Source organism: Candidatus Pelagibacter ubique HTCC8051, assembly GCF_000472605.1.
Lineage (GTDB): Bacteria > Pseudomonadota > Alphaproteobacteria > Pelagibacterales > Pelagibacteraceae > Pelagibacter > Pelagibacter communis_B.
In genome coordinates this window covers 1,206,699-1,264,369 of sequence record NZ_KI421440.1, presented here as the reverse complement: position 1 = coordinate 1,264,369, position 57,671 = coordinate 1,206,699, and the positions used below count along the sequence as shown (strand labels likewise).

The window sequence follows — 57,671 nt, the reverse complement described above, 5'->3', positions numbered from 1 at the left end:
TTAAAGAAGGTGATGATTTTAGTGTCCTATCAGACATTTTAGGTGATGAAGATCACTTAGGAGACATGGACTTTAAAGTTGCTGGAACTAAAGATGGAATTACTTCACTTCAAATGGATATCAAAATTACTGGTATTACTTTTGAAATCATGGAGCAGGCTTTAAAACAGGCTAAAGATGGAAGAGTTCATATCTTAGGTGAAATGAATAAAGCTTTAAGTGAGTCAAGAGCTGATGTTGGACAACACACTCCAAAAATGGAACAGATTACAGTTGATAAAAAAGATATCGCTGCTGTGATTGGTAAAGGTGGTGCAACGATCAGGGAGATTGTTGAAAAATCAGGTGCAAAAGTTGATGTAAATGACGAAGGAGTTGTAACAGTTGCCGCTCCTGACGAAGAGTCTAGAAACATTGCTATGCAGTTCATTAAAGACATCACAGCAAAAGCTGAACTGAATAAAATTTATTCAGGTAAAGTTATGAAAATTATGGAATTTGGTGCATTTGTTAATTTCTTAGGAAAACAAGATGGACTTGTTCATATTTCAGAATTAGCAGATAAAAGAGTTGCTAAAGTTACTGACGTTGTCAAAGAAGGTGACGAAGTAAAAGTTAAAGTGATTGGTTTCGATAGAGGTAAAGTTAAACTTTCTATGAAACAAGCTGCAGAATAACTTTTTAAATTAAAATTTTAAACCCCTGGAATGAGAGTTTCGGGGGTTTTTTTGTTAAAAGATTTTATAAAAATTAGTGTAAATCTTATGTCTAAAATAGAAGTAATTTCTTTGTAAAAAGAAAAAACTAACAACTATATAATCTATTATATTTGTAGATGGTTTTTGCTGATTTTTATTTAAAAGAATTTTTTTAAAAATCTTAATTGTACTTTTTTCAGATAATTCTTTTTTAAGATCATTTGAATTATAATTTCTATCTTTATCAAAATTAATTATTTTTAAATTTAAATCCTTATATGAATAATATGGAATTATATTATTTTTACAGATTTCAAAATGAGCTCTTTGTCTACAAAAACCATATGTAAATATAGGCTTATTTTTTATAGCAAATTCAGCACAAGATAGACCAAAACTTTCTCCTAAAGACCTTGCGTGTAACATTGCATTACATGAATTAATAAATTTAACTTTTTGAGTTTGATTGAATGTACCTTTGATAAATATAACTTTTTTATGATTATAGAATTTTCTAATATTCATAAATAAAAAATATATTTTTTTATTTTGACTAACTACTTTTTTAATAACATCTTTTACAAAATTTAGATCAAAACTAGTTTCTCCTCCATGATATCCAAACACTTTAGCATCTTTAGGGATCTTTAGTTTGGTTCTTAAATTTTGATTATTTTTTAAAAGCTGAACTGGTAAAGGGGCAAATGGAAATTTATTATTTGAGCAAGTTTTAGATAGCCATTTAGATATAAATGCATAGTTAGACCCATGATATTGAAATATATTCTGAGGAAATACAGCGTGAATTATATTTTTAGAATTATTCACTATTTTATCTTTAGCACCATCTCTCTGAAAATAGATATAATCTAATTTTAAATCTTTATTTATAATTTCTAACTCATCAATACTTGAAACCTTAATTGTTTTAAATTTTTTTTTAAATTCTTTTATTGCTTCTGGTCGATTGTCCAAAGCAGTTGAATTATAAAATATAATTGATTTATTTTTTAAAATTGTCTGATTGTTCCTAGCATAAATATAGATTGAATTAGCTATTCCTCTGAAGTTTAATTCTCTAAGGTAAAAACCAACTTTTAACATAATCTCTGATATTACATTTTTATGCTAATTCTAAAAAAAATTAACTAAATTAAACTATATTTTAGGAGATATTCTTAGGATCTGGCATCCCAACCTTGTTATATCCAGCATCTACATAGTGAATTTCACCAGTAACACCGTTTGCAAGATCACTTAGTAGATACAATGCTGAATTCCCAACATCATGTATATCTACGTTTCTTTTAAGGAAAGAATGGTCTTCATTCCATTTATATAGGAATTTTGCATCTCCAATAGCAGAAGCTGCTAGTGTTTTAATAGGTCCGGCACTTATTGCATTTACTCTCATACCTTTAGCGCCTAAATCTCTTGCTAGATATTTAACACTAGATTCTAAAGCTGCCTTACACACACCCATTACATTGTAATTAGGAATAGCCTTGTTTGCTTCATAGCTTAGAGTAATTAGACTTCCACCATCTTTCATTATTTTAGATGCTTCTTTTGCAACTTCTGTAAATGAAAAACATGAAATCAACATACTTCTTAAAAAATTTTCTCTAGTTGTATTTAAATATTCACCAGATAATTCTGACTTGTCCGAAAACGCAATTGCATGAACTACAAAATCAATTTCTCCCCATTGAGATTTAACATCCTCAAACAATTTTGTGACATCTTCTTTTTTTTCAACATCACAACTAAATGTTACTTTTGAATTTAATTTTTCTGCCAAAGGAATAACTCTTTTTTTTAAAGCTTCACCTAAATAGGTAAATGCAAGTTCTGCTCCAGCCTCAGCGAGTTTTTGTGAAATACCCCAAGCAATAGATCTTTCATTGGCAACACCCATGATTAATCCTTTTTTACCTTTCATCAAACTCATAATTTAAACCTTTTCAAAAATTAATGCAGCATTAGTTCCACCAAAACCAAAACTGTTAGACATAACAGTGTTTAAAGTTGTACCAGTCTCAGTTTTTGAAACTATTGGAAATTTTTTAGCTTCTTCGTCCATCTCATTAATGTTTGCTGATCCAGCAATAAAATTATTTTTCATCATTATTAAACAATAGATTGCTTCATGAACCGAAGCAGCACCTAGTGGATGTCCTGATAAAGATTTTGTTGAACTAATTTTTGGAATATTGTCACCAAAAGTATTTTTAACAGCATTTAGTTCTGTAATATCTCCAACTGGAGTAGAAGTTCCATGAGTATTAATATAATCAATTTTATTTTTAGCTGTAGACATTGCCATTTGCATACATCTCACAGCTCCTTCACCAGATGGAGCTACCATATCGTATCCATCAGAAGTTGCTCCATAACCAGTTAATTCTGCATATATTTTAGCACCTCTTGCTTTAGCATGCTCGTACTCTTCAAGCACTAATACACCTGCACCACCAGCTATTACAAAACCATCTCTTGTTTTGTCATATGCTCTAGACGCTGTTTCAGGTACATCGTTATATTTTGATGATAATGCTGTCATAGCATCAAACATCGCAGTCATTGCCCAGTGAACTTCTTCACTTCCACCAGCAAAAACAACATCTTGTTTACCCATCTGAATTAATTCCATTGAATTTCCAATACAGTGTCCGCTTGTTGCGCAAGCAGAACTCATTGTGTAATTTGTACCTTTAATTTTAAATGGAACAGCTAGAGTTGCAGATGCAGTACTTGCCATTGTTCTTGGTACAATAAATGGTCCCATTAATTTTGGAGTTTTAGCTCGAGTTTTATCTGCTGCTAAAATTACATTTTCAATTGAAGGTCCTCCTGAGCCCATGACAATACCAGTTTTAAAATTACTTACTTCTGTATCTTCTAAACCCGAGTCCTCAATTGCTTCTTTCATAGCAATATAATTGTAAGCAGAACCTGAGCCCATAAATCTAATTGTTTTTCTATCAATATGATCTTCAAGTTTTATATTTGGTTTACCATGAACATGACTTTTAAGATTATGTTCTTTATATTCTTCAGCATAAGAAATTCCTGATTTTGAATTAATTAATGATTGATGAACTTCTTCTTGATTGTTTCCTAAACAAGAAACAACCCCTAGTCCTGTTATTACCACTCTTCTCATTATTTAAATAATCCCACTTTTAAACTATCTGCTGAATATATTTTTTTATCATCTGCAAACACTAAACCATTAGCTAAACCAACAGTGGTTCCTCCAGGCGACATAATTTTTTTCATATCAATTTCATACCTTACATTTTTAACACTCTTAATAACTTCACCAGTAAACTTTACTGTGCCAACTCCAAGAGCTCGTCCTTTACCTGGGTTTCCAAGCCAACCCAAATAAAACCCAACTAACTGCCACATTGCATCAAGACCTAGACATCCTGGCATTACTGGATCCCCTTTAAAGTGACATTCAAAAAACCAAAGCTCATCTTTAATATCTAATTCAGCTTTTAATGAGCCTTTATTATAAGAACCGTTGTTTTCGTTAATCTCAGTTATTCTATCAAACATGAGCATTGGAGGAAGTGGTAATTTGGCGTTTCCTGGGCCAAAAAGCTCACCATTTCCACATGTTATGAGATCATCGTAGCTATAAGAGTTTTTTTTCATAAAATTTGAGTTCCCTTAATACTTGATTTAATGATAATATAATATAATAAAACGCTACAATTTATTTTTAGTTTAGAATAATTATAAAGAAATATGTCAAAAAACTGCAATTTTATTGATAAATTAAGAGAAGCTGGGTTAAGACCAACAAAACAAAGGGTTAAAATCTGCGAAGTTCTATTTAATAGAGACAAAACATTTCATTTTACAATTAACGATTTAGCAAAAAAAATTTCAGAAGATTTAAACGAAAAGATTTCGTTAGCTACGGTTTATAATACAGTTCATCATTTTGAAAAAAAAGGTTATCTAAAAGAGATAACAATAAATAGCGATAAAAGTTATTTTGATACAAACACATCAGCCCATCATCATTTTTATGATGAAGATACCCATGAATTAATAGATTGTAATCAAAACGATATAGATTCTATAAATGTCAAAAATAATATTACTGGAAAAAAAATAAAATCAGTCGAAGTTTTGATTAAAGTTGCGAGTGATAATCAAAATCAAAATTAATCTAATAAAATCAATCATTTAAATAATACATTATAATTATTCTAAACTATTGACTTTAAGTTTAGAAACATTATATCTTTTAACATCATTAAACTAAGGAGAATACAATGTCATTAAAAGGAACAAAGACAAAAGAAAATCTAGAAGCTGCATTTGCTGGTGAAAGCCAAGCAAATAGAAGATATCTTTATTTCGCACAAAAAGCAGACATCGAAGGATACAATGATGTTGCATCAGTATTTAGATCAACAGCAGAAGGTGAAACAGGTCACGCGCATGGTCACCTAGAGTATTTAGAAGAAGTAGGTGATCCAGCTACCGGTTTACCAATTGGCGAAACTAAAGCTAATTTAGCATCTGCAGTACAAGGTGAAACACATGAATATACAGACATGTATCCTGGTATGGCTAAGACAGCTAGAGAAGAAGGATTTGAGGAAATTGCTGATTGGTTTGAAACTTTAGCAAAAGCTGAAAAATCACACGCTGGTAAATTCCAAAAAACTTTAGAATCGATTAGCTAATATATTTTTTTAGTGGGCATAATATGCCCACTAAATATTCAAAAAAATTTCAATTAAAATTATGAGCAAAGAAGGTAGCTTAGACGCCCCTATTCGACACCCAATAAATTTTGAGCATCCTGATTTTTTAAATCCTGAAAAATTAGATGCTGAAATGAGAAGAGCATTTGATATCTGCCATGGTTGCAGAAGATGTTTTAATCTATGTGACTCGTTTCCAAAGTTATTTGATATGATTGATGAGTCTGAAAACGAGGATGTTGAAAGTTTAAAGAGTGAACAGTTTGAACCAGTTGTTGATGCATGTACTTTATGTGATATGTGTTTTATGACTAAATGCCCATATGTACCCCCTCACGATTTTGATCTAGACTTTCCTCATTTGATGTTGAGATACAGAACAGCTCAAAAAAAACTTGGTAAATTACCAAGTGTACCAACACAATTAGCCCAAATTGATAGAAACGCAAAAATAGGTGTTATGTTTTCAAAAATAGTTAATTGGGCATCGAGTATTAAAAATAAACTTTTTAGAAAAATTTTAGAAATTGTTGCAGGAATTGATAAAAGAGTTCAATTACCAAAATATAACTCAGAAACATTTTCAAATTTTTTTAGAAAAAATAAAGATAAAATAAATTTTAAAACTCCAAACAAAGATAGAAAAGTTGTAATCTACACAACTTGTTTTGTAAATTTTAATAAAAAAAATACAGGAGTTTCTGCGCTAAAAGTTTTAAAAAAAAATGGAGTTGAAGTCCAAGAAGCTTACCCGGGTTGTTGTGGTATGCCTTTTTTAGAACAGGCAGACCTTCCTAAGGTTGTTGATCAGGCAAAAAAAGTATCTAAAGATTTATTAGAGTGGGTTGATAAAGGTTATAAAGTAATAACTTTAACAGCTAGTTGTGGTTTGATGTTAAAATTTGAATGGCCTCTTTTATTACCTAAAGATGAAAACATAAAAAGATTATCTTCAAATGTAATGGATATAGACGAATACGTTGTTGATATAGCAAATAACGAAGGCTTGGCTGAAGGGTTACAAGAAATAGACGGTGGTGTAACAGTTCACAATGCATGTCATGCACGAGCTCAAAATATGGGTATTAAATCAAGAGACATGTTGAAACTTATTCCAAATGTTAAGTTAGATGTTGTTGAAAGATGCGCTGGACATGGAGGTACTTTTGGTGTGATGAAAGATACTCATGATTTGGCAAATAAAGTTGGAAGACCAACTGCCAGACAAATAAAAAATAAAAATAATAAATATATGGCTTCTGATTGTCCTCTAGCCGGTAAACATTTGAAACAATTAGAAGTTGACACAAATATTTCTAACGATGAGGCGTTACATCCTATAGAATTAATGGCAAAAAGTTATAGATTATGATCATGCCAAGAGAAAAAAAAGAAATTTTAAATGAAGATATTATGCCTTTAGATGTTTATACAAAAAACAGAAAAGAGCTTAGAAAAAACATTGTTAATTTTAAAAAAGACAGAAGAATAGCACTTGGACCATACGCTACTTTTTATTTTGAAAGTTATGAAACAATGTTAGCACAGGTTCAGGAGATGCTTTATATTGAAAAAGGTGGGGATGAACAATTAAAAGATGAACTGGTAGCTTACAATCCTCTAATACCGAATGGAAAAGAACTTACAGCCACATTAATGTTTGAAATTGATAACCCAGTTTCAAGAGCTGCATTCCTTAGCAAAGTTGGAGGAATTGAAGAAAAAGTTTTCATTAAAATAGATGGTGAGTTAATCAACGCAATTCCTGAAGAAGATGTTGATAGAACTTCTGCAGAAGGAAAGGCATCTTCAGTTCAATTCATTCATTTTAAACTTAATGATGAACAAATTAAAAAGTTCAAATCAGATAGTATTGATGTCGAAATTGGAATAGATCACAAAGAGTATTCACATACGACAAAACTAAGTACAGCAAACCTGAGCTCTTTATCAGCTGATTTTAGTTAATTAAGCCCCAAATATCCTTAGTTTTAATCCATCCTTGATAATCACCCGATTTGATTTTACACCATTTTTCCTGACACTTATCTACGATTAACAGTCTGCCCTTTTCTATTTGGGCTATAGGTTTTGCGAATGAGGATGGGTCTTTAAATAAAATTTTATTTTGAGTTGCAATAACAGAATTATTCTTTTTTAATTGTGAAATATGTATCCAGCCACTGTTATTTTTTAAACCAATTATTCTTCTAAAATTTTCTTTTTTATCAATTTGTTTTAAGGGTAGGTTAATTTTTTTATAAACATATTTGATATCTGAGTCAAAACTAGGGCCGTAGCGAACATTTACTTTATTTTTTTTTAAAGAAACAAAAGTTTCTTCAGCAATAGAAGATGATATTATAATTAACAAATAAATTAGTGTGTAAAAAATCTTATACATTAATTACAAATACATTTTTTTCTTTTACTAAATTTTACTTTTCGAAAGTTTAAATTTAACAAATCTAGAATTAAAATATATCCATTTAAATTTTTTCCAACATTTAAAATCTTTTTTAAAATTTCGTTAGCTTGCATAGTACCAATAATACCAGCAATAGTGCCAAGAATTCCTTCATATTCACAGTTTAAAATGTCATCAGAAATAGTTTCTTCTTGATAAAAACATCTTAAACAAGGATTTTTTATGTTATCAAAATCAAAAGTAAATACATGACCATCAAATTTACTTATAGCCCCAGTTACAAGAAATTTTTTATACTTCAAGCTTATATCATTAATTAAAAATTTTGTTTCAAAATTATCTGTGCCATCGACAATATAATCATAATTTTTTATAATCTTTATAAATTTCTTTTTGTCTAACTTAAAATTATAAGTATCAATTTTAGTTTTTGAATTAATATTATTTAATTTTTTTTTTGCGATTTTAACTTTAAATTTTCCTAAATCTTTTTCATCATACAAAGTTTGCCGATGAACATTTGAAAGACTAACTAAATCATGATCTATAATACCTATAGCTCCAACTCCTGATCTGGTCAAAAATTCAGCTACCGGGCAACCTAATCCGCCCATACCAACAATTAACACCTTTGAGTTTAAAATTTTTTTCTGACCTAAAATACCAATATTTTTTAAAATAATTTGTCTCGAATATTTTTCGAGTTGATTTTTACTTAACTTTGAACTCATTTTCCAGTTGAGCCAAATCCACCTTCTCCCCTAACCGTTCCAGGTAAAGTATCTGTTTCTTCTAAATTCATTTTAATAACAGGAGTCAAAATCATTTGAGCTATTCTATCTTTATTATTTATTACAAAATCAGTATTACCATGATTATAAAGAATAACCTTGATCTCACCTCTATAATCGCTGTCTATTGTTCCCGGGGTATTTAAAACACTAATATTATTTTTAGCAGCTAAACCAGATCTTGGTCTAATTTGAATCTCAAATTCACTAGGAAAAGCAACAGAAATACCGGTTGGAACTAAACAAGAGTTTTGTGGTTTTAATGTAATTGGCTCATTTATAAAAGCCATTAAATCCATACCTGATGCTCCATTAGTTTTATATGTAGGCAACTCAACAGATGAGTCTAATTTTTTTATAAGAACTTTCGTCATTAGTTTAATTGATTAATTATTCTATCAACTATTTCATCAGATATTTCAGATTTCTTTTTATATGAGAGTTTTTCTTTATTTTTATCACTATAGTGAATCGTTACTTCATTAAAATCAGAGTTAAAGCCAATCTTTTTATTGGACACATCGTTTGCAATAATCCAATCACAATTTTTATTATTCAATTTTGCTTCAGCATTATTTTCAACATTATCTGTTTCTGCTGCAAATCCTATAACAAGTTTTGGCCTCATCGAATTATGATTTGAAACATAACTCAATATGTCTACATTTTTTTCTAAATTTAGACTTAAGGAATTCTGTTTTTTAATTTTATTTTCGTATTTTTTATTAATTTTAAAATCAGCAACTGCAGCAGAAAAAACTGCCACATCGGCAGGTAAGTTTTTTTGAGTTTCTAATAACATTTCATCTGTTGTTTCAACTTCAATAAGTTTTATATCATTATTAATTTTTAGATTAGTCGGACCTGAAATAAGAGTTGTATTAAAGCCTTTCTTAGATAAAGATTTAGCAATTTCATATCCTTGTTTGCCGCTAGATTTATTTGTAATAAATCTTACAGGATCAATATATTCGTTTGTTGGACCAGCTGTTACTAGTGCTTTTAATTTTTTATTTTTTTTAAGATTTAAGAAATAATTGCTGATTTCATTAGAAATTTTATCAGGCTCAGACATTTTTCCCTCACCATATTCTCCACAAGCCATGTCACCAATTTCGGGACCAATAAGTTTATAACCATAATTTATTAGTTTTTTTAAGTTTTGTTTTGTAGATTGATGTTCCCACATTCTGACATTCATTGCTGGGGCTAAATAAATTTCTTTATTTGAGGCAAGAACTACAGAGGATGCTAAATCATCAGTAGTTCCTTGAGCTAATTTAGAAATAGTATTTGCTGTAGCTGGTGCAATTAAAATTACATCTGCCCACCTTGATAAAGCAATATGATCCATCTCCGTTTCATTTTCAACACTAAATAAATCGCTGTAAACTTTGCCTTGTGAAAGTGATGCAACTGAAAGAGGTGTTATAAATTCCTTGGCACTATTGGTTAAAATTGTTTTAATTTGTGCCCCATTTTTTTTGAAAAGCCGTATTGTTTCAAGACTTTTATAAGCAGAAATCCCACCACAAATTATATAGAGGATTTTTTTGTCTATCAGATTTTTCATTTGTCGAATTAAAATACCAATAACCCTATAATTACAAGAACTAATAAACCAATAATAGATTGGTTTCTAAAAGCAGTCATTTCTGATTTTTTATTATTTAAGGCTGTATAAGAATTTGAGTTTTGTGGGATTTGACCGCTGGCTAAAAATGTTAAAGCTTGATTGGCTTTATCCATTATCTCAGGAAATTCAGGCAATCTTTTTATAACCTCTGATGTATTGTTTAAAGTTTCTGTAATTGTGTTCATCGGATCTTTTGTTTCTCTTAACCAATTTTCCAGTACAGGCTTAGACGTTGTCCATATATTCGTATCTGGATTTAATTTTCTTGCAACACCTTCAACTACCACCATAGTTTTTTGCAACATTAATAATTGAGGTTGAGTTTGCATATTAAATTTTTCAGTTACATCAAATAATTGTTTTAGTAATTTACCACCAGATATATCTTTGACTGCTTGTCCAAATATAGGCTCTCCTATTGATCTTAACGCTTGAGCCAAATCATCGATTGGAACATTATTTGGAACTAATCCAGCTACCAAATGCACTTCTGCAACTTTTTTATAATCCCTTTGAATAAACCCATATAAAATTTCAGCTAAAAATCTCTTGCTAACCTTATCTAATCTACCCATTATGCCAAAATCGATAGGAGCTATTTGACCATTATTATCAATAAAAATATTTCCTTGGTGCATATCTGCATGAAAAAAACCATCCCTCACAGCATGTCTTAAAAAATGTTGAATAATGTCTTCTGCAATTTTATTTGTATCTAAATTTCTATTCTTTAATTCTTCCGTCTCTCTTATAGATACGCCATCAATCCAATCAAGTGTCATTACATTTTCACTAGTAAAATTCCAATAAATTTGAGGAACTTTAAATCCAGCATCATTTTTAGTATTTTCTGCATATTCATTGGCTGCTGCTGCTTCAAATCTTAAATCCATTTCAAGGTTTGTTATTTCTTTTAATAAAAATACCACTTCAACAAGTTTTAATCTTTTTGTTTTTTTTACAAACGACTCAATGATGAATGCAAATAACATCATTGCATCGATTTCCTCATTAAATATTTTTTTTATATCTGGCCTTAAAATCTTTATAGCTACATCTTTAATTGTCCCACTATCATTAATTTTAGCTTTGTGTACTTGCGCAATCGATGCAGCTGCAACAGGTTCGCTTAAATCAATTATTGAATTATAGGTTTCTTCACCAAGGTCCTTTTTAATTATTTCTTGTGCTTGGTTTATAGAAAAGGGTGGAAGACGATCTTGTAAATTTTCAAGTTTAGCTGACAGATCCTCACCAATAATATCTGGTCTAGTTGCTAAAAATTGTCCAAGCTTTATAAATGTAGTACCCATAGACTCTAAAGAACTAGATAATCTTTCCCCTTCATTTGTATTTAACTTTTGTTGATTATTTTTAGAAATTGAAATGGAAAGTAATTGAAATAATATTGTTATTGCTACTGGCGGTTTCTTAAATTTTGAGGCAATACTCAAAATATCTGATTTAGCCACTTTTCTTCCTAATTTAAATAAGGTTATAAGTTTTTTTATCATTAAAATTTCCACCCACTATGGATTGAAACAATTCCTCCAGAAAAGTTTCTGTAAGAACAGTTTTGAAACTTATTATTTTTCATTAATTGAATTAATTCCTCCTGATTAATAAATTGTTCTATGCTTTTAATCAGATATTCATATGGTTCTTTTTCTCCAACAATGAACTGACCAATAATTGGAATTAATTTAGAATAATTTTTATAAATAAAATCAAGATTTGAGTTTTGTATTTTTGAAAATTCTAAGCAAAAGTATCTTCCGCCTGGTTTTAGAACTCTATAAGCTTCAGAAAGAGCTTTATTTAAATTTTTCGTGTTTCTAAGTCCAAAACTAATTGTATAAAAATCAAATTCATTGTCTTTAAAGGGTAGTTTTTCAGCTGGAGAAATTACCCAATTAATATTTTTGTAACTGGAAAGCTTTTCTTTACCTTGGCCCACCATTCCTTTGTTTGGATCAACACAAGTAATTTCATTATTTTTATCAGTACTATCCAAATATAGCTTACCTATGTCACCAGTCCCACAAGCTACATCGATTAAATTTTTACCCAAAGATGGGTTCATTATATTTATTAGACTTTTTTTCCAGAACCTATGAACACCTAATGACATAAAATCATTCATAAGGTCATATTTATTGTAGACTTGATCGAATACACCTTCTACAAGCCCTTTTTTATTTTGAAGATATTGTTGCATAAAAAAAAATATATATTCAATATAGTGTGAAATGCCAGAATTACCAGAAGTAGAAATTGTAAGACAATCACTTAATAAAAAAGTTAAACAAAAAAAGGTAAAAAAAGTAATAGTAAGAAATAGAAATTTAAGACTAAAAATTCCTGTAAATTTTAATAGCTATTTTTTTAATAAAAAAATAATAAAAGTGGGTCGATTTTCTAAATATCTAATTATTTATTTACCAGAAGATAATTATTGCTTAATTCATCTTGGAATGTCAGGAACAATACATATCGTTAATAATAAATCAGTTAATAAATATACAAATACTAGTTTTTATAATTCCCCATTTTTACCAAAAAAACACAATCATGTAGAATTAGTTTTTGAAAATTTTAAGATTATCTATAATGATCCAAGAAGATTTGGTTTTTTTCAACTTATAAAAAGTAATTCTGATCTAATTAAAAGATTTAACCATTTAGGTCCAGAGCCTTTTGATAAGAATTTTAATTTAAATTATGTTTATAATTTTTTTAAAGGTAAAAATAAGGATATAAAAAATTTCTTACTTGATCAAAAATTTGTTTCTGGAATTGGAAATATTTATGCTAGTGAGATTTTGTTCTTGAGCAAAATCAATCCAATTAAAAAAGCAAAGTTATTAAGTAAAAAAGAATGCCAAAAAATTATAATTAATAGTAGAAAAATTTTACTAAAAGCCATTAGCATGGGTGGATCAAGTATAAGAGATTTTAAAGATGCATTAGGATTTAAGGGTGGATTTCAAAATGAATTTAAAGTTTATCAGCAAGAAGGAATAGAGTGCAAAAATATAGGATGCTCTGATCTCATTAGAAAAAAAATAACCTCTAATAGATCAACTTTTTTTTGTGATTCTTGTCAAAAATAGCCAATTATTTTATTGACCACCATAAATTCTCAAGTTATACCCCTGCGGATATGGCAAACACAAAATCAGCAATTAAGAGAATTAGAAGAATTTCTAAGCAAACAGCAGTTAATAAAGCAAGAAAGAGCAGATTTAGAAATGCTCTTAAAAAAATGAACCTTTTAATTGATGATAAGAAGAAAGATGAAGCTTTAAAATTCTTGCCAAAATTGAATTCAGAATTGATGAAAATTGCAAAAACTGGGATCATTAAGAGGCAAAATGCATCAAGAAATGTTTCTAGAATAACAAAAAAAATTTCTGCAATCTAAATTAAAACGCCTTAAGCGATTATAAAACAACAACCTAGAGTACTCACATCATATATTAAAATTTTATTTTTGTTTTACCATATCTAGATTTGGTAAATAAAAATTATTTTTTGATTCAATCTATAAACGATTCAATCTGTGTTTGATTCAAAATAAAATTTTGTAAAAAAAATAAAATTAAATTTATTTTAAATCTTAAACTAAATCTACAATCATAGATTTTATTTTTTTTTAAAAAAAAATATTAAATTGTTGCAAATTTTTTTAATTAGTTCTAACTGAGATTCTCCTAAACATTATGAACAAATCTACAAATATTAACAATTTAAATAGTATTAAGTCTGAAAACTTTGATTGGAAATTAGTTCAATCTGAAATGAAAAATAAGTTAGGACAGGATGTTTATGAAAGCTGGCTTAAAAAAATTTCTTATGTTGATGAATTTAACAACTATTTATTATTATCTGTTCCAACAAGGTTTATCAGAGATTGGATTACTTCAAGATATTTAGATCAAATTTTACAAATTATACGTTTATATAAAAAAGACATTATTAGAATTGAGTTTAAGATTGATGATAAAAATACAAATCAAAATTTTGAAAATTTAAATACTAACGAAAAAATACCTGATAATAATGAAAATGTTTCATTTATAAAAGATTCTTATCTTCAATATAATCGAATAGATCCAAATAAAAGATTTGATAATTTTATAACTGGTACTAGTAACAAGCTTGCTTACGAAGCATCATTAAAAGTCTCTGAAAATATATCTCATTACAATCCACTTTACATTTATGGTGGTGTTGGAATGGGTAAGACTCATTTATTAAATTCAATTGGAATTGAGCTCAAAAAAAACAATAAAGTAATGTTTATATCGGCTGAGCGTTTTATGTATCAATTTGTAAAGTCAATTAAAGCTAATGATATGGTTAAGTTTAAAGAATATTTCAGAAATACAGATATTTTATTAATTGATGATATTCAGTTTATAAGTGGTAAAGAGGCAATGCAGGAAGAATTTTTTCACACATTTAATGCATTATTAGATAAAGGCTCACAAATAATTGTATCAGCTGATAGAGCTCCAAATAAACTCTCTAGAATTCAAGATAGAATTAAATCCAGATTTTCTGGTGGTTTAGTGGTTGATATTCAAAAACCAGATCTTGAGCTTAGAAAAAAAATTGTTGAAAAGAAAACTGAAGAACTAAACAATTTATATGTAGATCAATTACATGTATCAAAAGAAATACAAGATTTTATAAGCTCTGAAATTACAGCAAGTGTTAGAGAGTTGGTTGGAGCAATAAACAGAGTGGTATCATTCTCTAGAATCTACAATAAAGTTCCAAATTTAGCTGAAACTAAAGTTGTTTTAAAAGATTTGTTAAATTTAGCTGAAAACAAAGTAACAATAGATTTGATACAAACCACAGTTTGTAAATTTTTTAAAATCAGTAAAAATGAAATGCTATCTTCAAGAAGATCTAGATATTTAGTCAGACCAAGGCAAACTGCTATATATTTAACAAAAATTTTAACATCTAAATCTTTACCAGAAATTGGAAGAGAGTTTTCTAATAGAGACCATACAACCATAATACACTCAGTTAAAACTATCGAGAAAATTAAAGAAAAGGACTCAGAAATGGTGGATAATATTAATAAACTTAAAAATCAGATATTATATAACAATAAAGATAATGAAATTTAATGTAAACCAACAAGACCTTCAACAAGCACTCAATTATTGTCAAGGAGTAATTGAAAAAAGAAGTACACTTCCGATATTGTCTAATATTTTATTAGATGCAAGTAATTCTAAATTAACAATAACAGCTACCGATTTGGATTTAATATTTATTCATCAAATAAATAATGTTGAAGTTCTAGAAGAGGGTAGAACGACAACAACCTCCTCGATTATGTATGACATTATAAGAAAATTTTCATCGGGTAAAAAAATAAATTTATCTTTGACAGATATAAGTAAATTACAAGTTGAGTCTGAAAAATCTATTTTTAATTTAAATTGTATTAGTGCAACAGAGTTTCCGCTCACAGATGAAAACTTTAATCAAAATGAATTTGTAATTAAATCTAAGCAGCTGTTAAAACTATTAAATAAATGTAAATTTTCTGTTTCAAATGATGAAACAAGACATTATTTAAGTGGGATTTATTTTCATCAGACTGCGGTTGAGGATAAAAATCATTTAACTGCTGTGGCAACTGATAGCCACCGAATGTCTATTTCAAAAATAAGATTAGCTCAAAAAATTGATTTTGATCCAATCATATTACCCAAAAAAACTATTTTTCAACTTTGTTCATTATTAGAGAACTATGATGGAGATGTTAAGGTATCTAATATCAAATCAAAAATTAAATTTGAATTAAATAACAGTATTTTAATATCAAAACTTATCGATGGTAAGTTTCCTAATTATATCCAAGTAATACCAAAAAATAATCAAAAAAAACTAGAAATAGATTTAAAATTATTTCTTAACTCTGTTGATAGAGTTGCCTCAGTTTCTCTAGATAAAAAAGATGGGGTAAAGTTTAATTTATCAAAAGACACATTAGATCTTTCGGTTAACAATACAAATAGTGGCGATGGTAAAGAGACATTAAATGTTAAATTTGACCATGATTTAGAAATAAGTTTTAATTCTAGATACTTAATTGATGTTGCTTCACAATTAGATGGTGAAAGAGTTGAGATATTTTTTAATGACACTGGCTCTCCAGCCTTAATTAAAGACCCAGGAGATTTTGATAGTATATTTGTAGTGATGCCTATGAAGGGCTAATTCAAAAGATTAAGTTCTTGATAAATATTATTTTCTAAAATCCTTATGAACTCATCTTTGGAGTAACCTGCTTTTATAGGTTTTAAAATTGAAATAGTTATTATTTTATTATTATTCTTTTGTCCTTTTTTTGGCCAAACATAACCAGAATTAATAGCAACTGGCTGGCAAGAAATTTTTAACTCTTCATAAATTCTTGATGCCCCTTTTTTAAATGGAGGTCTTTCGTTTGGTAAAACCCTTGTACCTTGTGGAAAGATAATTAGCGGTCTGTCTGAATCTTTAATTATTTTAGATATATCTTGAAAAAAACCTAGGTTTTCTTTGGTAACTTTATTTCTTTTAATCGATATTGATCCAATTTTTTTAAGATACCAACCAAAAATTGGAATTAAAAGTAATTCTTTTTTCAAAATAAAAACTGGTGAATTAAAAATAGTTTGAAGATAAAAGGTTTCAAACATTGATTGATGAGAAGCAGCAATAAAGAACTTCTCATTATTTAAAATATTTTCTCTGCCTTTGATTATTATTTTAGTAGATAAAAAAACCTTTAAACAAAAACTTGTCCAATAACCCATTAATTTACCACCAACTAAGACAACTTTTTGAGGAAGGAAAAAAGCAGGTAAAAAGATTAATGAAATTATTATTATTCCAGTAAAAAAGAAAATTGAAAATATAAGGTTTCTAATCATTATTATCAAAAGCTACATCAAATCAGAATGCTTTTGTCTTTTTTTAATAACTCTAATTTTTGATCCTTTGATCAATAGTTCTACTGGTTTAGGTCTTAAATTATAATTTGAACTCAGTGACATTCCATATGCACCAACATCACACATGACAACAATATCTTTTTCATATAATTTTTGAAATTTTTTTAATGAAGTAAATTTATCTGTACTTTCGCAAATAGGGCCTACAAATTCATATGTTTTTTTTGAAATTCGACTTCTTTTTATTGATGGTAATGTTTTATGATTAGCTCCATATAAAGCTGGTCTCATCAAGTCATTCATTGCCGCGTCTAGTATAATAAAATTTTTTTTTTCATTTTCTTTTATATAAATAACTTTAGAAATTAAATAACCTACATCTCCAACTATGGATCTTCCTGGTTCAAAAATTATTTTTGTTGAATGTCTTTTTAAAAATTTTTTAATAGCAATATTATATTTTCTATAATTAAGTTTTTTACTACCTTTCTCGTAGGAAATTCCCATCCCTCCACCTATATCAATAAACTTAAATTTGTGTTTAGTTTTAACAATTATTTTATCAACTACATTAAGCATTTTTTCATAAGGCTTGTGGTCTAATATTTGACTTCCAATATGAACGCTTAAACATTCTAAATTAATATTTTTTGAATTTTGGCAATAGCTTATAAGTTTTAAAAACTCTTTTTCATTTACGCCAAATTTATTTTCTTTTTTACCTGTTGAAATTTGGCTTAAAGTTTTTGCATCTGTATTAGGATTTAATCTAATACCAATTTGTACTTTCTTTTTTTTTATCTTAGCTATTCTATCAATTTCATTTATTTCACTCTTAGACTCTGCGTTTATTAATAATATTTTTTTATCAATAGCATAACTAATTTCTTTCGACGTTTTACCCACACCTGAAAAAACAATTTTTTTTGGATTAATACCAGCCTTGAGAGCCATCATAAGTTCACCCATCGACACTACATCCGCACCCAAACCAAATTTTTGAATTTCTCTTATTAAATTTAGATTTGTATTAGATTTAATTGCAAAACAAATTAAAGGAGAAAAAGATTTAAAATTTTTTTTAAAATCACTAATATTTTTTTTTAATTGGGCGTAAGAATAGCAATAAGTTGGAGTATTAAATTTTCTAGCAATATCCTCTATTTTTACTTTATCAATAATCAGTTTTTTTTTGATATATTTCATTAAGCCTTATTTGTAAGGACTATTATATTTTCAGATTTTTGTTTCGAGTCTCTATATTCTGGATCTCCTTTTTTTCCACAAGAGGCTAGTAAACAACAAATCAGAAAGATAAAGCTAATTTTTTTAATCATTTTTGTTTCTTATATTTTATTATCATTTTTTTGATGTTATCAAAAGATGTTCCTCCATAAGATTTTTTGGAATTTACTGAATTCTTTAAATCAAACACCTTTAAAACATCGCTAGTTAATTTTGTCTCAATTTTTTTTAATTCTTCCAAGCTTAATTCATCGAGTCTCTTTTTTTTCTTTTCAGCTAAATTAACAACAGCAGCTGTTCTTTGATAAGCTTTTCTAAAAGACATTGAATGATTTTTTACAAGATAGTCCGCTAAATCTGTTGCAGTAATATATCCAGAGTTTGCAAGCTGGATCATTTTTTTTTTGTTAGGGCTACAATTTTTTAGTATTTCATCAAAAATTTTAAGACAGTTGATCAAAGTATCATTTGATTTAAAAACAATCTCCTTATCATCTTGAAGATCTTTGAAGTAAGATAAGGGAAGTCCTTTTAAAATTGTAAGCATTGAAAATAAGTTTCCATAGCTACTCCCAGATTTTCCTCTCAAATATTCCAATAAATCAGGATTTTTTTTTTGAGGCATTATTGATGAGCCCGTTACAACTTTATCTGAAAGATTAATTAAATTAAAACCATCTGAGCTCCAAATTATAAGCTCTTCCGCAATTCTTGAAATATGCATTGAACAAACAGAAATACTATATAAAAAATCTAAAACAAAATCTCTATCGGAAACAGTATCTATTGAATTGTTTGTTGGTTTTTTAAAACCAAGTTTTTTGCTTGTGTAATTTCTATCTATATTGAAAGAAGTTCCTGTTAAAGCAGCTACACCCAAAGGATTTTCATCTAAACTATCTAAATTGTTTGTAAATCTTTTTTTATCTCTATTAAACATCTCAACATAAGCCATAAGATAATGAGCAAAAGAAATAGCTTGTGCATTCTTGAGATGTGTAAAACCAGGCATAATGGTATCTATATTTTTTTCTGCTAGTTTTAATGTACTTTTAATTATTTTATCTAAATTTAGATTTATTTCTTTAGTTGCAGATCTTATCCAAATTTTAAAGTCTGTAATTACTTGATCATTTCTAGATCTTGCCGTATGAACATAACCTGCTTCTTCTCCAATTATTTGAAAAAGTCTTTTTTCTATATTCATATGAATATCTTCATATTTTTTGTTGAACTCAAATTTTTTATTAAAAATTTCTTTTTCTATCTTTGTAAGTCCATAGATAATTTTATTTTTAACTTTGAAAGATATTATTTTCTGTTTAAACAGCATCTCAACGTGAGCAATAGAACCCTGAATATCTTCTTTATAAAGTCGTTTATCAATATCAATTGAGTTTCCAACTTTTTGAAATAAAGATGACGCATTTTTTTTTATACGACTGCTCCATATTGCTTGGTTGTTTTTATTTTTTACCATGATATTTAATTATAACTGTTTAACATGAGATTTTTAATATTATTTATTTTTTTAACAACTAATGTTATTGCGAATGATGTATCTGAAATAAAAAATATTGTCATTCATAATGATCTAAAAGTCTACGATAATGTTATTTTTTTAGATAAAAATGATAAAAAAATTAACATAAAAGAATTTAATGGAAATTTACTTTTATTAAATTTTTGGGCAACCTGGTGTGAGCCGTGTAAAGAAGAGATGCCATCGTTAGATAGGCTTCAAATGAATAAAAATTTGGGAAATTTAAAGATTTTTGCAATTAATATTTCCAAAGAAAATAAAAAAAAAGTTGATATTTTTTTCAAAGATTTAAATATTGAAAATTTTGATCCATATTTTGATGCACCAAAAACTCTTGCAAAAACATTTTCTTTACGGGGTGTTCCAACTTCAATACTTATAGATAAAAATGGAAAAGAGTTTGCAAGAATTATGGGATCAATAGATTTTGATGATAAAATATTTATAAACTGGCTTAAAACTTATAATTAGTTTTTAAAAAAATAAGCAAATCCAATTAGAACGAGTATTGCTACAAATTGCAGAAGGACTCTTAGCTGCATTAATTTATTTGAATATTTTTTGCTGGTCTCACCTCCTTTAAAAAGAGTTCCAATTCCCAAAATTAAAACAACTCCTACTGCTATTAGGAGAACTATAGAGAGGATTTTAACAAAAATTCCTGATATCATATAAATACTGTAAATTGTTTTATAAAATAAAAAACAAAATTAATTAACTATGACATTTTGCCTAGATTCAATAATAATTAAGCCTGAAGAAGGTATAGAGATAAAACAGGCTGTTATTTTGCTTCATGGATATGGAGGTGATGGTAAAGACATAAGTATGTTAACTTTAAACTGGAAAAGGCATATGCCAAATACAGTTTTTATTTGTCCAAATGGACATGAGACTTGCCCTATAAATCCATCAGGATTCCAATGGTTTGATCTTACTAAAGATGACACAGATTATGTGCTTGATCAATCAATTAAGGCTGAGAAAAAGATTAAAGTATTTATTAATGAAATTAAGCAAGAATTTAATTTAAAAAATAATCAGATATGTCTATCAGGTTTTAGCCAAGGTTGTATGATATCATTGAATGTTGGATTAACATCTGAAGAAAAATTTTTATGTATTGTAGGATTTTCTGGAAAAATAATTGATCAAAATAATTTAAAATCAAGAATAAAAAATTCTACTGATACTTTATTGATTCATGGTGACGCAGATCAAGTTGTACCATCAACATATCTTTTAGAAGCAAAAGATTTTTTAATTAGAAATAATGTTGGTGTAGAAACACTTTTGATAAAGAATTGTGATCATCATATTCCTATAGAAGCTTCAAGTACAGCCCTTAATTATATTTTAAAAAAAAATTAACGCCTCTTATTATTGATAAAATTGTTTAAGTAAGTTAAAAATACTTAATGAATAATTTTATCGAACAAGATGTTTCATTAGAAAAGTGTCCAGCTTTAGTTCTTAATGCTGACTATAGACCATTAAGCTATTATCCTTTATCTCTATGGTCATGGCAGGATACTGTAAAATCTGTTTTTTTAGATAGGGTGATAATTGTAAGTAATTATGACAGGGTTATAAGAAGTCCTTCATTTAATATGCAATTACCAAGTGTCATTGCATTGAAAGATTATATAATTCCGCAGACAAGGCCTAGCTTTACAAGATTTAATGTTTTTTTGAGAGATAAGTTTTCATGTCAATATTGTGGGAGTAGTGAGGAACTGACTTTCGATCATCTGTTACCAAGATCAAAAGGTGGAGAAACTAATTGGGATAATGTCGTAACGGCATGCTCTGCATGTAATGTAAAAAAGGGCGGTAAATTATTAAAAAACTCAGATATGAAGCTTAACCAACATCCTTATCGTCCATCAACCGAGGATTTGCATAAAAATGGTAAAAATTTTCCTCCTAATTATTTACATAAAAGCTGGATGGATTATCTATACTGGGATGTTGAATTAGAAGCCTAGATTTTTTCAGAGATATTTATTGCAATTTTTGAACCTGTTTTAATAATTTTGTCCAATAATAAGTAGGGACCTTTTTTTGTAGCACCTTTATCGTAAGCAATATTTTTATGATCTATTTCATCTTGTCTAAATTTTGTAATCTTTTTTTTTAAGTCTTTTTCTCTAACATCAAGTTGATTAATTTGATTTAAATAATGTTTATCTATAACTTCTTCAACAGAAGCAGTACAAAGCATAGCAGCTTTTTTTCCCAATAATGTTGAACCAAACCCTAAGCCAACACCCATCAAATCCCACAAGGGTAAAAATTTTGTTGGTTGGATATTTCTTTTTTTAATTTCATTTTCAAAATATTCAGAATGTTCTTTTTCATGTTCTTTCATTTCTTCAATTATTTTTTTAAGATTTTCATCTTTTACGAAAGTATTTAACGCTAATAACTGTCCCTCATAAATTTTAATAGCACCGCGTTCTCCAGCATGATCAACTCTAATAAATTCCTCTACTCTTTTTTTATTAATTTTTGTCATAATTAAAATAAATTTTTCCAGCACTAACAGTAATTAGTAAAGTTATTAAAATATTATAGCTTGTAAGCGATAATCCAAAAATTTTAAATGTTACATCTTTGCAGTTAACACTTTTTTCTTGTAATTGCTTTAAAATTTCCTCTTTTGATAATAAATTTGATCCATTTTTTAGATCACAAACTAATGACTCTTGAATAAAACCCTGCTCAATACCCAAGTGATATAGCGATAGAATAGTTCCTGCCAAAAATATGATTGCGAGCAAAAGCATAAAAAATCTCTCAAATTGAATAAATTTATAATTAAGTAAAACTACTATTATTGCTAAGAAGTATGGAATTCTTTCTAAAACACAAAGATTACAAGGTTGATGTCCAAGAATATATTCAATAAAAAATGCAGACACTAAAGCAATAATGCTGACTAAAAAAATAAATTTTATTACTAAATTGTTACTATTTTTAATCATTAAATTTTAAAATCAAATATACAAATACAAATATTATAACTATTAAAATTCCAATAACAGTAAACCATTTTGATCCATGATTATTCATATATTTAGTAAATAATTCTCCAAATTTATAAGATAAAAATGCAACAATAAAAAATCTAAGGCTTCTTGAAATTAAACTAACAACTATAAAAACAGGCAGACTAAAAGCAATTAAACCACTAGCTATTGTAAAAGCTTTATAGGGCAAAGGTGTAAAGCCTGCTAAGAAAAGTATACTTAACCAAGCTAGAAAGCCATTTCCCTGTGACATATTTAGTTTTAAATCTTTAACCTTATCTTCATAATTATAAAACTCGATAACATACATTGCAAAATCAAAAAATAGGTAGCCAATTAGATATCCTAAAATACCTCCTAAAACTGAAAATATAGATGCTATTAAAAATATTTTAATAAACTCTTTTTTTTTAGCAATAACCATTGGAATTATCATTACATCTGGTGGTATTGGAAAAAATGAACTTTCAATAAAAGATACAAGACCTAAATAAAAATTTGAACTTTTATGAGCAGCTAGATTTAAACATTTTTTGTAAAGTGTTTGAAACATTTTTTGGTTTTAATATAAATTTAGTTCTTATACTATTTAAATATATTTAATTGAATATAATGGGCGAATGGCGGAACTGGTAGACGCGCACGACTCAAAATCGTGTTTCGCAAGAAGTGAGAGTTCGATTCTCTCTTCGCCCACCAAAAAAATATGAATTTAGATAATTTAAACAACTTAATCGAATTATTTTCTCACCAAGTAGAAAAACAAAATAAAAAAAGCATTTTTTTACAATGGTTAAATCCAAATAATAAAAAAGCATATACTTGGGAGGAAACACAAAAAAATATTTTAAATCTATCTAAAATAATTAAAGAATACATAAAAGAAGGCGATAGATGCCTCTTGGTTTCAGAAAACAGACCAGAATGGTTTGTCTCAGATATGGCAATAATGTTATCTGGTGGAATTACTGTTCCTGCTTATACTACATATACAGAAGAGGATTATAAATACTTAATTGAAGATTGTGAACCTAGCCTAATCATAGTTTCGAACAATGAGATGCTAAAAAAATTAAGTAATACAATTAATGAAAAAGAATTTATTAAAAAAGTCATAACATTAGATGAAGTTAATAAAGTAATTAATAATATAGATATAATTAACAAAAATAAGTATCTAGACTTTAATACCATATTAAAAAATAAATTATTAGAAGAAGATAAAATTCAAAATAAAAAATTAAAAAGAACTTCCCCTGCTTGTATAATTTATACATCTGGAACTGGTGGAAATCCAAAGGGAGTAATTTTAAGTCATGGTGGAATTTTAAACAATCTTGTAGGAGCTTGTGAAATTATGAAACCATTGTTTAATTCTAGACCAGTATTCTTAACCTGGCTTCCTCTATCCCATTCATATGAACACTGTGTACAATTTGCACAGATTGCTGTGGGAGCAAAAGTATTTTATGCAGAAAAAATAGAAAAACTATTAGAAAATATATCTGAAGCAAAACCAACAATTATGACAGCTGTTCCTAGATTTTATCAAAATCTTTATAACAAAATTAATATCAATTTAAAAAAACAAACTGGTTTTAAAGCAAAACTAATTGAAGCAACTTTACGATTGGGTAAGAAAAAATTATTAAATCAAAAAATGACTTTTTCTGAAAAATTACTTAATTTGATGGTTGAGATATTAGTTAGAAAAAAAATAAAAAAACAGTTTGGAGGAAATTTAAAAGCTTTTGTTTCTGGTGGAGGTGCATTAGATCAAGAAATAGGAGAATTTTTAAATTCTGTAGGACTTCCTACACTTCAAGGTTATGGACTAACAGAAACGTCGCCGGTAGTAAGTTGTAACCCCATACACAAAATAAAAGTAGAGACTGTTGGACCGCCTTTTAGAGGAAACCAAGTTAAAATTGCTGATGATGGTGAAATTTTAGTCAAAGGTGAAAATGTAATGCTGGGATATTGGAATAAGAAAGAAGAGACTAACAAGGCAATTATTGATGGATGGCTTTATACAGGTGATATAGGAGAAATAGACTCAGAGGATGGTTATTTAAAAATCACTGATAGAAAAAAAGATATTATTGTAAGTGCAGGTGGAGATAATATTTCACCAGCTAAAATTGAAAATATGATTACAAATGAGCCAGAAATTGACCAATGTATGGTTTATGGAGATAAAAAAAATTATTTAGTTGCTTTAATAGTACCTAGTAAAGAATTTTTAAAAGAAAAAGAAAAAGAAAAAATTAATAATGTAATTGAAAAAATAAATAAAAAATTAACTTTATTAGAAAAAATAAAAAAAATTCAATTAATAGAAGAAAATTTTTCTATAGAAAATGGTTTAATGACTCCCACAATGAAAGTGAAAAGAAAAAAAGTTACTGAAAAATATAAAAATCTATTAGAAAAACTTTATTAAGTTGTATTTAAAAATTTGATTATTATCCGCATAAACATTAACTAAATTAATAAAAAAAATTTAATAAAAAACAAAAATAAAAAAAAATTTTTATAAATTTACTTTTTAATTAAAGAATTGACATAACTTGTATAAAAAAATAAAAATATGTTAATAGCGAATCAACTTGATTCGTTTAACTTAAACAGGGAGCTAAAGATGCCTAAGAAAAGAAAAAAAGCTGCTAAAAAAACTAAGAAAAAAGCAGCAAAGAAAACTAAGAAAAAAGCTAAAAAGGCTAAAAAGGCTAAAAGAAGAAAAAGATAGTAATTTACTAGTCTTAACTAAAAACGCTTCTCATTACATATTGTATGAGAGGCGTTTTTTTTATTCATCTAAATTTTCGTCAGAATCAGTAATAGGCTCTTCAACAGGCAATTCTGATGTAGAAGATTTTGGAGCAGAAGTTATTGGTTGAGCTTGGCCACCTAAATTTCTTTTTAAAGCTTTATCTAGTTTCTTTTGTGTGTCCTCTAAAGATACATTCAACACAATTTGGAACTCAGATAAGATTCTTTCATATGCTTTTTCAAACAATTGTCTCTCACTATAAGACTGATCAACCATAAGATCATCTCCTTTATTCAAATCTCTCACTACTTCTGCTAGTTCATAAATTTTACCTGAAGAGATCTTTGCTTCGTATTCTTGTGCTCTTCTACTCCACATAGATCTTTTAATTTTTGGTTTACTTTTCAAAATAGAGATACATTTATTCACTTGGTTGATTGTTGCTAAAGGTCTTAAATGAGATTGTTTATTCACAGGTACCATTCCATTAGCTTTATCTTTTTCAAACTTGATAACATATGTTTCAACATCAATACCACCTATGTTTATTTTTTTAAACTCAGTAATCTGACCAACTCCATGCTTCGGATAAACAACATAATCTTTTATTTTGTACTCTCTTTTTTCAGTTTCTTGTTTTTTGACTTTCTTGATTTCTGGTTTTATTTCGTTACTTTTAGAAATTCTTAAGTTATCAACTTTTGTCTCTTCTTTAGAAGTAGAAGCTTTTGCTGTTTTCTTTATTTTAATTGGTTTAGAGATAATCTTTTTACTAATTACTTTGGATTTTGTTTTATCAACTTTTTTAATTTTTTTAGTTTTTTCCTTTATTGATTTTTTAATTTTACTAACTTTTTTTACAGAAACTTTTTTTTTTACTTTTTTTTCAGGTTTTGATTTAAAGATTTTCTTTAAAATATTTTTCGTACTTATTTTGCTCATTTTTAAATTTTTCATGATCCGTAGGAGGATCTTTTTTTTCACTTATATTAGGCCAGATTTCTGAATATTTTTTATTGATTTCTAACCATTGTTCACTTCCAGGTTCAGTGTCTGCTTTGATAGCATCCACTGGGCATTCAGGCTCGCAAACGCCACAATCTATACACTCATCAGGTTTAATTACAAGCATATTTTTGCCTTCATAAAAACAATCTACTGGACACACATCAACGCAGTCAGTCAATTTACACTTAATGCATTTATCGTTAACTATATAAGTCATTATAATTTTTTTTTAATTCTATCTTTAATATCGCCCATCGTTGAGCTGTCAATGTAAAGTAAACCCGCTAAACGTCTCATCAAATTTGTTTCATATATATCAGCTTCATTATTTGAATAAATAATAGACCATAATGCTTCTATAATTTTAATTTTTTCGGACTCAGATAAATTTTTTACTTCTTTTGTAAAATCTAAAATTTGATTTGAGTTTTCTTCAATTGATTTAGCATCCTTAATAGTATGAGAAATTGTTTCTTTTTTAGCACCTAATTCCAAGAGAGTTTTTTTAATAATTTCTTCTTCGTTTTCAGTATAATTTTGATCAATTTTTGCTGCATGAATCAATAACGCACATGTTTTAACTAAAAAGGGATTTTTGGTTTTAGTTGAACTTTTTTTAAAAAACATAAGGTTTAATCAAGATTTAAATTTTTTAAAATCTTAAATGGATTTTCATTTGAAACTTTTTTTATTGAATTTTTTTTAAATTTTTTAATTGGGTTATATTTAAAATAAGTTTCATCTTCTTTATCAAATATTTTATAATTCATTTTTTGTAAAAGTTTTTTGAAATTATCTTTACTGCAGCCTAATAAGTTTAGCATTTCTGGTATTATTTTAACTTCTTTATTTTCTTTTGAATTTGTTGAGTTTATGATTACCATAAATAATCTCTCCAAGATGTCTATTCTTACAAAAAAATTATCGAATTTTTCAAACCCACATAAAAGCATGAAATTTTTATTTTTATTTTCTTTGTCATCTAAAAAATTTAAGCCAAATATTGGCAGTTTAATATTATAATATTTTTGATGATAATTTTTCCATAGTAATGTTCTTAATGACACAGCTTCTGGTTTGATTAGCTGATACAAAAATACATGATATCTTCCAAATTTTACTCCTAAGTCTCTTAAAATTTTTCTTTCATTTTGGCCAAGAGATTTTAGATATTCAGATACCTGTTCTCTTTTTAAAACACCATTATTTTCATAAAGTTGATATGCCAAAGCTTTGATTGATGAATTTTTATCTTTAAGATTTTTTAGATCAACTAAACTTTTAAGAACTAAATTAATTTTATCTTGTAGCCATTTACCAATGAATTCACTAAGCTTCTGTTTTTGAATAGGTTCAATAATATCATCAACTATTAGTTCAAAATTTGGATTTAAATAATCATGACCAGAATATAATTTAGCAATAGGGAAGTTATTCCAATAAATTTTAAAATCATTATTTAATTCAATTATCCCTGTATCAATAATAACTTGAATTCTTTTTTCTAATTCTGGCCCAATAGTTTGTCTTGCTGCTTTTCTTAATGACTTAGTATCTGTCTCCAAGGCACCTTTTTTTAAATCTAGTGCTAATTTAAGCCCATTTATTTTACCAATAAATTGTTCATCTATCAGCACATCATTGTTTTCAAGTATTTTTGTTTTGAATTCCATATCCTGTTTCAGGCCCCTTGCTAAAACACTTGCCCTTTTATCAATAAATGTTTTGGTAAGTTCTTCATGAAGTCTGTCTGATAGTCTATCTTCTAGATGTTTAGTTTTTTCAATCCAATAGTCTTGATTTTCTGTCCAATTATTTTTATTTGAAACATAAGACCAAGTTCTAACATTTGCAATTCTATTTGATAAAGAATCCACATTTCCCTCTAATTTATCAAGTTTTATCAACTGTAATCTCATAAATTCATCTGTAATTTGGTGTTTTCCACTACTTAAATATTTAAAAACATTTCCAATAACTTCATAGTGATTTCCGTACGTTTTTTTTACAAAGTCAGGTATCTGACAACATTCCCATAAAAGACTAAGTAATTTTTTGTTAAAATCTAAATTTATAAAACTTTTATCTTTTAAAAAATACTTAAGAGCTTTTTCATCTTCACATTCGTGTATTTTACGTAACCAACCCATCTTTGGTTTTTCCTCTAAAGACTTGATCAAACTGAGAGGATTATTAAAATTTAAATCGGAGTTTCTCCAAAATAAAGTTTTAATTTCTTCAAATTTGTGTCCTTCTATTAGTTCTACATCTTCAGCTGTGATTTCTTTACAATCACCCGTAATACCAAAACTTCCATCATTTAAATATCTTCCAGCTCTTCCAGCAATTTGTCCTATTTCAGATAAATTTAATTTTCTTAATTTTTTTCCATCGAATTTTTTTAGGTTAGAGAAAAAAACATAATCTAAGTCCATATTTATACCCATTCCTATAGCATCAGTTGCTACTAAAAAGTCAACATCACCGGATTGATAAAGTTCTACTTGAGAGTTTCTTGTTTTTGGGCTTAGTGATCCCATTACAATCGCTGCACCACCCTTTTGTCTTCTAATTAATTCAGCTATTGCATAAACTTCTTCTGCTGAAAAAGCTATTATTGCAGTTTTTCTATTAATTCTTGAAATTTTTTTATGACCTGTATATGTTAATTTTGATAATCTTTCTCTATTTATAAATTCTATGTCACCGTCTAATTTTGAAATTATATTTTTGATAGTATTAGAACCCATAAGCATTGTAAGTTTTTCACCTCTCATTTTTAAAAGTCTATCCGTAAAAATGTGACCTCTTTCATGATCAGCACACATTTGAATTTCATCAACACCAACAAAATCTAAATGCTTATCAATTGGCATAGATTCTACTGTGCATAAAAAGTATTTAGCATTGTTTGGAATAATTTTTTCCTCACCTGTTATTAAGGCAACTTTATCTACACTAATCTTTTTTATTACTTTGTCGTAAACTTCTCTGGCCAACAATCTTAGAGGAAAGCCTATCATGCCTGAGTCAAATGAAAGCATTGTTTCAATAGCAAGGTGAGTTTTTCCTGTATTTGTGGGTCCAAGAACAGCAGTAATTTTGTGTTTAATCATTTCTACCTTTGGTATACCTTTTTTTTTACCTACCAGATATTGTTGGTGTTAAAGAACAAAAATAGACTAAAACATGACCGAATCGGAGAGTAAAAAGTTCTCATTTTGCTTATAAACTATAGTTAGATTAGCATAAATAAGATTAATTCTATAATAGTAATTTAAAAAAAGAAATGACCAAAAAACTTTGGCAAGCATCTATAAATCAGAAAAAAAATTCAAATCTATTTAAATTTGAAAATTATATTTCAAAAAAATTTGATAAAAAATTTAATAACGATTTTCAAAAAATTTTAAATTGGAGCATTAAAAACTCCTCAGAATTTTGGAGTTCTTTTTGGGATTTTACTAAAATTAATGGAGTAAAAAGTAATAAAAAAATTAGAAAATCAAAGATATTTTATAAAAATTTATTTTTACCTGGGAGTAAATTGAATTTTGCTAATAATTTATTGGCAAAAAATGATAAAAAAAAAGCAGCTACTTTTATTAGCGAAAATGGTTTTAGAGAAGAGAGAAGTTGGGAAAAATTAAATCAAAACACTAATAAATTAGTGCAGTTTTTAAAAAATAATAAAATTTATCCCAAAGATAGAGTTGCAGCTTATATGCCTAATACAATTGAAACTGTAGAGGCTTTTATGTCTACTTCTGCGATTGGTGCTATATGGTCTTCTTGCTCTCCCGATTTTGGAGTTAAAGGTGTAATTGAAAGATTCTCTCAAATTAGCCCAAAAATATTATTTATAACAGATCAATATTTTTATAATGGAAAAAAAATAAATATCATAGATAGACTTCCAGAGATTTTAAAGGCAATTCCATCTATTAAAAATGTTGTAATTACAAGCTACCCTGGAAAGAGTTTTTTAAAAAAGAAAAAAACAATAGATAATGTCAAGGTAACTAAATGGGTAGAATTGATGAAAATAAATACTAAAGACATTTCTTACCCCAATTTTGATTTTGAACATGAGCTTGCTATACTTTATTCAAGTGGAACTACCGGTAAACCAAAATGCATTTGTCATAGAGCTGGTGGCGTATTAATTCAGCACAAAAAAGAACATCAATTACATTGTGATATTAAAGAAAATGACAATGTTTTTTACTTTACGACTTGTGGTTGGATGATGTGGAATTGGTTAGTAAGCTCATTAGCTTCTAAAGCTTCAATTGTCTTATTTGACGGATCTCCAATGTATAAAAAAGATGATCTATTATTAAAAATTGCTAATAAAGAAAAAATTACATTATTAGGTGTAAGCGCAAAATATATTGATGCGCTTCGTAAATTTAAGCCGACGCTAAAATACAAATACAAACTTAATAAATTAAAAACAATCTGTTCTACAGGTTCGCCACTTTCTAATGATGGATTTAAATATGTTTACCAAAATATAAAAAAAAATGTTCATTTATCGTCAATTTCAGGTGGTACAGACATAGTGTCATGTTTCGTATTAGGAAATATATACCAACCAGTACATATGGGTGAAATTCAAAATATGGGATTAGCTTTAAATGTTGATATTTTTAATGATAAGGGAAAATCTATTAAAAACAATAAAGGAGAGCTCGTTTGTAAAAATTCTTTTCCATCAATGCCTTTAAAATTTTGGAATGATAAAAAAGACAAAAAGTTTAAAGATGCATATTTCAATCGATTCAATAATACATGGCATCACGGAGATTTTGCCGAAATTAAAAAAACTAGAGGATTTATTATTCATGGAAGATCAGATACCACATTAAATCCAGGTGGTGTAAGACTTGGAACAGCTGAAATTTATTCAGAAGTTGAAAAGTTTAAGGAGATAAAAGAGTCCATAGTTGTGGGACAATCATGGGACAATGATGTGAGAATTATTTTATTTATTGTTATGAATATAAAATTTTCACTTACTGAAGATTTATTAAAAAAAATTAAAATTAAGATAAGAAAAAATGCATCTCCAAGACATGTTCCAAATAAAGTTATTGTAGTAAGGGACATTCCAAGAACTAAAAGTGGCAAAATAGTTGAATTAGCTGTAAAAAATATCATAGAAGGAAATAATATCAAAAACAAAGAAGCTTTAGCAAACCCCAAAGCTTTAGAACAATTTAAGAATTTAAAAGAATTAACTTATTAAGTTAAAAATTTAGATAGACAATGAAAGTTCATTGTTATTAAATATCATTTAATTACTAACCAAATAAATGAGGAGATAATGATTAAAAATTTATTTAAAAACTTTTTGATAATTTTGCTTTTTACTACCGGTATAAGTGGAAAAGCATTTTCTGCAGAAGTTAATTTCTTTACAATAGGTACAGGTGGTACTGCTTATACTTATTATCCAGTTGGAGGAATGATAGCGAATGCAATATCAAAACCACCAGGATCAAGAGAGTGCGGAAAAGGTGGAAGTTGTGGAGTGCCAAATTTAATTGCATCTGCTGTTTCATCCAGAGGATCTGTTGATAATGTTAACGCTATAATTTCAGGCCTTAGAAATTCAGGTTTTGCACAATCTGATGTTGCTTATTGGGCATATACAGGAACTGGAACAATGGAGGGAAAAGCTCCTGCTAAAGATCTAAGAACTATAGCGGCACTTTTTCAAGAACATATTCATCTAATAGCGCTTAAAGATAGCAAAATTAACTCTGTTAAAGACTTAAAAGGAAAAAGGGTTTCATTAGATGAACCTGGTTCAGGTACTTATGTAGATGCTAAACTTATTTTAGAGTCTAATGGTCTAAGCACAGGCGATGTAAAAGCTGAAGCATTAAAAGGTAAAGCAGCTACTGACGCTTTAAGAAATGGTAAAGTAGATGCAATTTTCGTTGTAGCTGGTTTTCCTACAGGGGCAGTTGTTGAATTGGCTTCTTCTGTAGATATTAAATTAGTACCAATTGATGGTGATGGAGCTAAATCACTTACTTCAAAATATGGATTTTTTTCTCAAAGTCCTATTCCTTCAGGAACATACGAAGGAGTTGATGAAGTAAATACTGTAGCAGTAGGAGCACAATGGTTTACCTCTGCAAAAGAAGATAATGAGCTTATTTACCAAATTACAAAAGCTTTATGGAATAAAGAGTCTAGAAAGCTAATGGACGTTGGTCATGCAAAAGGTAAAACTATCACGCCTGAATCTGCTCTTTCTGGAGTAGGTGTGCCTTTGCATCCTGGTGCAGAAAAATTTTATAAAGAAGCCGGTCTTATAAAATAAACTATAATTATATTGCCCTAGATTATAAAGATCTAGGGCACTATCATGTTTGAATTTAATATTTCATCAAAAAAAGTTTCTGAACTAGTAGAAAAGTATGAAGTCAAAACCAATGAAAGAAAACTTAAAAATTTTTTTAAAACTTTTGCATTCTATGCATTAGTTTTAATGTCAGTTTATCATTTTTATGCATCAGGATTTGGAACAGTTAGAGATATTTTGCATAGAGGAATTCATATCTCTTTTGTCGTAAGTTTAGTGTTCATCTTTTATAGCTGGAAAAAAATAGACAAAAATACAAAAGATTTTAAGGTACCTTATCTAGATATTATTTTTTTTATTTTTACTGTTGTAACAGCTTTATATCTACCTTTACTTCCTCCAGAAATTCTAGCTTCTAGAGTAGGAAATCCAACTAGTATGGAGATTTTTATGGGTTCTATTCTAATAATTTTGACCTTAGAGGCTGCAAGAAGATCTATAGGTTTTACTTTACCCTTAATTTGTTTATTTTTTATTTTATTTGCAATTTTTGGTCCATATTTTCCAGGTGCATTAAAGCATGGTGGTGCTAGTTGGGTAGGTTTTGTAAATCATATTTATATAACTAATCAGGGAATTTATGGGATTGCAGTAGGTGTAATGGCACAATATGTTTTTTTATTTATACTTTTCGGTGTTCTTGCAACACGGATTGGGCTTGGGCAACTTTTTATTGATATTGCAATGGTTATTGCTGGAAAATATTCAGGGGGACCTGCAAAAGTTGCAATTTTTTCTTCTGCATTTTTAGGAACTATATCTGGATCTTCTATAGCAAATACAGTTACAACGGGTTCACTAACAATACCTGCAATGAAAAAAGTTGGTTACCCTCCTCATTTTTCAGGAGCAGTCGAAGCTACAGCATCAACTGGTGGACAAATTACCCCTCCAATATTAGGAGCTGCAGCTTTTATAATGGTCGAATATTTAGAGGTTCCTTTGAGAGATATTTTAGCTGCAGCACTTATACCTGCTCTGCTTCATTATTTTGGTATATTTATAATGGTTCATCTTGAGGCTAAAAAGCTTGGTCTTAGAGGTTTGAGAGAAAATGAAGTGCCTAAATTTTTCTCAATTATAAAAGATAATTGGCTTTCATTAGCACCATTAATTTTACTTGTTTATTTAATACTGATTGGTCGAACACCTGATTATGCTGCAGTAAACGCAATTATTGCTTGTGTTGTAATTGGTTTTATAAAAAAAAAAAATAGATTAACTTTTAAAGATTTACTTGAGTGCCTTTCGGTAGGTGCAAAAAATACTCTAGCTGTTGGAGCAGCAGCAGCTTCAATAGGAATAATTGTTGGCGTAGTTACATTAACAGGTGTTGGTTTTAGATTGGGGTATGTTGTAATTCAAACAGCTGGAGATATAGGTGGTTTTTTTTTAAATTTTATTCCATTTAATTTATTTTCTATTGAAGACCTAACACTTTTCTTTTCCTTATTATTAATTGCAATCTCATGTATATTTATGGGAACAGGTGTTCCAACAACTGCAACTTATATTATATTAGTTGCCGTAGCTGCTCCTGCCTTGACTCAATTAAATATAGAACCAATTGTTTCACATTTTTTTGTATTTTATTATGGTGTCTTAGCAGATATAACTCCACCTGTGGCACTTGCAGCATACGCAGCAGCTGGAATTGCTGGATCGAACCCATTTAAAACTGGAAATACAGCTTTTAGATTAGGTATCGCAAAAGCTTTAGTGCCATTTGTATTTGTTTATTCGCCATCATTGTTACTAGTTGCTCAAGGTTTTGATATATATATTTTTTTTGAAACTTTAATCTCTGCAATGATTGGTATTGGACTTATAGGTATTAGTTTTGCAGGCTATTGGTTAAAAACAGTTCCATTATTTCATAGATGGTATTTAGGAATAATATCACTACTATTCATTGCGCCAGGTATCCAATCATCAATGATAGGTTTTTTTCTAGTATTACCAATTTTATTTTTTCAACTTAAAAAATAAACTAGCCACCAGGCCCTAAATTTGAGGGCTTAACTTTTAATATCTTCCAGACACCAGACGCAGATGTAATAATTTTATCATTACATTTCAATTCACAAAATAAAAATACAAGTGTATTTGTTTTTTTTAATATTTTTGTAAATCCAATTATTTCATCACCTATTTTAGATGTCCCAATAAATTTTAAATCTAATGAAATTGTAACACATGGTGAATTTCCACTAGCCCTATGAGCAGCAGTTCCTGCGCCAGCATCGATTAATGCTGACAAATAACCACCGTGAGTTATGCCAGCAGCATTTAAGTGATTTTCATTAATTGTTGATTTAAATTCATACTCTGTTTCAGAAATAGTTTTGAATAAAACACCTCCGTTGTGTTTCATAAATCCAGCTTTAACACTTATTTGTTCAAACTCATTACTCATAGTTTTTTTATAATACAAAAGTTAAGATTAATAAAATTATTAAGACAATTATAAAAAAATATATAACCGATTTTTGCAGAGATGCTTTTAGCAACCAATCTAACATTTATTTACCTCTTTTGGTGGACCGCCCAGAACTCGAATCTGGAGTCTCCCGGTTCGTAGCCGAGCGCCTTATCCAATTTGGCCAGCGGTCCTTATTAATTTAATTTCTAAAATTGACTAAAGTTACTGTATTTTTCAATTTTATTAACAATTTTGTTCAAATAAAATACAGGTTTGCGTAAAAAGCCATATTAATGTGCTAAATTAACATTAAACATACTTTTTTTTAAGTATATAAACCGATTTAAAATAATGAGTAAAAAATTACTTGTCCCTGATATTGGAGATTTCGAGGAAGTTGAAGTTATAGAAGTTCTTGCAAAACAAGGTCATCAATTAAACATTAACGACCCAGTAATTACGATTGAAAGCGATAAATCAAGCGTTGAAATCCCTTCAACTATGACTGGAAAGATTGAAAAAGTCGAAGTTAAAGTTGGAGATAGAGTTTCGAAAGGAGATATCATCTTAAATATCATTTCTTCAGGAGAAAATAAAAAAAATAATCTAGTTCCAAAAGATACTGAAAGTATCATTAAACAAGCAGAAGCAGCTTTAGCAGAAAAAAAAGATGAGGTAAAAGTTACCCATCAACCTACTCAAAAGAAAGAACAATCGACTATTCACGTTACTAACGGTAAAGATACAGATCCCTTAGAAACCCGTGACTGGTTGGAGTCTTTGTCGGCAGTTATTTCAAAAGATGGAAATCAAAGAGCTCATTTTTTAATTAAAGAATTAATTAATAAAGCTTATCGTGAAGGTGCAAATATTCCTTACACTCAAAATACCCCTTATATAAATACAATACCTCCTGAAGCAGAAGTTAAATCAAATGGAGATCAAAATATTGAGAGAAGAATAAGGTCTTTAATTAGATGGAATGCAGCTGCAATGGTAGTTAGAGCAAATAAAAAATTTCCAGAATTAGGCGGACATATAGGTACGTTTGCATCTGCAGCAACTTTATATGATGTTGGTATGAATCATTTTTGGAGAGCAAAAAATAATAAATTTGGTGGGGATTTAGTTTATTTTCAAGGCCACAGCGCCCCAGGAATGTACGCTAGAGCATTCTTAGAGGGTAGATTAAACGAAAAACAATTAGATAGTTTTAGACAAGAAGTAAATTCAGGTGGACTTTCATCTTACCCACATCCATGGTTAATGCCTAAGTTCTGGCAATTTCCAACTGTTTCAATGGGCTTAGGACCTATGCTAGCAATTTATCAAGCAAGATACATGAAATATTTAATTAATAGAGGTCTCATAAAAGATGAGGGTCGAAAAGTTTGGGCATTTTTAGGTGATGGAGAAATGGATGAACCAGAGTCTATGGGTGCTATCGGTCTAGCAGCTAGAGAAAAATTAGATAATTTAATATTTGTGGTTAATTGTAATCTTCAAAGGCTTGATGGTCCTGTTAGAGGAAATGGAAAAATTATTCAAGAATTAGAAGGTAGCTTTAGAGGAGCTGGCTGGAATGTTATAAAAGTAATTTGGGGCTCTTATTGGGACTCTTTGATAGCAAACGACAAAACAGGTCATTTAGTAAAAATAATGAATGAAACGGTTGATGGAGAATACCAAGCAATGAAAGCAAGAGATGGTGCTTATGTTAGAGAAAAATTTTTTGGTAAATATCTTGAAACACAAGAGTTAGTATCAAGCTTATCAGATAAAGATATTTGGAGGTTAAACAGAGGTGGACATGATCCACACAAGGTATTTGCAGCTTATGATAAAGCTACAAAAAATCAAGGAAGCCCTACCGTAATTATAGCAAAGACTATCAAGGGATATGGAATGGGTAAGTCAGGTGAAAGTGTAAATACAACTCACCAAACAAAAAAATTAGATGCTGATGATTTACTATACTACAGAGATCGATTTGATGTTCCACTAACTAATGAACAGGTTAGAAATATTGAATATTTTAAGCCTAATGAACAATCTCCAGAAATTAAATATTTAAAAGAAAGAAGGTTGAATTTAGGTGGTTACTTACCTGAAAGAACTACCTACGCCAAACCAATTAAAGCCCCATCAAAAGATATTTTTGATTTTATGAAAGTTTCAACTGGTGAAAAAGAGATGTCAACAACCATGGCAATGGTTAGGATGTTTACTAACTTGTTAAGAGATAAAAATATTTCTCCAAGATTAGTTCCAATTATTCCAGATGAAGCAAGAACATTTGGAATGGAAGGTTTTTTTCAAAAAATAGGAATTTACGCACATGAAGGCCAAAAATATGAACCTGAAGATGCTGCGCAGCTAAGTTCATATCGTGAAGATAAAAGTGGCCAGGTATTAGAAGAAGGAATTAATGAAGCTGGTGCAATGTCATCATGGATAGCTGCTGCTACAGCGTACACAAACCACGATATAGAAATGATTCCTATTTACATTTTTTATTCTATGTTTGGTTTTCAAAGAGTAGGTGATCTTGCATGGGCTGCTGGTGATAGCCAAGCAAGAGGATTTTTAATTGGAGCTACAGCGGGTAGAACTACTTTAGCTGGAGAGGGACTTCAACACCAAGATGGACATAGCCATTTAATTGCTTCGACAATACCAAATTGTGTAACTTATGATCCAACTTTTCATTATGAGCTAGCTGTAATTTTTAGAGAAGGCATGAGAAGAATGCATGAAAAGAAAGAAAATGTTTTTTATTATATTACTACAATGAATGAAAATTATTCTCATCCTGAAATGCCAAAAGATAAAAACTGTGAAGAAGGTATTCTTAAAGGTATGTATAAAATAAAAGAATTTAATAAGTTTAAGAAGACAAAAATTCAACTTTTAGGATCAGGTACTATACTTCGAGAAATGATGGCAGCAGCAGAAGTTCTTCAAAATGAATATCAAATTGACAGCGAAATTTGGAGTGTAACAAGTTTTAATGAGTTAAGAAAAGATGGAATGGAAATTGAAAGATATAATCTTTTAAACCCTGATAAAGAACAAAAAACTTCATTTGTTGAAAAATGTTTAGGAAAATCTGAAGGTCCAATAATGGCAGCATCTGATTATATGAGAATGAATTCAGATCAAATAAGACCGTATACTAATAAAAGTTTTTACTCTTTAGGAACAGATGGTTTTGGCAGAAGTGATACTAGAAAAAATTTAAGAAAATTCTTTGAAGTAGATAAAGAACATTTAGTTGCTTACAGTCTAAGTGTTTTAGCTAAAGAGCAGTTAATAGCCTCAAAATATGCAAAAGACGCAATAAAAAAATATAATATTGATGGTGAAAAACCAATGCCCACTAAATTATAATGTCTGAAACTCACATTAAAGTACCAAATATTGGAGATTTTAAAGATGTTGAGGTAGTAGAAGTTTTGATCTCTGAGGGCCAAACTCTTCAAAAAAATGAGCCTTTAATTACAATTGAAAGTGATAAATCCAGTGTAGAAATTCCATCAAACTCTGAAGGAAAAGTTAAATCTTTAAAAATAAAAGTAGGAGATAAAGTTTCAGAAGGTGATTTGATATTAATTTTAGAAGAAAAATCTCAAACAGAAAAAAATGCTGACAAAAAGCCAAATATTGAAAAAGAGTTTAAAAAAATTGAAATAATTAAACCAGAAATAGAGGAAACTACAATTAATCAAGTTAAAACTTTATTCAAAGAAACATCATCAGCAAGCCCAAAAGCTCGAAAATTTGCAAGGGAACTTGGAGTAGATATTGCTAAAGTAAAAGGAAGTGAAAAGGATGGAAGAGTTATTGAAGATGATATTAAAAAATTTGTTTCATCTAAATCAAAAAACATAAGTGAAATTAGAGAAGACAAAATAATTAAAATTAAAAATGAATTTGAACATTCTGATTTTGGAGAAATTGAAATTAAAAATATTCCAAGAGTAAAAAAATTATCTTCAGTTTATTTAACAAATTCTTGGACAACTATACCACATGTCACAAATCATGATGAGGCAGATATAACAGAAATGGAAAATTTCAGAAATTCTCTAACAGACATGTATACTGGAGAAAAAATTAAGATTACTCCTTTAGCATTTATAATTAAAGCGTTAGTAGCCTCTTTAAAAAAGTTTCCAAGTTTTAATTCTTCTATTGATGAGATCGAAACTGGAAAAATGACATTAAAAAAATATTTTCATATTGGAATTGCTGTTGATACTCCCAATGGACTAATGGTTCCTAAAATTAGAAACGCTGACAATAAAAAAATTTCATTTCTTAGTGAGGAATTAAAAGAGGTAAGTGAACTTTGTAGAAATCTTAAAATTGACAAAAAGGAATTGTTTGGTGGTTCTATGACTATAACAAGTTTAGGTGGAATAGGAGGATCATTTTTTACTCCAATTATAAATTTTCCAGAAGTTGCAATTTTAGGAGTAGGTAAATCTCAAAAAAAACAAATATTTATTAATGGAAAATTTCAAACAAGAACAATGTTGCCTATATCTTTATCCTATGATCATAGAATTATTGATGGCGCAGAGGCAGCAAGGTTCAATAATAATCTCAAAGAAAACCTAGGCAAAAATTTTGCTTATAAGTTAGCTGTTTAATATAGGTTATGTCAAAAACTATCTCTTTGCTCAGTGCCTTTTTGTGTACTTTTATTTGGGGTACAACTTTTATTGCTCAAGATACTGGCATGGACAATATAGGTCCATTTACATTTAATGCTGTCAGATTTTTCATAGGTTTTTTGGCTATCACACCATTAGTTTTGTTATTTGAAATAAAAAAATTTAAGTCTGAGTTTAAATCGGACACTAAAACTTTCATTAATCTCTCATTTTTAATCGGATTATCTTTATTTTTAGGTTCAGCTCTACAACAGGTTGCTCTTCTATATACAGATGTTGCAAATGCTGCTTTTTTTACAATTTTTTATGTTCCATTAGTACCTATTATAATTTTTTTATTTAAACGAACATCAATTCATTGGAGTGTTTGGCCATCTGTAGTGTTATGTTTAATCGGAGGGTATTTATTAACAAATTTTTATGACGCAACAGTAAGACTTGGAGATAGTTTAGTAATTCTTGGTGCTTTATTCTGGAGTACTCATATAATTTTTACAGGAATAATTGTAAAAAAATACGATCTCCCATTAACTCTTGGTGCAGCACAAACTTTAATCGTTGCGTTATTTTCTTTTGTAATAGCATTTATTTATGAAGAATTTATTTATATTGAAATTATGAAAGAAATAAATTCTATTTTATATGCTGGAATTTTATCTGGAGGCTTTGCTTTCGTATTACAAATCTATGCTCAAAAAAATATAACTCCTGCCCCTGCAGCAATAATTTTTTCATTAGAAGGCGTATTTGCAACAATAGCAGCCTGGTATATTTTAAACCAGATTTTGGATATTAATAATTTACTTGGATGCTTATTTATTCTATGTGGTGTTTTGCTATCTCAACTGTTACCATTAGTTAAAAAAAGAAATTTTAGTAAATTATAGCAAATAAAATCAATGCTATTAATATTCTGTAGATAACAAATGCATTCATAGAAAATTTATTTATATAAATCAAAAAAAACTTTACCGTCATAAATGAAAAAATAAATGATGATACAACCGCAATTATTACTAAATAATTAAATTCAACTGACTGATCAAAGACATCTTTTAATCCTAAAAAACTCGCACCTCCTAAAGCTGGAATAGAAAGTAAAAATGATATTTTGCTAGAATCTAATCTATTAAATTTTAATATTCTTGCAGCTGTAATAGTTATACCTGCTCTACTTACCCCAGGTACTAATGAAAGAATTTGAAATAAACTTATAAAAAGAATTGACTGTAGATTTAAATTTACAGAAATTTTTTTATCAAAGCGATTTCTATCTGCAATAAATAAGATAATTCCAAAAATTAGAGTTGTCCAAGCTATGATTTTGATATTTCTAAGTTGGTAAATGATACCAGTTGAATACAAGATATATCCAATAATTATCAAAGGAATTGATCCCACAATTATAAGACTTAAAAGTCTTTTATTATTTCGAGCATCTAATAGGTCCATTCTAAAAAAATAGATAATTGCAAATAGAGAACCAAGATGAAGACTTATATCTATTAATAATGAACTTGATTTAAATTCATATAAACTTGAAACTAAAATTAGGTGTGCCGATGAACTTATCGGCAGAAACTCTGATACACCTTGAATGGCTGAAAGTATTAAAACTTCTATAATATTTTGATACATTTAGTCTTCGTAACTTAAAAAATATTTATTTAAAACAATTCGATTTATGCATATTAGGTATGCATTTGCCTAAAATTTGTTAGAATACAGTAATAAATCATAAAAAAAGGTCAAAATATATGACCTATTTTGTGCTTTATTTAATAAAAACAAGATATAATTTGCTAAAATTAAAAAAAAATATGTCTGACTCAATGCTTAAATTCGTAAAAATAGGTCAACAAACTCCACCTAAAAGAGAAGTTGATAAGCGTAAAAGAGATTTTAACGAGATATATGATGAATTTATAAGTGATAAAGCAAAAGAGCAATCTAGTAGATGTTCTCAATGCGGAGTGCCTTTCTGTCAAGTTCATTGTCCTTTAAGTAACAATATTCCTGATTGGTTAAAATTGACTGCTGAAGGAAGGCTAAAAGAAGCTTACGAGTTATCTCAAAGCACCAATAATATGCCAGAAGTGTGTGGAAGAATTTGTCCACAAGACAGATTATGCGAAGGTAATTGTGTAATTGAACAATCAGGGCATGGAACTGTAACTATCGGTTCAATGGAGAAATACATAACTGATAACGCATGGGAACAAGGTTGGGTAAAACCTATTAATGTTTTAAATGAAAAAAACCAGAGTGTTGGAATAATTGGTGCTGGACCAGCTGGATTAGCTGCAGCAGAACAACTAAGAAAAAATGGTTACAAAATTACTGTTTACGATAGATATGATAGAGCTGGTGGTTTATTAATTTATGGTATTCCAAATTTTAAATTAGAAAAAGAAGTAGTTGAGAGAAGAACAAGACTTTTAAAAGATGGTGGAATTGATTTCATTCAAAATTTTGAGGTTGGTAAAGATGCAACTTTAGATCAACTAAGAAAAAAACATGATGCAATACTAATAGCAACAGGTGTTTACAAGGCCAGAGAAGTTGAATTACCTGGGAATGATCTTAATAATATTTTTCCAGCAATGGATTTTTTAACTGCTTCAAATAAAAAAGGACTAGGGGATGAAGTAGAGATGTTTGATAAAGGTGTTTTGAATGCAGAAGGTAAAGATGTAGTTGTCATTGGTGGTGGAGATACGGCAATGGATTGTGTAAGGACCTCAATTAGACAAAAAGCAAAATCAGTTAAGTGTTTGTATAGAAGAGATAAAGAAAATATGCCTGGATCTGCCAGAGAAGTAGCTAATGCTGAAGAAGAAGGAGTTGAATTTGTTTGGTTATCAAGCCCAAAAGAATTTAAGGGTATTAATAAAGTTGAAAAATTAATAGTTGACCAAATTAAATTAGGTGAACCTGATGAAAGTGGAAGAAGACGGCCTGAAATCAAAGAAGGGTCAGAATATGAAGTTAAAGCTGACATGGTGATTAAAGCACTTGGTTTTGATCCAGAAGATCTACCAAAATTATTTGACGCTAGTGAACTACAAGTTACTAAATGGGGAACTATTAAAGCAGACTTTGATACAATGGAAACAAATATTAAGGGTGTTTTTGCTGCAGGTGATATAGTGAGAGGTGCTTCGTTAGTCGTATGGGCTATAAAAGATGGAAGGGATGTAGCTTTAGCGATAAAAACTCATCTTGAAAATAGAGAGATTAAAACATCAAGAGTTGCTTAATGAAAAATTATAAAAAAAATTTAGAGGTACTTGAAAATAATCATGTTTACTCAACAGAAATGGAGCATGATGCTTGTGGAGTAGGTGTAATTGCCTCGACTGAAGGAAAGAAGTCTAGAAAGATTGTTGAATATGGAATAGAGGCTCTTAAGGCTGTATGGCATAGAGGTGCGGTTGATGCAGATGGAAAAACAGGGGATGGAGCTGGAATTCATGTAGAAATTCCAAAAGACTTTTTCATAGAAAAAATTGAAGTGACTGGACACGATTATGATAATGCAGAAATTTGTGTGGGGATGATTTTTTTACCTAGAAATGATTATGCCGCTCAAGAAAGTTGCAAAACAATCGTTGAAAGTGAACTTACCAAGAATAATTTTAGTATTTATGGTTGGAGACAAGTACCTGTTAATCCTAAAATTCTTGGTGACAAAGCGCTACAGACTATGCCAGAAATAATCCAGGTTCTTTTTAAATCTAATGATCAGAATTTACTTGATAAAGAATTAGAGAGAAAAATCTATGAAACTAGAAAAAAAATTGAAAATAAAGCTTTTCAATTATCTTTAAATAACTTTTACGTTTGCTCCATAAGTTCTAAATCAATAATTTATAAAGGACTCTATTTAGCTGAAGCAATATCAGATTTTTATCTGGATTTAAAAGATGAAAGATTTGTATCAAGATATGCAATATTTCACCAAAGATTTTCAACAAATACAGCGCCTAGTTGGAGTCTTGCACAACCCTTTAGAGCTATAGCTCACAATGGTGAAATAAATACTTATAAAGGAAATAAAAATTGGATGAAAGTTCATGAGCAAGAAATGAGTAGTCCACTTTTTGATGATATAGAAAATTTAAAACCTGTTATACAAAAAGGTGTTTCTGATTCTGCAGCTCTTGATAATGTTTTTGAATTATTAAATAAATCTGGACAACCCGCGCCGCTTGCTAAACTTATGTTGGTGCCTGATGCGTGGTCCAAAAAAAATAAGACATTACCCAAAAATCATCAACAATTATTTAATTTTTTAAATAGTAAAATGGAGCCATGGGATGGTCCTGCAGCAATTGCAGCAACAGATAATGAGTGGATTATTGCAGCAAATGATAGAAATGGATTAAGACCACTGAGATATGCTATTACAAAAGATAAATTACTTTTTGCTGGATCTGAAACTGGAATGATTGAATTAAATGAAAAAAAAATATTATCTAAAGGAAGATTAGGTCCTGGTGAAATTATAGGTATTAGAATTGAAAAAGGTAAAGTTTTTTTTAATGATGATATTAAAGACTATTTAGCAAAAGAGTTTAAACATTTTAATTCTCAAATTATAGATTTAGACGAAAAGTTATTAATTTCTAATGAAAAAAATAGTTTTGAAGGCGAGGATCTTCGTAGAAGACAATATACTTTCGGGATTAGTTTAGAAGATCTTGAATTAATATTACATCCTATGGCAGAAGATGCTAAAGAAGCAATCGGATCTATGGGAGATGATACACCTTTGGCAGTATTATCAGACAAATATAGACCTTTATATCATTTTTTTAGGCAGAATTTTAGCCAAGTAACTAATCCACCAATAGACTCTTTGAGAGAAAATAAAGTGATGAGTTTAAAAACAAGATTCGGAAATTTAGGAAATATATTGAATTTTGATACATTAACAAAAGAGAATATTTACGTTCTAAATAGCCCAATCTTATCAAACTCACAACTAAACAAATTTATTAATTTCTTTGGAAAAAATTCTATAGTTATAGATTGTACTTTTTCTCAAGATGAAAATTTATCAGCAGCTATTGAGAGAATTCAGAAAGAGTCTGAAGTAGCTGTTAGGCAAGGAGTAACTCAGTTAATACTTAGTGATAAAAATCTATCAAATGAAAATTTGCCTGTTCCAATGCTTTTATGTGTTGGTGCAATTAACACCTTTTTAATTAATAAAAAACTTAGAGGATATGTATCAATAAATGTGCAATCAGGTGAGGCAATGGACACCCACTCTTTTGCAACTTTATTAGGTGTGGGTGCAACTACGGTTAATCCCTATTTAGCTTTTGATAGTTTATATCAAAGACACAGTAAAAAATTGTTTGGTCAGTTTAGTTTTGATGAATGTGTTGAAAGATATATTAAATCAGTAAATGCTGGCCTTCTTAAAATAATGTCAAAAATGGGTATATCAGTTTTAAGTTCATACAGAGGTGGATGTAACTTTGAAACAGTGGGACTAAGTAGAACTGTAGTAAATGATTATTTCCCTGGCATTACTTCAAAAATTTCTGGAATAGGTTTAACAGGAATTGAAAAAAAAATTCGTAAAATACACAAAGAAGCTTTTGACAGTAATGAAACAGTTTTACCTATTGGAGGAATTTATAGATATAGAAAAAATGGAGAAACACACCAATATCAAGGTAAATTAATACATTTATTACAAAGTGCTGTTGGATCAAATTCTTATGAAGCTTATAAAAGATACGCTGAAGGTATCTATAATTTACCACCGATTAACTTGAGAGATTTAATAAATTTTAGAAAGAAAAAATTAGGCCCTTCGATTGATCTTTCTGAGGTTGAGCCAATAGAAAGAATTCTTAAAAGATTTGGAAGTGGAAGCATGTCTCATGGAGCGCTATCAAAAGAAGCCCATGAAACATTGGCAATGGGTATGAACAGAATTAAGGGCGCCTCTTGCAGTGGTGAAGGTGGGGAAGACGAAAAAAGATTTAAAATTTTAGATAATGGAGATAGTGCAAATTCAAGAGTAAAACAGATTGCATCTGCGAGGTTTGGTGTAACTATAAACTATCTAAATAATTGTAATGAAATTGAGATCAAGATTGCCCAAGGTGCTAAACCAGGAGAAGGTGGCCAATTGCCAGGATTTAAAGTTACAAATGAAATTGCAAAATTAAGACATTCAACACCAGGAGTTACTCTTATTTCTCCACCACCTCATCATGATATTTATTCTATAGAGGATTTGGCACAATTAATTTATGATTTAAAACAAATTAATCCTAATGCTCGAATAGGTGTAAAGTTAGTTGCATCTTCAGGAGTTGGAACAATTGCAGCTGGAGTAGCAAAGGCTGAAGCAGATATAATATTGATCTCTGGTCATAATGGTGGAACTGGAGCAACACCACAAACTAGCGTAAAATACGTTGGTATTCCATGGGAAATGGGTCTTACAGAAGCTAATCAAGTTCTCACATTAAACAATCTACGACACAAAGTTACTTTGAGAACTGACGGTGGAATTAAAACAGGAAGAGACGTTGTAATTGCTGCGATGATGGGTGCCGAGGAATATGGTGTAGCCACAACAGCTTTAGTTGCTATGGGATGTATAATGGTAAGACAATGTCATTCAAATACCTGTCCAGTAGGAGTGTGCACACAAGATGAAAAATTAAGAGAAAAATTTACTGGAACACCAGATAAAATTGTAAATTTGTTTACTTTTATTGCATCAGAAGTAAGAGAAATTTTAGCTGAACTTGGTTTCAATTCTTTAAATGAAATAATTGGAAGAACAGATTTGTTAATGCAAGTAAATAAAGCTTCTGCAAATTTAGATGATTTAGATTTAAACCCACTTTTTGTACAAGCTGACCCAGGGAATAACAAAAGATATTGCGAAAACTCATCTATTAACAAAGTACCAGATACATTAGACCAAGAAATTTGGCCAGAGATAGAGCAGTCTTTAGATAAATCAGAAAAAATCAATAAGGAATACTTAATAAAGAATACTAATAGAGCAGTTGGTACAAGAATTTCACATCATTTATTTATGAAGTATGGATATGAAAAATTAAATGAAAATTTTTTAGAGCTAAATTTTAAAGGATCAGCTGGTCAATCTTTTGGCGCTTTTACATCTAAGGGATTAAAACTAATTCTAAAAGGTGATGCGAATGATTATGTCGGCAAAGGGCTATCAGGAGCAACAATTTCAATAAAACTCTCAGATGAAAGTAATTTAATATCAAATGAAAATACAATTATAGGTAATACAGTACTTTATGGCGCAACTTCTGGTAAACTTTTTGCTGCTGGTCAAGCAGGAGATAGATTTGCTGTAAGAAATTCTGGTGCTACTGCTGTGATTGAAGGATGCGACTCTAATGGATGTGAGTATATGACAGGAGGAACGGCAATAATTCTTGGACAGGTAGGAGATAATTTTGCAGCAGGTATGACAGGTGGAATGGCGTTTATTTATGACAAAGGTAAAGACTTTGAAAAAAAAGTTAATCCCGAGTCTGTTGTTTGGCAAAATGTAGAAACTGATTATTGGAAAAAATATCTAAAAGATTTAATTGTAGAACATTTTAATGAAACAAAATCTAACTTGTCCCAAAAAATTATTAAAGATTTTGAGGAAGAGCTAAATAACTTTATTCAAGTTTGTCCTAAAGAAATGTTAGATAAGCTTAGTAATCCAATTAGTCTTAAACCAGTAATTAAAGATGTTAGTTAAATAATCAATTTAAGTTCTTTGGTTATTATTTTAAGCCATTTTTGACTCGATAAACTGTGATCACCATTTTTAATTATTACTAATTTTTTTTTAGCTTTTTGAAAAATTTTTAAAATTTTTCTTGAATAAGAAACTGGTACCACCTCATCTTTTTGACCATGAACCATGGTAACACTTATTTTTGAATTTATTTTTTTGATTAAAACCTTATTTTTTCTTCCATCTTTTATTAATTGATGAGTAATTGGATATTCATAATTGCCATGTTTTAATTGTAAAATTCCTTTTTTAATAGTTTCAGACTTCATTTTTTTTGTAAATTTTTTCCACATCAAATTCTCTAAAAACTCAGGTGCAGAACCAATTCCTAAAAATCCATTTATTTGTTTTTTAAATTCTTTAAATTGTTTAAGAGCTAACCATGCACCCATACTTGATCCAACAATAGTAAACTCCCTATTTTTTACAAATTTTTTAATAAGAGCTGAAGTTTCATTGCTCCATTTTGTAATATTGCCATTTATAAATTTACCTGATGATTTTCCATGTCCCGAATATTCAAGTGCTAAAAAACTTAGTTTATTTTTTTTGGCAAATTTTAAAAAAGTATTAGGTTTTTTTCCCTCTAAATCAGACATAAAGCCGTGTAAAAAAACAATAAAAGGAGCACTTTTGTGAATGTTGCAAATAAATCTTATTTTCTTATTTTTAGAGACTTTGTGATATTTGAAATGTGTCATAATCGTTTATATGTTTAATCTAATATTATATAATCATATCAAATGTCATCTAATTTAAAAGTTTTACAAGTTATACCAAAATTAGGTTATGGAGGGGCAGAAACAGGTTGCTTTGATATTGCACATTACTTACCAGAAAATGATTGTGGATCTTATATTGTAACTAGTGGAGGAGAACTTCTCAAATTTATTGATAAAAAAAAAGTAAAAATAATAAAACTTCCTGTTCATAGTAAAAATCCATTAATTATATTTATAAATTTTTTAGCTTTAATCGGCATAATACTTATTAATAATATTTCAATTGTGCATGCTAGAAGTAGAGCGCCAGCCTGGTCATGTTTGCTAGCAACTAAAATTACTGGTAGAAAATTTATTACTACTTTTCACGGGACTTATAATTTTAAAAGTAAAATTAAAAAATTTTACAATTCTGTAATGGTAAGATCAGATTTAATTATAGCAGGATCTAACTTTATTTTTTCTCATATCAAAGAAAATTATACTAAATACCTTGATGCTAAAAAAAAACTTTTAGTTATTTTTAGAGGTATTAACGTCGATTATTTTGATCCTACAACCAAATTATATAGTGATGAAAAAGAATTATTATTGAAATGGCAAATAGAAAAAGATAAAAAAATAATTCTTTTACCTGGAAGACTAACTGGATGGAAGGGACAAGAAATTTTTTTAGAGGCTGTAAATCTAGTAAATATTGAGCTTGGGTATGAGGCTTTTTATGCAGTAATACTTGGAAGTGATCAGGGTAGAGAACTGTATAAAAAAAAACTTATCAGGCTTTCAGAACAGTACAGATTGATTAATCAGGTAAAATTTATTGATCATTGTAAAGATATGGCTTTAGCTTACAAAGTTTCAGATATAGTAGTATCAGCTTCAATTGAACCTGAGGCTTTTGGAAGAGTAGCAGTTGAGGCCCAATCAATGGAAAGGCCAATAATTGCAAGCAATATAGGTGGATCCAATGAAACTGTGATTGACGAAAAAACAGGTTTTTTATTCGATTCTAACAATGCAAAATCATTAAGTAAAAAAATATTAAAAGTACTTTCAATGGATGAAGCATCATTAAAATCGATTGGTATAGAGGGAAGAAAAAACATAATTCAAAAGTTTAATGTTGAAAAAATGTGCTTTTCTACTTATTCAGAGTATAAAAAAATATTAAATTAATGCCTATAATTACATTACCAGATGGAAACAATCTAACATTTCCAAACAAAGTTACAGGTCTAGATGTAGCTGAAAAAATTAGTAAGTCACTTGCTAAACAAGCTATGGTCATAAGTGTTGATGGGGATTTAAAAGATTTAGATTTTTTAATAGAAAAAGATTGTTCTATTAAAATTTTTACGTCAAAAAATCCCGAGGGCCTAGAAACTATAAGACACGATACAGCCCATATATTAGCTATGGCTGTTCAAGAACTATTTCCTGGAACACAAGTAACTATTGGTCCAGTTATTGAAAACGGTTTTTACTATGATTTTGCAAGAAAAGAACCTTTTACAGAAGATGACTTAGAAAAAATTGAAAATAAGATGAAAGAAATTGTGGATAGAAATGAAATCACAAAAAGAGAAGTTTGGGAGAGAAATAAAGCTATTTCACATTTTAAAAAAAAAGGGGAAACTTACAAAGCAGAATTAATTGAAGCAATCCCAGATAATGAAGATGTGTCTATTTATTTTCATGGTGAATGGCACGATTTATGTAGGGGACCACATCTTTCTTCAACTGGAAAAATTGGAAAATTTTTTAAACTTACAAAAGTTTCAGGAGCTTATTGGAGAGGAGACTCTAGTAATGAAATGTTGCAAAGAATATATGGCACAAGCTGGGCAACCCAAAAAGATTTAGATGATTATTTAAAAAGAATTGAAGAGGCCGAAAAAAGAGATCATCGAAAACTTGGAAAAGAAATGGATCTATTTCATTTTAGAGAAGAAAGTCCAGGCTCAGTATTCTGGCACGAAAAAGGTTGGGCTTTATTCCAAAAATTGATTAATTATATGAGAGGAAGACAAGATGCTGCTGGTTACAAAGAAGTTAATACACCAGAGATACTAGATAGACAATTGTGGGAAAAATCTGGTCATTGGGAAAAATACGGTGAGAATATGTACACTTCAGAAACTCCAGATGAAAAAGTATTTGCTATTAAACCCATGAACTGCCCTGGTCATATTCAAGTATTCAATCAAGGTCTAAAAAGCTATAGAGACCTTCCTTTACGTATAACCGAATTTGGAAAAGTACATCGTTATGAACCATCAGGTGCTTTACATGGTCTATTAAGAGTAAGAGCTTTCACGCAAGATGATGCTCATATATTTTGTTCTGAGGATCAAATTACTAGCGAATGTTTAGAGGTAACTAATTTGATTTTAGATATTTATAAAGATTTAGGTTTTGAAAATGTAATTTTAAAATATGCAGACAGACCTGAAGTAAGAGTTGGTGATGATGAAGTTTGGGATAAAGCAGAAGCCTCTTTACTTGAGGCAGTTAAAGCTTCTAAATTAGAATATAGTATTAATAAGGGAGAAGGTGCATTTTATGGGCCAAAAATTGAGTTTGTATTAAGAGATGCAATTGGTAGAGATTGGCAGTGTGGAACTTTGCAAGTTGATTTAAATTTACCAGGAAGATTAGATGCCTCTTATGTTGATAAAGATGGATCTAAAAAAGTTCCAGTTATGCTACATAGAGCTCTATTTGGTTCACTAGAAAGATTTATTGGAATTTTAATTGAAAACTATGCTGGAAAGTTTCCATTTTGGATATCTCCTTTGCAAACTATGGTGATACCTATTTCAGAAGAATTTAATGACTATGCGGTCAAAGTATCAAAAAAAATAAAAGATGTAGGCATTAGTTCGTCAGTAGATTTAAAAAATAATAATTTAAATTACAAAATTAGAGATCATTCTTTAGCAAAAATACCGGTTTTGTTAATTTGTGGTAAAAAAGAAGTTGACTCTAATTCAGTAACTATTAGAAGATTAGACTCTAATAAACAAGAAAATATGGATATAGACCAATTTTTAAAAACATTCTCTGCTTTAAATAAAGTATCATCAAACTAAGTGGCAGATTTTAAACAAAACTATTTTCAAAGAAGAACTAAAGATAGAGGTCCTAGATCTAATAACAGAATCTCTTCACCGGATGTTCAGGTCATAGCGAGTGATGGTGAAAATCTTGGTGTGATGAATACCAATGAGGCTATCTCAATGGCAAAAAACCAAGGGTTAGATTTAATAGAGATAGCAGCTAATGCAAACCCGCCTGTTTGTAAAATTATGGATATGGGTAAATATAAATATGATGCCCAAAAGAAAGCAAATATAGCGAAGAAAAAACAAAAAATTGTTTTATTAAAAGAAATTAAAATGAGACCTGTTACTGAAACTCATGATTATGATTTTAAGGTTAAAAATGCAAAAAAATTTATAGCTAAAGGAGATAAAGTAAAATTTACTGTCAGATTTAAAGGCCGAGAACTACAACACTCTCATTTAGGAAAAGAATTAATGGATAAGATAAAAGATGACATGAAGGATATTGGCAAGGTAGAATTACATCCGAAGTTTGATGGTAAGCAAATGATCATGGTAATTCAGCCTTTATAGGCCTTAATATAGGTTGTAAATTTATATCAATCTTTGTATAACACCGCAGAATTATGCCAAAACTAAAAACTAAAAGCTCAGCAAAAAAAAGATTTAAAATATCAGCAAAGGGCAAAGTTATGACAGCCCAAGCTGGAAAAAGACATGGTATGATCAAAAGAACAAATTCTCAAATAAGAAAATTAAGAGGCACAACAACTATGTCTAAGCAAGATGGCAAAATTGTTAAATCATACATGCCTTACAGTTTAAGAGGTTAATAATGGCAAGAGTCAAAAGAGGCGTAACTAGCAAAGCAAAACATAAAAAAGTTTTGAAAGCTGTCAAAGGTCAATGGGGTAGAAGAAAAAATACTATTAGAGTAGCTAAGCAAGCAATGGAAAAGGCAATGCAGTATGCTTACAGAGATAGAAGAAATAAAAAAAGAGATTTCAAATCTTTATGGATACAAAGAATAAATGCTGGTGTTAGAGCTGAAGGTTTGACTTATTCTAAATTTATCAATGGTCTTGGAAAATGCGGTATTACAATTGATAGAAAAATTCTTGCTGAAATTGCTTACGATAGCCCGGAAGCATTTAAAACAATTGTGCAGAAAGCTCAATCCGCTTTAAATTAATCTTCGCTATTGTTTTTATTTCTTAAGGAAATAATCTATCAATATGTCAGACATAAAAAATATTCATAATGACTATTTAGCTAAACTTAGTAACAATTTAAGTTTAGTAGAAATTAATCAAATAAAAACAGAGCTGTTTGGAAAAAATGGATTGATTTCTTCTCAATTCAAAAATATCGGATCTATACCAGAGACAGATAGAAAAAAATTTGCATCAGATCTTAATCAAATTAAGGATGAGTTACAAAACTTAATAACAAATAAAATTAATGAGCTTGAGTCAAAAAAAATAAATGAAAAATTAGAAAAAGAACAAATTGATGTAACTCTTCCCGAAAGATCATTTGTTAAAGGTAAAATTCATCCTGTTTCACAAACTATAGATGAAATTTCATCAATCTTTTCTGAAATTGGATTTAGTGTTGAAGAAGGTCCAGATATTGAAAATGAATATAATAATTTTACAGCTTTAAATACTCCCGACAATCATCCAGCAAGAGATATGCATGATACATTTTATCTTAATGAGAATAAAGAAATTTTATTAAGAACTCATACATCTCCAGTTCAAATCAGAACAATGTTAAAAGATAAACCACCATTTAAAATTATTGCACCCGGAAGAACCTACAGGTCAGATAGCGATCAAACACATGCACCAATGTTTCATCAAGTAGAGGGTTTGCATATAGATAAAGACATAAATATGGGACACCTTAAGGGGTGTTTGAATTATTTTATTAAAGAGTTTTTTGAAGTGAAAAAAATTAAGATGAGATTTAGACCAAGTCACTTTCCATTTACTGAACCATCTGCAGAAGTAGATATAGGCTATGAAGTTAAAGATGGAAAAATAGTTATTGGAGAAGGTGATCAATGGCTTGAAATCTTAGGATGTGGAATGGTTCACCCTAATGTTTTAAAAAATGTGAAAGTTGATCCATCAAAGTATCAAGGATATGCATTTGGTATTGGGATTGATCGATTGGCGATGCTTAAGTATGGAATTAATGACTTAAGAGCTTTCTTTGATTGTGATTACAGGTGGTTAAATCATTTTGGTTTTGATCCTCTGGATGTGCCAACAAATTATAGAGGTTTGAGCAGATGAAAATCACATTTGATTGGTTAAAAGATCATTTAGATACAAAATTAAAAGAGGATAAGCTATTAGAGCAATTAACAAATGTTGGTCTTGAGGTTGAAAGTGTAGAAAATTTATCATCTGGTCTTGATTTATTCAAAGTAGCAAAAATTCTAAAGACAGAAAAACATCCAAATGCAGATCGACTTAAAGTTTGCGATGTTGATGTTGGAGAGAAAGAAATAAAAAAAGTAGTATGTGGTGCGCCGAATGCAAGAAAAGGATTGATTACAATATATGCTCCCCCTGGAGCTGTAGTTCCAAAAAGTAAAGTTAAGTTAGTAGTAGCTAAAATTAGGGATGTTGTTTCTTATGGAATGCTTTGTTCTGAGTCTGAATTAAATTTATCTGATGAAAGTGAGGGAATAACTGAATTACCGACAAAAGAATATGAGAAGAATATTGGAAAAAGTTATTTCTTAAAATCAAACTCTAATCTAATTGATTTATCTATCACCCCTAATAGACCAGATTGTCTTGGTGTTCGAGGGATAGCAAGAGACCTTGCTGCTTCAGGTTTTGGAAAATTAAAAAATTTAAAAGAAAAAAGAATTAAATCAAAAATCAAACAAACTTTAAAAGTAAAAATAAATAAAGAAAAAAATCAAGCATGTAGTTCATTTGGTAGCTGTCTAATTACTAATGTAAAAAATACCGAAAGTCCTAAATGGCTTAAAGATAAATTAATTTCAATTGGGCAAAAGCCAATTTCAGCAATAGTTGATATTACTAATTATGTAATGCTAGATATTAATCGTCCATTACACGCTTATGATGCAGATAAAATTGAAAAAGGTATTGTAGTTAGAAATTCAAAATCTGGAGAAGAGTTCACAGCTTTAGATAACAAAAATTATAAATTAGATGATGGGATGTGTGTAATTAGTGACAACAAAGGCGTATTAGGATTAGGTGGAATTATTGGGGGAACAAGATCTGGTACAGAATTTGATACTAAAAATATACTATTAGAGTCTGCATATTTTGAACCAAGATCTATTAGAAGTACATCAAAAAAACTAAACTTAGATACAGATGCAAAATTTAGGTTTGAAAGAGGTATTGATCCATTATCTATTGAAGATGGATTAAATAAAGCAGCATTATTAATTAAAGAGATTTGTGGTGGAGAAATTAGTAAAATTGATATTCAAAAAATTGAAACAGGCAAATTAAATACTATCAAATTTGACACCAACTTATTTGAAAAAATAACAGGTTTTAAGATCTCTGTGAAGGAAATTTTAAAAATCTTAGAAGACCTTGGTTTTAAAATTAAAAAAGAAAAAAAATATTTAAAATTAATTGTTCCTTCATGGAGACCAGATATTTTACAGGAAATAGATATTGTTGAAGAATTGGTAAGAATAAATGGTTATGATAAAATAAATATTATTGATCCAACAAAGGAAAGAAATAAATCTACTCTAACTCAGTCACAAAAGTTATTTCATTTTTTGCAAAGAGCAATTGCTTCAAAAGGATATTTAGAGGCAATAACTTGGTCATTTACTGATTCAAATTATAATGATCATTTCAAAGATAAGAATAAAGAAATTAAAATTATAAATCCTATAAGTTCGGATTTAGGAGTTTTGAGAAATTCAATATTTTCAAATTTAATTATGTATATGAGTAAAAATCTGGACAGAGGCTTTAAAGATTTATCAATATTTGAAATAGGGCCAATTTTTACTGGTTCAAATCCAGGGGAACAAAACACAGTAGTTTGTGGGTTGTCAGCAGGTAAAAAATCAAGATTATCGTGGATTGAAAAAGACAGAAATGTCGATGTATTTGATGTTAAAAGAGATGTAGTTCAAACTTTAGTTGAAGCAGGATATAATTCGGATAAATTTTTTATAGATAGTGAAACACCAAATTACTACCATCCAGGTAAGTCAGGTAGATTGTTTTTAAATAGAGGGAAAGATCAAATAGTAGCTTATTTTGGTGAGATTCATCCAAATATAATAAAAAAAATAGATATTAAAACAGAGTCTTTAGTTGGATTTGAAATTTTTGTAGATAATTTAAAACTACCAAAAAAAGCATTAAAAGATCAAAAGACTAAATTTGAAGTATCAGATTACCAAAAATCTGAGAGAGACTTTGCATTTATAGTGAATAAAGAAGTTAAAGCTCAAGATATAATTAATGCGGTTTCAAGTGTAGATCAAAAACTAATTAGTAATATTAAAGTTTTTGATGTCTATGAGGGTGAAAATATTCCAGAGAACCAAAAATCAATAGCAATTAGTGTGACCATACAATCATCTGAAAAAACATTAAATGATAATGATTTAGAAAACATCAATAATTCTATAATTAAATCAGTTGAAAATAAAACTGGTGCTAAGATAAGATCTTAAAGCAAATGAGTAATATTGGTAATATTAGAAACTTTGCGATCATTGCGCATATTGATCATGGTAAATCTACAATAGCAGATAGAATAATTCATAGCTGTGGTGGGCTTACAGAAAGAGAAATGAAAGCTCAAGTTTTAGACTCAATGGATATTGAGCGTGAAAGAGGTATTACAATCAAGGCTCAAACAGTTAAACTTAATTATAAAGCAAAAGACGGTAAAGATTATATTTTAAATATCATCGATACCCCAGGCCATGTAGATTTTAGTTATGAAGTTAGCAGATCTCTTTATGCTTGCGAGGGGTCAATATTAATTGTTGATAGCACCCAAGGAGTAGAAGCTCAAACGCTTGCAAATGTTTATCAAGCATTAGATATTGATCATGAGATTGTGCCAGTTTTAAATAAAGTTGATCTTCCAGCATCAGATTTAGATAGAACAAAAAAACAAATAGAAGAAGTGATAGGTATTGATACTGAGAATGCAATTCCATGTTCTGGAAAGACAGGTGAAGGTATAAAAGATATTTTAGAGCAAATTATTACAACTTTACCTAGTCCTAAAGGTGAAAGTTTAGGAGACCTAAAATGTTTATTAGTTGATAGTTGGTACGATACTTATCTTGGGGTTGTTATTTTAGTTAGAGTTATTGATGGTAAAATTTCAAAGAATATGAGAATTAAGATGATGTCAACCAATCAAGAATATTTTGTTGAAAAAGTTGGGGTATTTACCCCAAAAGCTACAGATATTAATGAGTTAAATGCTGGAGAAATAGGTTTTATTACAACTGGAATAAAAGTTTTATCAGAAACAAAAGTTGGCGACACTATATGCGATGCTGCGAAACCTTTAAAAGAAGCACTTCCTGGTTTTAAACCAAGTAAGCCAGTAGTATTTTGTGGATTATTTCCAGTTGATAGTTCTGAGTATCAAAAATTAAAAGATGGTTTAGCTAAACTACAATTAAACGATGCAAGTTTTTCATTTGAACCTGAGTCTTCTTCAGCATTGGGACTAGGTTTTAGATGTGGG

Annotated in this window: 53 protein-coding genes and 2 tRNA genes (2 of these 55 cut by a window edge); 30 read left to right on the top strand and 25 right to left on the bottom strand. The window is 29.1% G+C overall.

Annotation, left to right across the window (positions count from 1 at the left end; genetic code table 11):
- Positions 1 to 677: the 3' portion of a polyribonucleotide nucleotidyltransferase gene (gene pnp / locus F754_RS0106810; protein ID WP_023649166.1), read on the top strand. The gene continues 1,396 nt to the left of window position 1, outside the view; 677 of the gene's 2,073 nt are visible here — the last part of the coding sequence; its start codon lies beyond the left edge, outside the window; its stop codon occupies positions 675 to 677.
- Positions 678 to 731: 54 nt separating this feature from the next.
- Here pnp and F754_RS07665 read toward each other — a convergent pair whose 3' ends face one another.
- The 4 genes from F754_RS07665 to fabA form a co-directional block, all read right to left on the bottom strand.
- Complete coding sequence (locus tag F754_RS07665; RefSeq protein WP_023649165.1) at positions 732 to 1,802, bottom strand: hypothetical protein; 1,071 nt, start codon at positions 1,800 to 1,802, stop codon at positions 732 to 734.
- Positions 1,803 to 1,863: 61 nt separating this feature from the next.
- On the bottom strand, positions 1,864 to 2,649 hold the full coding sequence (locus tag F754_RS0106800; RefSeq protein ID WP_023649164.1) for an SDR family oxidoreductase: 786 nt from the start codon (positions 2,647 to 2,649) through the stop codon (positions 1,864 to 1,866).
- A 3-nt stretch (positions 2,650 to 2,652) separates the two neighbouring features.
- Positions 2,653 to 3,864, bottom strand: coding sequence for a beta-ketoacyl-ACP synthase I (fabB, locus tag F754_RS0106795; protein WP_023649163.1), 1,212 nt, complete (start codon positions 3,862 to 3,864; stop codon positions 2,653 to 2,655).
- Entirely contained in the window at positions 3,864 to 4,364 is a 501-nt protein-coding gene (gene fabA, locus F754_RS0106790; RefSeq protein ID WP_023649162.1) for a bifunctional 3-hydroxydecanoyl-ACP dehydratase/trans-2-decenoyl-ACP isomerase, read from the bottom strand. The genes fabB and fabA overlap by 1 nt, the downstream gene beginning before the upstream one ends.
- Positions 4,365 to 4,457: 93 nt before the next feature.
- Here fabA and F754_RS0106785 point away from each other — a divergent pair, with 93 nt between their 5' ends.
- The 4 genes from F754_RS0106785 (at position 4,458) to F754_RS0106770 (ending at position 7,399) form a co-directional block, all read left to right on the top strand.
- On the top strand, positions 4,458 to 4,886 hold the full coding sequence (locus F754_RS0106785; protein WP_023649161.1) for a transcriptional repressor: 429 nt from the start codon (positions 4,458 to 4,460) through the stop codon (positions 4,884 to 4,886).
- Positions 4,887 to 4,993: 107 nt separating this feature from the next.
- Entirely contained in the window at positions 4,994 to 5,410 is a 417-nt protein-coding gene (locus F754_RS0106780; RefSeq protein WP_023649160.1) for a rubrerythrin family protein, read from the top strand.
- A gap of 61 nt (positions 5,411 to 5,471) precedes the next feature.
- Positions 5,472 to 6,803, top strand: coding sequence for a glycerol-3-phosphate dehydrogenase subunit C (locus F754_RS0106775; protein ID WP_023649159.1), 1,332 nt, complete (start codon positions 5,472 to 5,474; stop codon positions 6,801 to 6,803).
- A 2-nt stretch (positions 6,804 to 6,805) separates the two neighbouring features.
- Complete coding sequence (locus F754_RS0106770) at positions 6,806 to 7,399, top strand: DUF3501 family protein (protein ID WP_023649158.1); 594 nt, start codon at positions 6,806 to 6,808, stop codon at positions 7,397 to 7,399.
- Here the strand turns inward: F754_RS0106770 and F754_RS0106765 are convergent.
- Genes F754_RS0106765 through ubiE form a run of 6 tightly spaced genes read right to left on the bottom strand, consistent with a single transcriptional unit; the run spans position 7,392 to position 12,504 of the window.
- Positions 7,392 to 7,835 (bottom strand): hypothetical protein, encoded by a 444-nt coding sequence (locus tag F754_RS0106765; protein WP_023649157.1) that lies wholly within the window; start codon positions 7,833 to 7,835, stop codon positions 7,392 to 7,394. The two genes, F754_RS0106770 and F754_RS0106765, sit on opposite strands and share 8 nt — an antisense overlap.
- The gene (locus F754_RS0106760) at positions 7,835 to 8,590 is read right to left on the bottom strand and encodes a HesA/MoeB/ThiF family protein (protein ID WP_023649156.1); all 756 of its coding nucleotides are present in this window, start codon (positions 8,588 to 8,590) and stop codon (positions 7,835 to 7,837) included. Before F754_RS0106760 ends, F754_RS0106765 begins: the two co-directional genes overlap by 1 nt.
- Positions 8,587 to 9,024, bottom strand: coding sequence for a dUTP diphosphatase (gene dut / locus F754_RS0106755; protein ID WP_023649155.1), 438 nt, complete (start codon positions 9,022 to 9,024; stop codon positions 8,587 to 8,589). The genes F754_RS0106760 and dut overlap by 4 nt, the downstream gene beginning before the upstream one ends.
- Entirely contained in the window at positions 9,024 to 10,223 is a 1,200-nt protein-coding gene (gene coaBC, locus F754_RS0106750) for a bifunctional phosphopantothenoylcysteine decarboxylase/phosphopantothenate--cysteine ligase CoaBC (protein ID WP_023649154.1), read from the bottom strand. The genes dut and coaBC overlap by 1 nt, the downstream gene beginning before the upstream one ends.
- A gap of 8 nt (positions 10,224 to 10,231) precedes the next feature.
- On the bottom strand, positions 10,232 to 11,800 hold the full coding sequence (ubiB, locus tag F754_RS0106745) for a 2-polyprenylphenol 6-hydroxylase (RefSeq protein ID WP_023649153.1): 1,569 nt from the start codon (positions 11,798 to 11,800) through the stop codon (positions 10,232 to 10,234).
- Positions 11,800 to 12,504: a bifunctional demethylmenaquinone methyltransferase/2-methoxy-6-polyprenyl-1,4-benzoquinol methylase UbiE gene (ubiE, locus tag F754_RS0106740; protein ID WP_023649152.1), complete on the bottom strand. Its 705-nt coding sequence runs from the start codon at positions 12,502 to 12,504 to the stop codon at positions 11,800 to 11,802. The genes ubiB and ubiE overlap by 1 nt, the downstream gene beginning before the upstream one ends.
- 31 nt (positions 12,505 to 12,535) lie before the next feature.
- Here ubiE and mutM point away from each other — a divergent pair, with 31 nt between their 5' ends.
- The 4 genes from mutM to dnaN all read left to right on the top strand — a co-directional run bounded on the left by mutM (position 12,536) and on the right by dnaN (position 16,535).
- On the top strand, positions 12,536 to 13,399 hold the full coding sequence (mutM, locus tag F754_RS0106735; protein WP_023649151.1) for a bifunctional DNA-formamidopyrimidine glycosylase/DNA-(apurinic or apyrimidinic site) lyase: 864 nt from the start codon (positions 12,536 to 12,538) through the stop codon (positions 13,397 to 13,399).
- A gap of 50 nt (positions 13,400 to 13,449) precedes the next feature.
- Positions 13,450 to 13,710: a 30S ribosomal protein S20 gene (gene rpsT / locus F754_RS0106730; RefSeq protein ID WP_023649150.1), complete on the top strand. Its 261-nt coding sequence runs from the start codon at positions 13,450 to 13,452 to the stop codon at positions 13,708 to 13,710.
- 298 nt (positions 13,711 to 14,008) lie between these two features.
- A complete protein-coding gene (gene dnaA, locus F754_RS0106725) occupies positions 14,009 to 15,433 on the top strand; it encodes a chromosomal replication initiator protein DnaA (protein ID WP_023649149.1) in 1,425 nt (474 codons plus the stop codon).
- The gene (gene dnaN, locus F754_RS0106720) at positions 15,423 to 16,535 is read left to right on the top strand and encodes a DNA polymerase III subunit beta (RefSeq protein ID WP_023649148.1); all 1,113 of its coding nucleotides are present in this window, start codon (positions 15,423 to 15,425) and stop codon (positions 16,533 to 16,535) included. The genes dnaA and dnaN overlap by 11 nt, the downstream gene beginning before the upstream one ends.
- On the opposite strand, the gene F754_RS0106715 is transcribed toward dnaN, so the two are convergent.
- From F754_RS0106715 to argH, 3 genes are all read right to left on the bottom strand, one after another.
- Positions 16,532 to 17,233 (bottom strand): 1-acyl-sn-glycerol-3-phosphate acyltransferase, encoded by a 702-nt coding sequence (locus tag F754_RS0106715; RefSeq protein ID WP_023649147.1) that lies wholly within the window; start codon positions 17,231 to 17,233, stop codon positions 16,532 to 16,534. The genes dnaN and F754_RS0106715 overlap by 4 nt on opposite strands.
- A gap of 12 nt (positions 17,234 to 17,245) precedes the next feature.
- Entirely contained in the window at positions 17,246 to 18,460 is a 1,215-nt protein-coding gene (lysA, locus tag F754_RS0106710; RefSeq protein ID WP_023649146.1) for a diaminopimelate decarboxylase, read from the bottom strand.
- Positions 18,461 to 18,587: 127 nt separating this feature from the next.
- Positions 18,588 to 19,979, bottom strand: a complete 1,392-nt coding sequence (argH, locus tag F754_RS0106700; protein WP_023649144.1) for an argininosuccinate lyase — start codon at positions 19,977 to 19,979, stop codon at positions 18,588 to 18,590.
- Between the two features lie 24 nt (positions 19,980 to 20,003).
- Here argH and F754_RS0106695 point away from each other — a divergent pair, with 24 nt between their 5' ends.
- Complete coding sequence (locus tag F754_RS0106695; RefSeq protein ID WP_023649143.1) at positions 20,004 to 20,513, top strand: TlpA family protein disulfide reductase; 510 nt, start codon at positions 20,004 to 20,006, stop codon at positions 20,511 to 20,513.
- Here the strand turns inward: F754_RS0106695 and F754_RS0106690 are convergent.
- Positions 20,510 to 20,713, bottom strand: coding sequence for a twin transmembrane helix small protein (locus F754_RS0106690; RefSeq protein ID WP_023649142.1), 204 nt, complete (start codon positions 20,711 to 20,713; stop codon positions 20,510 to 20,512). The genes F754_RS0106695 and F754_RS0106690 overlap by 4 nt on opposite strands.
- A 49-nt stretch (positions 20,714 to 20,762) precedes the next feature.
- On the opposite strand from F754_RS0106690, the gene F754_RS0106685 reads away from it, so the two are divergent.
- On the top strand, positions 20,763 to 21,413 hold the full coding sequence (locus F754_RS0106685; RefSeq protein WP_023649141.1) for a serine esterase: 651 nt from the start codon (positions 20,763 to 20,765) through the stop codon (positions 21,411 to 21,413).
- A 47-nt stretch (positions 21,414 to 21,460) separates the two neighbouring features.
- On the top strand, positions 21,461 to 22,030 hold the full coding sequence (locus tag F754_RS0106680; protein WP_023649140.1) for an HNH endonuclease: 570 nt from the start codon (positions 21,461 to 21,463) through the stop codon (positions 22,028 to 22,030).
- Here F754_RS0106680 and F754_RS0106675 read toward each other — a convergent pair.
- The 3 genes from F754_RS0106675 to F754_RS0106665 are packed head-to-tail and all read right to left on the bottom strand — an operon-like array spanning position 22,027 to position 23,627.
- Positions 22,027 to 22,560: a demethoxyubiquinone hydroxylase family protein gene (locus F754_RS0106675; RefSeq protein WP_023649139.1), complete on the bottom strand. Its 534-nt coding sequence runs from the start codon at positions 22,558 to 22,560 to the stop codon at positions 22,027 to 22,029. The two genes, F754_RS0106680 and F754_RS0106675, sit on opposite strands and share 4 nt — an antisense overlap.
- A complete protein-coding gene (locus tag F754_RS0106670) occupies positions 22,547 to 23,029 on the bottom strand; it encodes a disulfide bond formation protein B (RefSeq protein ID WP_023649138.1) in 483 nt (160 codons plus the stop codon). Before F754_RS0106670 ends, F754_RS0106675 begins: the two co-directional genes overlap by 14 nt.
- The gene (locus tag F754_RS0106665; protein ID WP_023649137.1) at positions 23,022 to 23,627 is read right to left on the bottom strand and encodes a DedA family protein; all 606 of its coding nucleotides are present in this window, start codon (positions 23,625 to 23,627) and stop codon (positions 23,022 to 23,024) included. Before F754_RS0106665 ends, F754_RS0106670 begins: the two co-directional genes overlap by 8 nt.
- Positions 23,628 to 23,688: 61 nt before the next feature.
- Here F754_RS0106665 and F754_RS0106660 point away from each other — a divergent pair.
- Positions 23,689 to 23,773, top strand: a tRNA-Leu gene (locus F754_RS0106660).
- A 7-nt stretch (positions 23,774 to 23,780) separates the two neighbouring features.
- Positions 23,781 to 25,517 carry a long-chain fatty acid--CoA ligase gene (locus F754_RS0106655; RefSeq protein WP_023649136.1) on the top strand — a complete coding sequence of 579 codons (1,737 nt, stop codon included), beginning with the start codon at positions 23,781 to 23,783 and terminating at the stop codon, positions 25,515 to 25,517.
- Between the two features lie 366 nt (positions 25,518 to 25,883).
- Here F754_RS0106655 and F754_RS0106645 read toward each other — a convergent pair whose 3' ends face one another.
- The 4 genes from F754_RS0106645 to F754_RS0106630 are packed head-to-tail and all read right to left on the bottom strand — an operon-like array spanning position 25,884 to position 29,971.
- Positions 25,884 to 26,804: a CarD family transcriptional regulator gene (locus tag F754_RS0106645; protein ID WP_023649134.1), complete on the bottom strand. Its 921-nt coding sequence runs from the start codon at positions 26,802 to 26,804 to the stop codon at positions 25,884 to 25,886.
- Entirely contained in the window at positions 26,746 to 27,072 is a 327-nt protein-coding gene (locus F754_RS0106640) for a ferredoxin family protein (protein ID WP_023649133.1), read from the bottom strand. Before F754_RS0106640 ends, F754_RS0106645 begins: the two co-directional genes overlap by 59 nt.
- Positions 27,072 to 27,482 carry a TerB family tellurite resistance protein gene (locus F754_RS0106635; protein WP_023649132.1) on the bottom strand — a complete coding sequence of 137 codons (411 nt, stop codon included), beginning with the start codon at positions 27,480 to 27,482 and terminating at the stop codon, positions 27,072 to 27,074. The genes F754_RS0106640 and F754_RS0106635 overlap by 1 nt, the downstream gene beginning before the upstream one ends.
- A gap of 5 nt (positions 27,483 to 27,487) precedes the next feature.
- Positions 27,488 to 29,971, bottom strand: coding sequence for a helicase (locus F754_RS0106630; protein WP_023649131.1), 2,484 nt, complete (start codon positions 29,969 to 29,971; stop codon positions 27,488 to 27,490).
- A 173-nt stretch (positions 29,972 to 30,144) separates the two neighbouring features.
- On the opposite strand from F754_RS0106630, the gene F754_RS0106625 reads away from it, so the two are divergent.
- The 3 genes from F754_RS0106625 to F754_RS0106615 all read left to right on the top strand — a co-directional run bounded on the left by F754_RS0106625 (position 30,145) and on the right by F754_RS0106615 (position 35,223).
- Positions 30,145 to 32,106, top strand: coding sequence for an acetoacetate--CoA ligase (locus F754_RS0106625; protein WP_023649130.1), 1,962 nt, complete (start codon positions 30,145 to 30,147; stop codon positions 32,104 to 32,106).
- 78 nt (positions 32,107 to 32,184) lie between these two features.
- On the top strand, positions 32,185 to 33,192 hold the full coding sequence (locus tag F754_RS0106620; RefSeq protein WP_023649129.1) for a TAXI family TRAP transporter solute-binding subunit: 1,008 nt from the start codon (positions 32,185 to 32,187) through the stop codon (positions 33,190 to 33,192).
- Between the two features lie 45 nt (positions 33,193 to 33,237).
- The gene (locus F754_RS0106615; protein ID WP_023649128.1) at positions 33,238 to 35,223 is read left to right on the top strand and encodes a TRAP transporter permease; all 1,986 of its coding nucleotides are present in this window, start codon (positions 33,238 to 33,240) and stop codon (positions 35,221 to 35,223) included.
- A 1-nt stretch (position 35,224) separates the two neighbouring features.
- On the opposite strand, the gene F754_RS0106610 is transcribed toward F754_RS0106615, so the two are convergent.
- Complete coding sequence (locus tag F754_RS0106610; protein WP_023649127.1) at positions 35,225 to 35,650, bottom strand: PaaI family thioesterase; 426 nt, start codon at positions 35,648 to 35,650, stop codon at positions 35,225 to 35,227.
- Between the two features lie 120 nt (positions 35,651 to 35,770).
- Positions 35,771 to 35,847 (bottom strand) — tRNA-Arg (locus F754_RS0106605).
- Between the two features lie 160 nt (positions 35,848 to 36,007).
- Between F754_RS0106605 and aceE the strand changes: the two genes are divergently transcribed.
- From aceE to F754_RS0106590, 3 genes are read left to right on the top strand one after another with little or no spacing between them, the layout of a single operon-like run.
- On the top strand, positions 36,008 to 39,046 hold the full coding sequence (aceE, locus tag F754_RS0106600; protein ID WP_023649126.1) for a pyruvate dehydrogenase (acetyl-transferring), homodimeric type: 3,039 nt from the start codon (positions 36,008 to 36,010) through the stop codon (positions 39,044 to 39,046).
- Entirely contained in the window at positions 39,046 to 40,311 is a 1,266-nt protein-coding gene (locus F754_RS0106595) for a 2-oxo acid dehydrogenase subunit E2 (protein WP_023649125.1), read from the top strand. The genes aceE and F754_RS0106595 overlap by 1 nt, the downstream gene beginning before the upstream one ends.
- Before the next feature lie 8 nt (positions 40,312 to 40,319).
- Complete coding sequence (locus F754_RS0106590) at positions 40,320 to 41,222, top strand: DMT family transporter (protein WP_023649124.1); 903 nt, start codon at positions 40,320 to 40,322, stop codon at positions 41,220 to 41,222.
- Here F754_RS0106590 and F754_RS0106585 read toward each other — a convergent pair.
- Positions 41,209 to 41,973 (bottom strand): undecaprenyl-diphosphate phosphatase, encoded by a 765-nt coding sequence (locus tag F754_RS0106585; RefSeq protein ID WP_023649123.1) that lies wholly within the window; start codon positions 41,971 to 41,973, stop codon positions 41,209 to 41,211. The two genes, F754_RS0106590 and F754_RS0106585, sit on opposite strands and share 14 nt — an antisense overlap.
- A 182-nt stretch (positions 41,974 to 42,155) precedes the next feature.
- Between F754_RS0106585 and F754_RS0106580 the strand changes: the two genes are divergently transcribed.
- Together F754_RS0106580 and gltB are read left to right on the top strand one after the other, a co-directional pair.
- Positions 42,156 to 43,595: an NAD(P)-dependent oxidoreductase gene (locus tag F754_RS0106580; RefSeq protein WP_023649122.1), complete on the top strand. Its 1,440-nt coding sequence runs from the start codon at positions 42,156 to 42,158 to the stop codon at positions 43,593 to 43,595.
- The gene (gene gltB, locus F754_RS0106575) at positions 43,595 to 48,100 is read left to right on the top strand and encodes a glutamate synthase large subunit (protein WP_023649121.1); all 4,506 of its coding nucleotides are present in this window, start codon (positions 43,595 to 43,597) and stop codon (positions 48,098 to 48,100) included. Before F754_RS0106580 ends, gltB begins: the two co-directional genes overlap by 1 nt.
- Here the strand turns inward: gltB and F754_RS0106570 are convergent.
- The gene (locus F754_RS0106570) at positions 48,097 to 48,840 is read right to left on the bottom strand and encodes an alpha/beta hydrolase (protein WP_023649120.1); all 744 of its coding nucleotides are present in this window, start codon (positions 48,838 to 48,840) and stop codon (positions 48,097 to 48,099) included. The genes gltB and F754_RS0106570 overlap by 4 nt on opposite strands.
- Positions 48,841 to 48,882: 42 nt before the next feature.
- Between F754_RS0106570 and F754_RS0106565 the strand changes: the two genes are divergently transcribed.
- The 8 genes in view from F754_RS0106565 to lepA are tightly spaced (at most 53 nt apart) and all read left to right on the top strand, a layout consistent with a single transcriptional unit that may run on beyond the window.
- Positions 48,883 to 50,037: a glycosyltransferase family 4 protein gene (locus tag F754_RS0106565; RefSeq protein WP_023649119.1), complete on the top strand. Its 1,155-nt coding sequence runs from the start codon at positions 48,883 to 48,885 to the stop codon at positions 50,035 to 50,037.
- A complete protein-coding gene (gene thrS, locus F754_RS0106560; protein WP_023649118.1) occupies positions 50,037 to 51,953 on the top strand; it encodes a threonine--tRNA ligase in 1,917 nt (638 codons plus the stop codon). Before F754_RS0106565 ends, thrS begins: the two co-directional genes overlap by 1 nt.
- The gene (locus F754_RS07755) at positions 51,954 to 52,499 is read left to right on the top strand and encodes a translation initiation factor IF-3 (protein WP_023649117.1); all 546 of its coding nucleotides are present in this window, start codon (positions 51,954 to 51,956) and stop codon (positions 52,497 to 52,499) included.
- 53 nt (positions 52,500 to 52,552) lie between these two features.
- A complete protein-coding gene (gene rpmI / locus F754_RS0106550; RefSeq protein WP_008545827.1) occupies positions 52,553 to 52,759 on the top strand; it encodes a 50S ribosomal protein L35 in 207 nt (68 codons plus the stop codon).
- Positions 52,760 to 52,761: 2 nt separating this feature from the next.
- Positions 52,762 to 53,118 carry a 50S ribosomal protein L20 gene (gene rplT, locus F754_RS0106545; protein WP_023649116.1) on the top strand — a complete coding sequence of 119 codons (357 nt, stop codon included), beginning with the start codon at positions 52,762 to 52,764 and terminating at the stop codon, positions 53,116 to 53,118.
- A gap of 43 nt (positions 53,119 to 53,161) precedes the next feature.
- Positions 53,162 to 54,229, top strand: a complete 1,068-nt coding sequence (gene pheS / locus F754_RS0106540; RefSeq protein ID WP_023649115.1) for a phenylalanine--tRNA ligase subunit alpha — start codon at positions 53,162 to 53,164, stop codon at positions 54,227 to 54,229.
- Positions 54,226 to 56,634 carry a phenylalanine--tRNA ligase subunit beta gene (locus F754_RS0106535; protein ID WP_023649114.1) on the top strand — a complete coding sequence of 803 codons (2,409 nt, stop codon included), beginning with the start codon at positions 54,226 to 54,228 and terminating at the stop codon, positions 56,632 to 56,634. Before pheS ends, F754_RS0106535 begins: the two co-directional genes overlap by 4 nt.
- A 5-nt stretch (positions 56,635 to 56,639) precedes the next feature.
- Positions 56,640 to 57,671 carry the 5' portion of a translation elongation factor 4 gene (gene lepA, locus F754_RS0106530; RefSeq protein WP_023649113.1) on the top strand. 774 nt of this gene lie beyond the right edge of the window, so the window shows 1,032 of its 1,806 coding nt (coding positions 1-1,032); it begins with the start codon at positions 56,640 to 56,642; the stop codon falls past the right edge of the window.

Excerpts from the sequence above, each read along its gene's own strand:
- F754_RS07665 (WP_023649165.1), bottom strand. The coding sequence starts at position 1,802 with ATGTTAAAAGTTGGTTTTTACCTTAGAGAATTAAACTTCAGAGGAATA.
- F754_RS0106800 (WP_023649164.1), bottom strand. The coding sequence starts at position 2,649 with ATGAGTTTGATGAAAGGTAAAAAAGGATTAATCATGGGTGTTGCCAAT.
- fabB (WP_023649163.1), bottom strand. The coding sequence starts at position 3,864 with ATGAGAAGAGTGGTAATAACAGGACTAGGGGTTGTTTCTTGTTTAGGA.
- fabA (WP_023649162.1), bottom strand. The coding sequence starts at position 4,364 with ATGAAAAAAAACTCTTATAGCTACGATGATCTCATAACATGTGGAAAT.
- F754_RS0106785 (WP_023649161.1), top strand. The coding sequence starts at position 4,458 with ATGTCAAAAAACTGCAATTTTATTGATAAATTAAGAGAAGCTGGGTTA.
- F754_RS0106780 (WP_023649160.1), top strand. The coding sequence starts at position 4,994 with ATGTCATTAAAAGGAACAAAGACAAAAGAAAATCTAGAAGCTGCATTT.
- F754_RS0106775 (WP_023649159.1), top strand. The coding sequence starts at position 5,472 with ATGAGCAAAGAAGGTAGCTTAGACGCCCCTATTCGACACCCAATAAAT.
- F754_RS0106770 (WP_023649158.1), top strand. The coding sequence starts at position 6,806 with ATGCCAAGAGAAAAAAAAGAAATTTTAAATGAAGATATTATGCCTTTA.
- F754_RS0106765 (WP_023649157.1), bottom strand. The coding sequence starts at position 7,835 with ATGTATAAGATTTTTTACACACTAATTTATTTGTTAATTATAATATCA.
- F754_RS0106760 (WP_023649156.1), bottom strand. The coding sequence starts at position 8,590 with ATGAGTTCAAAGTTAAGTAAAAATCAACTCGAAAAATATTCGAGACAA.
- dut (WP_023649155.1), bottom strand. The coding sequence starts at position 9,024 with ATGACGAAAGTTCTTATAAAAAAATTAGACTCATCTGTTGAGTTGCCT.
- coaBC (WP_023649154.1), bottom strand. The coding sequence starts at position 10,223 with ATGAAAAATCTGATAGACAAAAAAATCCTCTATATAATTTGTGGTGGG.
- ubiB (WP_023649153.1), bottom strand. The coding sequence starts at position 11,800 with ATGATAAAAAAACTTATAACCTTATTTAAATTAGGAAGAAAAGTGGCT.
- ubiE (WP_023649152.1), bottom strand. The coding sequence starts at position 12,504 with ATGCAACAATATCTTCAAAATAAAAAAGGGCTTGTAGAAGGTGTATTC.
- mutM (WP_023649151.1), top strand. The coding sequence starts at position 12,536 with ATGCCAGAATTACCAGAAGTAGAAATTGTAAGACAATCACTTAATAAA.
- rpsT (WP_023649150.1), top strand. The coding sequence starts at position 13,450 with ATGGCAAACACAAAATCAGCAATTAAGAGAATTAGAAGAATTTCTAAG.
- dnaA (WP_023649149.1), top strand. The coding sequence starts at position 14,009 with ATGAACAAATCTACAAATATTAACAATTTAAATAGTATTAAGTCTGAA.
- dnaN (WP_023649148.1), top strand. The coding sequence starts at position 15,423 with ATGAAATTTAATGTAAACCAACAAGACCTTCAACAAGCACTCAATTAT.
- F754_RS0106715 (WP_023649147.1), bottom strand. The coding sequence starts at position 17,233 with ATGATTAGAAACCTTATATTTTCAATTTTCTTTTTTACTGGAATAATA.
- lysA (WP_023649146.1), bottom strand. The coding sequence starts at position 18,460 with ATGAAATATATCAAAAAAAAACTGATTATTGATAAAGTAAAAATAGAG.
- argH (WP_023649144.1), bottom strand. The coding sequence starts at position 19,979 with ATGGTAAAAAATAAAAACAACCAAGCAATATGGAGCAGTCGTATAAAA.
- F754_RS0106695 (WP_023649143.1), top strand. The coding sequence starts at position 20,004 with ATGAGATTTTTAATATTATTTATTTTTTTAACAACTAATGTTATTGCG.
- F754_RS0106690 (WP_023649142.1), bottom strand. The coding sequence starts at position 20,713 with ATGATATCAGGAATTTTTGTTAAAATCCTCTCTATAGTTCTCCTAATA.
- F754_RS0106685 (WP_023649141.1), top strand. The coding sequence starts at position 20,763 with ATGACATTTTGCCTAGATTCAATAATAATTAAGCCTGAAGAAGGTATA.
- F754_RS0106680 (WP_023649140.1), top strand. The coding sequence starts at position 21,461 with ATGAATAATTTTATCGAACAAGATGTTTCATTAGAAAAGTGTCCAGCT.
- F754_RS0106675 (WP_023649139.1), bottom strand. The coding sequence starts at position 22,560 with ATGACAAAAATTAATAAAAAAAGAGTAGAGGAATTTATTAGAGTTGAT.
- F754_RS0106670 (WP_023649138.1), bottom strand. The coding sequence starts at position 23,029 with ATGATTAAAAATAGTAACAATTTAGTAATAAAATTTATTTTTTTAGTC.
- F754_RS0106665 (WP_023649137.1), bottom strand. The coding sequence starts at position 23,627 with ATGTTTCAAACACTTTACAAAAAATGTTTAAATCTAGCTGCTCATAAA.
- F754_RS0106655 (WP_023649136.1), top strand. The coding sequence starts at position 23,781 with ATGAATTTAGATAATTTAAACAACTTAATCGAATTATTTTCTCACCAA.
- F754_RS0106645 (WP_023649134.1), bottom strand. The coding sequence starts at position 26,804 with ATGAAAAATTTAAAAATGAGCAAAATAAGTACGAAAAATATTTTAAAG.
- F754_RS0106640 (WP_023649133.1), bottom strand. The coding sequence starts at position 27,072 with ATGACTTATATAGTTAACGATAAATGCATTAAGTGTAAATTGACTGAC.
- F754_RS0106635 (WP_023649132.1), bottom strand. The coding sequence starts at position 27,482 with ATGTTTTTTAAAAAAAGTTCAACTAAAACCAAAAATCCCTTTTTAGTT.
- F754_RS0106630 (WP_023649131.1), bottom strand. The coding sequence starts at position 29,971 with ATGATTAAACACAAAATTACTGCTGTTCTTGGACCCACAAATACAGGA.
- F754_RS0106625 (WP_023649130.1), top strand. The coding sequence starts at position 30,145 with ATGACCAAAAAACTTTGGCAAGCATCTATAAATCAGAAAAAAAATTCA.
- F754_RS0106620 (WP_023649129.1), top strand. The coding sequence starts at position 32,185 with ATGATTAAAAATTTATTTAAAAACTTTTTGATAATTTTGCTTTTTACT.
- F754_RS0106615 (WP_023649128.1), top strand. The coding sequence starts at position 33,238 with ATGTTTGAATTTAATATTTCATCAAAAAAAGTTTCTGAACTAGTAGAA.
- F754_RS0106610 (WP_023649127.1), bottom strand. The coding sequence starts at position 35,650 with ATGAGTAATGAGTTTGAACAAATAAGTGTTAAAGCTGGATTTATGAAA.
- aceE (WP_023649126.1), top strand. The coding sequence starts at position 36,008 with ATGAGTAAAAAATTACTTGTCCCTGATATTGGAGATTTCGAGGAAGTT.
- F754_RS0106595 (WP_023649125.1), top strand. The coding sequence starts at position 39,046 with ATGTCTGAAACTCACATTAAAGTACCAAATATTGGAGATTTTAAAGAT.
- F754_RS0106590 (WP_023649124.1), top strand. The coding sequence starts at position 40,320 with ATGTCAAAAACTATCTCTTTGCTCAGTGCCTTTTTGTGTACTTTTATT.
- F754_RS0106585 (WP_023649123.1), bottom strand. The coding sequence starts at position 41,973 with ATGTATCAAAATATTATAGAAGTTTTAATACTTTCAGCCATTCAAGGT.
- F754_RS0106580 (WP_023649122.1), top strand. The coding sequence starts at position 42,156 with ATGTCTGACTCAATGCTTAAATTCGTAAAAATAGGTCAACAAACTCCA.
- gltB (WP_023649121.1), top strand. The coding sequence starts at position 43,595 with ATGAAAAATTATAAAAAAAATTTAGAGGTACTTGAAAATAATCATGTT.
- F754_RS0106570 (WP_023649120.1), bottom strand. The coding sequence starts at position 48,840 with ATGACACATTTCAAATATCACAAAGTCTCTAAAAATAAGAAAATAAGA.
- F754_RS0106565 (WP_023649119.1), top strand. The coding sequence starts at position 48,883 with ATGTCATCTAATTTAAAAGTTTTACAAGTTATACCAAAATTAGGTTAT.
- thrS (WP_023649118.1), top strand. The coding sequence starts at position 50,037 with ATGCCTATAATTACATTACCAGATGGAAACAATCTAACATTTCCAAAC.
- rpmI (WP_008545827.1), top strand. The coding sequence starts at position 52,553 with ATGCCAAAACTAAAAACTAAAAGCTCAGCAAAAAAAAGATTTAAAATA.
- rplT (WP_023649116.1), top strand. The coding sequence starts at position 52,762 with ATGGCAAGAGTCAAAAGAGGCGTAACTAGCAAAGCAAAACATAAAAAA.
- pheS (WP_023649115.1), top strand. The coding sequence starts at position 53,162 with ATGTCAGACATAAAAAATATTCATAATGACTATTTAGCTAAACTTAGT.
- F754_RS0106535 (WP_023649114.1), top strand. The coding sequence starts at position 54,226 with ATGAAAATCACATTTGATTGGTTAAAAGATCATTTAGATACAAAATTA.